Consider the following 54,881-nt stretch of genomic DNA (forward strand, 5'->3'; position numbering starts at 1 on the left):
CATCGGTGCAGCAACTGGCCCGGACTGTCGATCGACGGGTCTCGGCACAGGTGATGGTGATCGAAGGTCAGGTGACGATGACCGTCGGCGGAGTCGACGTCACCTTCACGCCCGAGCCATTGCAGTGAGCATCTGAGCCCCGCTCTCGCTGACTACTCGTCCTCGGCGTCATCGCGGTGCGCGGCCTCGATCACCTCTGGCGGCACCGGCCTCTGTAACCACACCCGCATCCGCATCAGTCCGCCGGCGATCGTCCCGACGGCGAGCACGGCAGCGATGATCCAGAGCGCGAGCGACATGCCCCAATTCTCCCCTTGCCCCGGGCGGTGTCCAGTGCACACTGATCTCCATGGGCAAGCTCATCTATGGCTTCACCGTGTCGGTGGACGGCTACATCGCCGACACAAAAGGCAGCATCGACTGGAGCGAGCCGAGCGACGAACTGCACCGGTACTGGAACGACTTCGAGCGCGAGACCGCGCTGTCCTTCTACGGGCGGCGGCTCTACGAACTGATGTCGGCATACTGGCCGACGGCCGATGAGGACCCGGTTGCTCCCCCGTTGATCGTCGACTTCGCCCGCATCTGGCGCGCCATGCCCAAGGTCGTCTTCTCACGCACCCTGGCGTCGGTCGGCTGGAACTCCCGACTGGAACGCGGCGACCCGGTCGACGTAGTGCGGAAGTTGAAGGGCGAAACCGGCGGCAACCTGGAGGTGGCCGGCGCGACGCTGGCCGCACCGATTGTGCAGGCCGGACTGGTAGATGAGTTTCGGATCGTTATCGCCCCCACCGCCGTCGGCGGCGGCACCCCGTTCTTCCCGAGCCTGCCGTCATGGATCTCGCTGCGACTGTTGGAGAATCGCACATTTCCCGGCGGCACGGTGCTACTGCGCTACGCCGCGACGCAGGACTGAACGAGCCCGTTAGGTGCAGAGCAGCTGCCTATTGAGCATGCAGTTCACCGGTGGCGAGTAGGTCCCGGACAACACCCCTCGGAAGCCACCCGTGGCGGAACCGCCCGGCGCGATGATCCGATTCCAGTTCGCCGGGGCCAGCACATAGTGCGTGCCTGATCGGCCGACGCTGCTGTTCCACGCGTGTGAGATGGATTCATTCGCCGGCAGGTCGAATTCAAGGCGCCAGTCGGTCATCGGCACGCTGCTCCAGTTGGTGATGGTGAAGCGCGCGATGAAGCCGGTCTGCCAGGTCGAGGTAACCGACAACGTCGCGGTGGCCGCGGCCGCATGAGCTACGGCGGTGGTCGCGAATCCGAGGATGACAACCATCACTGCCGCGACAGCAACGTGAAGCGCTGCACGGCAGCGTTTCACGCAACTGTGGATCCCCGCCATAGCAGCCAACACTAAGACCGAACACGCGAGATCGGCCCTGTCACCGCCGCTCCCCTGCAATACCTTTGCTCAACTGAAACCGTCACGTGACGTCAGTCGGCGCCATCGTGAAAGCTGGTCAATCCGGGTCCCTGCGCCAGCCACGTAGTCATCGAGCAGGGTTACCACGTATCGAGACGGGCTACACCTGGGCGGCCCATCAGTCCACCCCACGGCCCCTGCCCGATCACCAGCAGGGCTACCGTTGCCCAAGGGCGAGATCATGTCCGCGAAGGAGCACCCACATGCTGAAGTACGAGATCCATGGAACCGGTGAGCCCTTGGTGCTCGTCCACGGGATCACCCACCGCAGGCAGGCCTGGTACCCGGTGCTTGAGCACCTGACCGATCACCGCACCGTGGTGCTCTTCGATCTGCCCGGCCACGGCGAATCGCATGACTTCGCGGTCCGCAACGGTGACGTACAGGGAACGCTGCGCGACGAACTGGTCGGGCTGTTGGACCAGCTCGGCCTTGACCGCCCGCACATCGGCGGCAACTCCCTGGGTGGCCGGATCGCGATGGAGGCCGCCGCCGACAATCTGGTCGCGAGCGCGACCGTGCTGTCCCCCGCCGCCTACTGGCACAACTCCCTCGATTTCGCCTACGTTCGGATGATCTTCCGGTTGCTCACCACCAGCGCCCGGATGCTGGCACCCGTAGTGCCGCGCCTTGCTCGTTCGCCACGGGCCCGGCACATGATGGGCTCGGTGGTCTCGGCGCACCCCGAGCGAATCCCGGCCGAGGAGTTCGTGGCCGACCTCGACGGCATGCGGCGGGCCATTCCCGCGATGAAGAAGATCTTCCCGGCCGCCGAAGTCTTCGACCGGGAGATCCCCGCGGACATCCCGGTGACCATCGCATGGGCGGCACATGACCGGATCCTGCTGCCCTACCAAGCGAAGATCGCCGAGCAGCGACTCCCCCAGGCCCGCCACATCCGTCTGCCTGGGTGCGGCCATGTGCCGATGGCCGACGATCCCGAGCTCGTCGCACGCGTCCTGCTTGAGGGCAGCGCGCCCCACACGCAGGCCGAGGCGTCCTGACCGTCAGCAGCGTGTAGCCAAAGCTAAACGCGGACAGCCAGTTCCAGCCCCGTGTCAAGAGCCAGCGGGCTGCTCACGTAGCCGTTCTCCGGTGCGCGCACGTAGTCGAGATAGGCGTGCGTCGGGTCCAGGTTCACGTTGTCGCCGACAATCAGTGCGCCAGTTTCCAACACCGGCTCAAGAAGCTTGATCACCGTCAGATCGAGGTCGGGCCAGCCATCGAGCAGCACGAACTGGACGGGTTCGCTGATGGTCTTGAGGGTGGTGCGAGCGTCGCCTTCGAGGATGGTGATCAGGTCACTGACCCCAGCTTCGGCGAACGTCGCTCGGGCTGCGGCCAGCTTCCGCGAGCTCATCTCCGTGGTGATGATGTGGCCCGTGCCGTTGTCGCGGACCGCCGCGGCCAGATGCAGCGTCGAGATCCCATAGGACATGCCGTATTCGACGATCGTCGTCGGCTTCAACGCACGAACGAGGCTGTACAGCAGCCGACCCGAGTCCGGCGCCACGGACAGGTAGACGTCCTGAAAGGCCTCTGCCCGATCCTCGACGGTGTAGTCGCTGGGCGAGATGCCTTGTCGGCGGTCGGCATCGCGCTGCGCATCAGCGAAAAGCCGGTCGATGATCGAGGTGTATTCCGGGTGGTCCAAGGTTGCAGTCATGTCTCTACGCTAGACGCTACGTTGCGTCTTGTCTAGATTGAGGTGGTGTTAGATCGAGCTGTGGCAAGCGCACAGCCGCACCGCGGTAACCGGCACGGACGCAGTGAAGCGGCCCGCGAGGCCATCCTGCATGCGGCCGACGACCTGCTGGCGGAGAAGGGCTTCGCCGGCGTCACCGTCGAGGGCATCGCCAGGGCGGCGGGGGTGGCAAAGCAGACGGTCTACCGCTGGTGGAGCTCCAAAACGGATGTCCTGATGGACGCCTTCCTCGAAGATGCGGCCGCCGAACTCGAACCGCCCGATACCGGCTCCCTGGAGTCCGATCTGCGCGCCCATCTGCGCGCTACCGCCCACTTCCTCACCGTCGACGATGCGGGCGCCGTCTATCGCGCATTGGTAGGGCAGATCCAGCACGATCCCGAGCTTGCCCAGATCTTTCGGGCTCGCTACCTCGATGATCAGCGGGTTCGCGACCAGAAACCGTTCGTTCGGGCAATCGCCCGTGGTGAGCTGACGCCCGATGCCGACGTGGCCGCGCTTTCCGAGTGGCTCGTCGGCCGAATGCACTACCGGGTGATCGTGACGGGCGAACCCGTTGATGACACCTTCATCGACGAAGTCGTCGACGGCGCTCTGTCGATGTGCCGCCGCTGGTCAAAGCTGTAGGCAGCCACGGTGCTTGAATAAGCCGTGACCAACCGCATCCAATCCCTGCTCGGGGTCGCCTACCCCGTCGTCCAGGCCCCGATGACCTACATCGCGCGCGCCGAACTCGCTGCGGCGGTGTCCGAGGCAGGCGGGCTCGGCGTGATCGAGACGCTGACCCCCGAAGGGCGGGCCGATCTGCAGCGGGTGCGCGAGCTCACCGACAAACCGGTGGCGGCCAACCTCATGATCCAAGGCTGGAAGAGCGACCCCTCGATCGTCGACACCCTGGCCGAAGCCGGCGTGCGCCATGTCTTCACCTCCGCCGGTGACCCGGCACTGTTCACCAAACTGCTGCACGACGCCGACATGACGGTGGTCCACGTCGTCGGCTCACTCAAGGGCGCGCTCAAAGCCGCCGACGCCGGTGTCGATGCGCTGGTGGTCGAAGGTGTGGAAGGCGGCGGTTTCAAGTCACTGCTGGGCGCCTCAACCATGGTGCTGCTGCCGCTGGTCGCCGAAAACGTGGACCTGCCGATCATCGCCGCCGGTGGAATCTGCGATGCGCGGTCGGCTGCGGCATCGCTGGTGTTGGGCGCCGAGGGCGTGCAGATGGGCACTCGGATGCTGGCTAGCCATGAGGCCGCGGTGCACGCGAACTTCAAGGACGCCATCGTGGCCGCAAACGATTCCGGCACAGTGCTTCTCGATGTTCCCGGCAACCCCACGATGCGGGTCTTGCGGACCGGACTGGCCGCCCGGGTAGCCGCGCGCGACCCGGATTCGCGGCTGCTGGGCAAGATCACCGAGCTGTACTTCGACGGCGACATGGAAGCCAGCGTCGCCAACACCGGTCAAGTGTCATCCCGGATCGTCGATCTCCTGCCGGTGGCCGAGATCATTCGTCGCACCTGGGGCGAGATCGAAGCGGTGCTGGACGGAGCACGAGCGCGAACCGAAAGTTTGTGAACCGCGCCCGCAGATGAGCTCGGAACGTCCATGATCATCCAATGGTTCGCCATGGTGGGATGGACGACACGTGACCCTGCCCGATTCGGGGCCTGAATCCGGGCAGGATGCGCCGCGCCGCTCGAAGTTCTCACCCCTGCATCTGTTCGCCGTACTCGGCGTCATCGCCGTCCCGGCATTCGGCTGGTTCGGCCAACATTGGTCGGGTGCGACGACCGTGGTCGTGTACTGGTTCGAGAACGTCGCGATGTGTCTGCTGGTGATAGCCCGCATCGCCGTGCACCAGCGCCTGAACCCCAAGTACGGGCACTTCCGCTATCGCGGCCCTGGAACCGGCGGCCCTTCCAATTCGTCGTTCTTGAGCGGCTTCGCGCTCATCAGCCTGGTGTTCTGCGCTGCCCATGGATTCTTCCTGGCGGCCATCCTCGCGCTGCTGATCCACAACCGTGCCCCCGAGCTTGCGATGATCGATCTGGACTGGCGCAGCGTCGGATGGGGATGCCTGGGCGTACTGCTATTCCTGACGATGGAATTCCTCACCGATCTGGTCGACCTGCGCCGCTGGTCCTTCCGCGATATCGAAACCGCTGCCAACGTCGGCCTGGGCCGCGTCATGGTTGTGCACATGACCCTGCTGCTCGGATTCGCCGGGATCGCCGCGACGAACGCTCCCGGCGCCCTGTTCACGGTGTTCGTCGTGCTCAAGAGCCTTGCCGCGCTCAGCACTGTGGTGCCCCAATGGGAGCCGGCCAGGCCGCCACGCGCACTCAGCAACCTGATGGATCGACTCCCGAACGTGCATCCCGGCGAACGTTTCGAGGACTTCTGGGTGAAAGACCAAGCCAACGAACGGGAGCGGCAACGGCGCAACGAGCAGCCCTGGAAGACCGCCAGGACCTAACGGAGTACGGCCGGGTTCGTCGCATCGGCATGGCCGGCCGCGCCGAACATGGCGACGGCCACCGCGCCCACGACCGCGGTGCAAAAGCCCAACGCCACTAACCAGCCCAGCCCGGCCCGCGCGGTATCCCCGAGCAGCGTCACCCCGACGATGCCGGGCATCACCGTCTCGCCGACGACCAGAGCCGCAACGGCGCCGTTGGCCGAACCCAGCTGCAACGCAACGGTAAACAGGTAGAAGCCACCGGCGCCGGCGATACCGATCGCCCAGAACGCCGGGTCCGTCAGCAGCACCGGCAATCGCAGCGGATCGACGCCGTCGATCACCCGAACCGCGATGGCCATCACTCCGTAGAGGCCACCGGAGACCAAGCCGGCTGCGACGGCGGCACGGGCTCCCAGCAGGCGAATGAGACCAACGCCCAGGGCGGCGATCAGCACCGCCAGCAACACCAGCGCCCAGTGCAGCCCCGATCCCGAAGTGTCGGTACCTGCCCCACCAGCGCTGAGCCCCAACACGCACAGCGACACAATCACCGTAGCGATCGCCACCCAATCGCGGCGGTGCAGACGAACGCCGAGCACAGCGATGCCCAGCACCGCGGTAACGATCAGATTGGCGCTGATGATGGTCTGCGACAGAAACAGCGGTATCAGCCGTGCCGAGACGACGCTGCCGGCGAAACCGATGACGTCGAGGGCCATCCCGGCGATGAACGCCGAGGTCAGCACCGCGTTGGCGGTCGAGCGCAGGGTCGGTCGGCCGTCCGCGGTGATGAGCGCCTCCTCCCCCTGGCCGGCGGCAGCAGAACTACGCGCGCCATAGGCCTGCAGGACCGTGGCCACCCCGTAGCCGAAACACGCCAACAGCGCGGCGGCCACCCCGATCAGCACGCCACCGACCTCATCGGTCCTGGATCGTGCGCGGCCCGGCCGAAATCCGCTGGGCGATCTCGCCGTATCGCTCGAAGCGCTCGGGATCGCCGAGTGCGTTGTACAGGACCAGCCGCGTCGCAACTCCCCCGTACTTGCCGATCAGATTGTCTGCCAACGCATCCCACGTCGACTCGGTGGCGAACGCGGCCAAGTGCTCGTCGCTGATCTGCGCCGCCATCCCAGCGAAGTCGCCCGCCTTCTGCTTCTCACGGATTCGGGCGGTGGTGCCGTCGAACCCGGCCTCATCCCAGATGAAGGCGTAATTGGGTGTGCTTCCGTAGAAGCTCAGGCTGGCCCGCGCGAACTCTCGTTCCTGGTGCCGCTCTGCATCGCTGTCGCCGACGATCGTCATCGCGGGCACGATGACGGCGACCTCCGACGGGGAACGGCCTGCCCTCTCGGCTCCTTCGGCCAACTTCGGCACCACGTGACGCGCCAGGTAGCCGGGCTCGCCGAGCGGATGAACGTGCACACCGTCAGCCACCTCGCCGGCCATCCGCAACATCCATGGATTCACCGCCGCGACATCGACCTTGGGATCGGGCGCATCGATCGGGCCGGCACTCCACTGCGGGGTGATGAAATCCAGGTCGTAGAAGTCTCCGTGATGATCCAGCTTTCCCGTTCGGAAGGCGGCAAAACACGCCTTGACCGCGAGCACGTAGTCGCGCAGCCGAGGCCCGGGTTGGTCGAACGTCGCGCCGTAGCGCCGCACCACATGAGTACGTACCTGGGTGCCGAGACCGAGCCGGAACCTGCCACCGGTGGCCTCCTGCAGTTCCCACGCGGTGGCCGCCGTGACAAACGGACTGCGGGGAAAAGCAACCGCGACACCGGTCGACAGCTCCAGACCAGGCGCGGCCTGAGATGCGATGGCAGCGTTGAGATACGCGGTACGCCCCGCTTCGGTGAACAACAGACCGGAGAAACCCGCGGCCTGGGTGTTGCGGGCCAGTTCGCCGGCCTTCCCCAACGGCTGCGGTAGGGCCATGACGTCAATGTGCACCTGGGTGAGACTACGTGCCGAGTCCCGGCTGACGGGTCATCTTTACGTCTGTAACGTGGCGGTGGTGAAACCCACTCGGATGCATTCATTCGTTGCTGTTGCGGCCAGTCTCACGGCAATCGTCCTGCCCTTCGCGGCGGCAGGCACGGCGTCGGCCGCCGACACCTGCCCCACCGCCGCGCCGGCCGGCGGCGCGCCGGAATGGACGCTGACCGGGGCCACCGGCAGCGTCGCGGTCACCGGATCGACCGAAACGGCCGCGCCCCGGGTGGATGTGTCGACGCCGTTCAGCGTGACCTCGACCCAGGTACACACGTTGCAGGCCGGCAGCGGCCCGGTGGTTTCGAACACGGCCAAGGTGTCCGTCTGCTACATGGGCGTCAACGGACGCGACGGGTCGGTGTTCGACAGCAGCTACAAGCGCGGCGCCCCGGTGGACTTCCCGCTCGACGGCGTCATCCCCGGATTCCAGAAGGCGATCGCCGGCCAGAATGTCGGATCGACGGTTGCGGTGGCCATGACCTCCGCCGACGGCTACCCCGACGGCCAGCCCAGCGCCGGCATCCGGCAGGGCGACACCCTCATCTTCGCGATCAAGATCCTGGGCGCCTCAGGCTGATCCACGGTGGCGCTCGCCGAGGATATCGAGGCCGAGCGGGCGGAACTCACGAACTCGTTGAGCGCCGCCGGCGCCTCGGCGCGCGCCGGGTGCGGGTCATGGACCGCGCGAGATCTGGCGGCCCACCTGGCGGCCGAGGAACGCTTTGGCGGCATCTCGACGTTCATCGCGCGGTCGCTGGTGGCGCGCGGAATCGCTGTCCCGGCGCCTCCGAGAATGGTGGAGTTCGCGATTCGGCGTGAGCATCGCTACGGCTTCACCGACTTGATCGACCGGCTGCGGCGCCCACTGCCGCGACTGCTGCTCCGGTCGCGGGTGGCGCCACTCACGCTGTTCGAGTACTGGACCCATCACGATGACCTCGCCGCTGCCGACGGCGCCGACCACCCGGCGCCGGCAACACTGCGACAGGCCATCGCCCCACTGCTGCGCTATCAGCACGCAAGACTGCCCGCCGGTGCTGCGATGAGAGTCAGCACCGACGACGGCCAAGTTTTGGCATCCCTAGGCCCCCAGACGGATCAGGCGGTGCTGGTGCAGGGAACGCCGGCAAACCTGGTTCGCTGGTTGGCCGGGCGCCAGACGCGAGCCGACGTCGACCTGAGCGGTCCCGCAGCCCACGTGCAGGCACTACGAACGTTCACAGGCAACATATGAGGACCTGTTGCGTTGTCCCCCAACTGATTTAACGACCATTGCCAGGGTCCGCTGCATCCGGTAGCGTGCGCTCATGACCGATCGCAATCGTCGCTTCCTTCTCCGCGAACGCCCATCCGGCCGCATTGGGCCGGACACCTTCGAACTCAGCGAGCAGGCGGTGCCGGAGATCGGCGACGGCGAGGCGCTGGTGCGTGTCGACTGGATCTCGCTGGACCCGACCAACCGGATGTGGATCAACGAGACTCCGTCGTACCTGCCGCCGGTCGGCATCGGCGAGGTGATGCGCGCCGCCGGCCTCGGTGTGGTGGTCGCGTCGAAGAACCCGAACTATTCGGTCGGCCAGACCGTGCAGGGCCTGACCGGCTGGCAGGACTACGTGGTCGTCTCCGACACCATGCCGTTGTTCCCTGTCGACGTCGCGGACGGCGTCTCGCCCAGCGCTTACCTGGGCGCGCTCGGCATGACCGGGCTCACCGCCTGGATCGGGATCCGCGACATCGGCAAGCCGCAACCGGGCGAGACCGTCGTCGTCTCGGCCGCAGCCGGCGCGGTCGGTTCGGTGGCCGGTCAGCTCGCCAAGGCCGCCGGCGCCCGGGTGGTCGGGATCGCGGGCGGACCGGAGAAGTGTGCCCTGCTCACCGATCAACTCGGTTTCGACGCGGCGGTGGACTACCGCGCCGACGACTGGGCCCGCCAGCTTGCCGCCGCGACGCCCAACGGCATCGACGTCGACTTCGAGAACGTCGGCGGCGACATCATGGACGCGATCTTTGCGCGCGTGAACGTCGGTGCGCGGATCGCGCTCTGCGGGCTGATCTCGGGCTACAACGAGACCAACCCGCCGCCGGGGCCGCGCGCATTCGGCAACCTGCTGATCCAGCGCGCCACCCTGAAGGGCTTCATCGTCCTCGATCACTTCCTACGGGCACCGGAGGCCAACAGCGAGATCTCCGAGCTGATCGCCGCCGGCAAGCTCACCCCGCTCGAAACCGTCGTCGAGGGCTTCGAGCAGCTGCCGACCGCGATCAACATGCTGTTCGACGGCAAGAATGTCGGCAAGCTCGTGGTGAAGATCTCCGGATAGCGACACCGGGGCCACCCGGCCGGGCCGGGCTGTAGCGTTGCCAAGGTGAATTCGCGTATGCCTCGGTTCGTCACACTCGCCGTCGGTGTCACCTCGTTGGCGGCGGCGCTCGCCGGTTGTGGCGGTTCGGACAGCACCTCTTCGTCGAAAACGTCGTCGGTCACCGACCTGTTCCTGCCCCCGGGTGGCGAAACCGTCACCGCCTGCCCCGCCAAGCCGCCGGCGGAAGGCGTTGCGGCCGACTGGACCTTGAAGGGAGCCACCGGCAGCATCGCGGTGACCGGCTCCACGAACTCCGCCGCACCGAGCGTCGTCGTGACCGGGCCGTTCAAGGTCACCCAGACCGAGGTGCACACGTTGCACGCCGGCGACGGCCGCGTCGTCGGGGACCACGCAACGGTGTCGGTCTGCTACATGGGTGTCAACGGACGCGACGGGTCGGTGTTCGACAGCAGCTACGAACGAGGCAAGCCGGTCGATTTCGGTCTGGACCGCGTGGTCCCGGGATTCCAGAAGGCCATTGCGGGTCAGAAGGTCGGGTCGACGGTGGCGGTCGCGATGGTCCCGGCCGACGGTTATCCCGACGGGCAGCCGGCCGCCGGAATCCTGCCCGGCGACACGCTCGTCTTCGCGATCAAGATCCTCAACGCCTCCCGCTGAGCCTGGGCCGCCATGGAATCGAGCCGGGTGGATCGGTGGCTGTGGGCGGTGCGGATCACCAAAACCCGGCCGGACGCCGCCGCCGCGTGCCGCGGCGGACACGTGCGGGTCAACAACCGCCCGGCGAAGCCGGCGACGACAGTGTCGCCCGGTGACGTGGTGAGTGCCCTGGTGGGCGATCGCACCCGCATCGTCGAAGTGCTGCGGGTGATTCAGAAGCGGGTGGGCGCGGCCGACGCGGTGACCTGCTACCTGGACCGAACACCACCGCCCCCACCGGCATCCGCCACGGCGATGGCCACTCGGGACCGCGGCGCGGGACGGCCGACCAAACGGGATCGGCGGGTGCTGGACAAATGGCGGGCCCAACAGCGCTGAAGGTCACTGCGGATGCGTGGCCAGATACTCCCCCACCGGAATCCGCGACGACGAGACGTACCCGATCGGCAGCAGCAGATCACCGGCGGTGGTCCGGTAGTAGGTGTCCCAGCGGTAGTAGCTGGCGAACCCGGCCGGGTCGCCGCCCATCACCGCGGCGTAGTCGTTGACCGCCCGCACGTAGTAGTCGGAATGGTTGTATCCCCAGATCGCCTTGTCGCGATTGGTAGCAAAACCGTTGGCGGCCAACAGGCGACCGGCCGCCATGATGGCATCGCGCGGCGAGTGGATGTCGCCCCCGTTGCCGTAGGCCGCGAACGTCGACGGCAGGAACTGCATCGGCCCCTGGGCGGCGTCATCGCTGACGCCATTGATGCGGCCGAAGCCGGTCTCGACGAAGTTGATCGCCGCCAGGTAGTTCCACGGCACCCCGGACGCGGCCTCGGCCGCGCGGTAGCTGGCCATCAACTCGTTCGCCGGCACCGGCGGCACCACCCGCCACGGCGGCATGGTGTCTTTCGGGTCGGTGAGCGCCATGAGTGCACGACGCGCGTCGATGTTGCGGTCGTAGACCGCTTGCAGCGCCGCCGGGATCTGCGCGCGAGCGATCGCATCCCACTCGGGGTGCGCGCCCAGGGTGCGGTAGGCGACCTGTTGCCGACGGGCCGCGGCGGCCAGCACCTGCTCCGGCGACGAGGTGTTCCGCAACGCCTGATCGGCTGCGACCAGGTCAGCGGCCAGCGCGGCGGGATCCACGCCCGGTGCCGCGCCGGCGGGGAGCGCCGCCGTCATCGCGCAGCCGACGGCGATAACCAGGGAGGCGACCAAACGCCACAACCGTGCAACCATGCCGTTCATCTTCTCCCGTGAGCCGTCCCGAACCGCGCAGGGCGCCTGATCGGAGCGTCCCCGGATATCTAGAACACGTTTCGCTTTGCTCGTAGACCGACCAATCACCGCTGGTCACTTCCGCAAGCAGAGGACTAGCGACTGTTACATTGATGGCCGTTCAGCTCACGTCGTCAAGGGAGAGCGCATGACCACCACCAGCGTGACGACCGACGTTCTGGTCGTCGGGTACGGCGCGGCCGGTACCTCCGCCGCGATCACCGCCCGCGAACTGGGCGCCGAGGTCATCGCGGTCGACCGTGCCAACGGCGGCGGTGCCACCGCGATCTCCGGGGGCATCATCTATGCGGGCGGCGGCACATCGGTCCAGAAAGAAGCCGGTGTGCATGACACCGCCGAGCAGATGCTGGACTACCTGCGCCTGGAGGTCGGCGACGCGGTCCGGCCCGACACACTGCAGCGCTTCGTCGACGGCAGCCCGGAGATGATCGACTGGTTGCAGTCGCACGGGGTGCCGTTCAACTCCGGCCTGTGCCCCTACAAGACGTCTTTTCCCAACAATCGCTACTACCTGTACCACTCGGGCAGTGAGAACGCCGGAGCATTCCGCGCCCACACCCCGCCGGTGCAGCGCGGCCACCGCGCCTACGGCAAGGGCACCTCCGGCAAGAAGATCTACGCGCCGCTGGCCGAATCGGCCCGCAAGCTCGGCGTGGACTTCCGCCCGCACACCACCGTCACCGACCTGCTGCAGGACCCGTCGGGCCGGGTGGTCGGCGTGCGGGCCACCACCATGGGGCAGGCGCCCCGCCGCATCCAGCGCCGCTACGCCCGCCTGGCTGCGCTCTCGTCGAAACCCGGTGTCTACTACCCGCCGCTCCGCGCCGCGATGGACCGCCGCCTGGAGAAACTGCAACGGCGCTACGGCAAAACGATCGAGATCATCGCGCGCCGCGGGGTGATCATCTGCGCCGGCGGTTTCATCGCCAACACCGAATGGCGCAAGCGCTACGCACCGGAATTCAACGGTGGCCTGCCCCTGGGCACCAGCGGCGACGACGGGAGCGGCATCGCGCTGGCCCAGAGCGTCGGCGCGGTACCCGATCGCATGGACAACGTCTCGGTGTGGAAGTTCATCACGCCCCCCAGTGCCTTCATCTCGGCGATCATCGTCGACGCCGACGGCCGACGGGTGATCGACGAGTCCCGCTACGGTGCCGCCGTCGGACAGGCCATGGTGAAAAACCATGGCAGCCAGGGCTGGATCCTGGCCGACGCCCGCCTCATGTCGGAGGCCCGCCGCCAACTGCTCACCCAGACGTTGTGGTTCCAACGCGCCCAGGGCGCCGCGCTGATCTTCACCGGCGCCGTGCGCGGTGCCACGCTGGCCGAGGCGGCTCGGGCAGCAGGCATCGATGCCGAGGGCTTGGCAGCCACAGTCGCCGCCCACAACGACGCGATCGACTCCGGCACCGTCGACCCGGCCGGTAAACCCGCCGACTTCTGCCGGCGCATCGATCAGGGACCATTCACGCTGATGGACATCTCGGTGCGGCCCAACGTCTTACGCCCCACCCCCATGCTCACCCTGGGTGGCGTCCGGGTCTCCGAAGACACCGGCGCGGTGGTCGACGCCAACGACAATCCGATTCCGGGGCTCTACAGTGCCGGCCGCACCGCCATCGGCATCGCCTCGAAGTCCTACGTCAGCGGACTGTCGATCGCCGACTGCGTGTTTGCCGGACGCCGCGCCGGGGCCACCGCCGCTGCTCAACCCAGTTAGGCGGTCAGCCCAGCCGCCGAAGCGACGATCCAGGCCAGCTCCGGATAGAAGATGTCGCTGTGCGCGCCGGACGGCGGACCGCCCTTGATCACTATCGCCGAGGAGTCCACATTGAGGATGGCGCCCTTGGCAAAGGAATACGGGGTCCGCACTGCGCCGATGGGCTCGGTCGGTGCCTGGTAGGCGCCCAGCGAACCGATAGCGCGCCACCGGCCCAGCGGATCATCGTCAATGCCGGCACTGTCATCGCCGGCAGCGGCCGAGGCCAGCGGGTACATCACGCCCAGGGCCATGTCGTGGCTGGAATAACAGACAGTCAGCGGTCCGTCGACGCGGGATAGGCGCCCGGCCAGCGCGCCACTGGGGTGCGGGGACGAGAACGGAAGCTCATCGAGAAAAGCGAATCGGGAGAAGGCGCCCTCAAGCAGCGTGACCGACTTGACCGGGGACGGCGTGGAAGTTGGTCCGCCGGCCAGCGCGAAGGACACCACCCGGGCGCCGAAACTGTGGCCCACCAAGTGGATTCGCAAGGTGGGGAACCTGGCGGCGATAACTACCAGCAGTGGTCCGACGCCACGTTCCCCGACGACCCCGGCGCGGTTCTTCATCTGCCAGTAGGTCAGCTGACGCAGCGCCTGCTTGGCGCCGATCCACAGCTTCCTTATGCTGTCGCCGAGGCCCGCGCCACCGCCCCCGCCACCATCGCTGAGGTCGACGCCCGCGTCGGTCAGCGCGTCGGCGAAGCTCTCGAAGACGTCGTCAGCGCGTTTGTCGTCGTCCAACATGCCGGGCCGGGTGGGGTCGGCAGTCTCAGCCTCGCCATCGTCGAACCCGGCCCGCACCTTGTCGCTGAATTTGCGCATGGCCGTCAACATTTCGCCGCGCTGTTCCTGGTCAGGCTCCGTCGCCAGCAGTGTGGTGAGGTGGCGGAGCTCGGCGGCCCCCGACGGGAACAGGGAGACGAGGTCAGCCAACTGTTGTGGGCTCAGGCTTGGGTCGGCATCGAACGTCGTGGCGGTGTCATCCAACCCGGCAGCACCGGGTACCGCGCCACCGGGCGTGGGATCGAAGTCCGGAATGGGTTCGTCGCGCCACATCGCCGAAGGCCATCGGATTCCCAGAAAGCCGATGGTGCGGCCAGGGCCGAGTTGGTCATCGAGCAAGGCGGACCATCGCTGGTACAGCGAGGCGGCCGTCGCCTCGTCGTTGTTCCAGCCGTGGCTGAAGATCACCAGGTCAGCGACCTTGGCGGCCTCGAGTTGCTTCAGGAATTGCCTTTCACCGTCCTGGTCGACATCTCCTTTGGCATCGAATGACAGCGCCCAGGGTGTGGTGGTGCGTGTGGTCATGGTGGTGCCCCTTCGCCGATGTCACGGTGTTTGCAGTGCGCGCATGAGATCGACCAGACCTGCGCCTTGGAAACTCGGGTCACGATTGAGCGACGTCGCCGACGAGGTGAAGATTCGCTTGACCTCGTCGGGCTTCCCCACGAATTCGCGCTGTACCGAGAGAAATGCCGCGACGGCACCCGACACGTGCGGAGCGGCCATGCTCGTACCGCTGTCCTGGATGTACACCGCTGCGCCGTCGAACCCGTCGAGTTTGGCTTGCTGGATTCTGGTGAGGTTCTTGCCGGCAGCAGCCGAAGTGATCAGTTCGCCGGGCGCCACCAGGTCGGGTTTGGGCCGGCCGTCCCCGGTCGGCCCGCGCGAGGAGAAGTAGGAAATCCCGTTGGTGTGTGGCGAATCCCGGTGTGTCGAGCCAACCGTGATGGCTAAGTCGGCATTGCCCGGATCGTTGATCGTGATGGCGGCGCTGAATTGGTTGACATCGGACTTCTGAACATTGAGTTTGACGTAGCCAGAGTTTCCGGCCGCGACTACCACGACGACGCCGGTACGCACCAACCGGTTCACTTCCAGGCATAGCGGGCTCTGTCCGCAGGCGAACCACTCAGCGAGGAAGTCGTAGCCCAGGCTGAGATTGACGCCGTGGATTCTGCTCAGCTTGCCGGTGTCGCCGTTCTTCTCGCGGACGTAAGCCAGCGCATTGATCACCCTGGCAGTCCGCGCCGTGAGGTCACCGAGGCCGCCGAGTACCTTCAGGCTGACCAATTTTGCGTGCGGTGCAACGCCGTTGAGTTGTTCGAGGTCCACCGGACGCGGCGAGAGGATCGGGTCGGCACCCGCAACTGCCCCGTTGTTCCGTCGCCTCTCGACGGCGATCGCGTGGGGCTCGCCACTGTCAGGCTTCCACCGGGCCAGGCCGCCGGCGATGATGCCGGCCACATGGGTTCCGTGCCCGTCGTCATCGACGAGAGCTGCGGCAGGATCGCTGCTGCCGGAAACGAAGTCATGATGTAGGTCTGCCACCGACGGGTCACTGAGCGTGTGTTCACCCTGGAAGTGCGGGTGGGTGCCGTCGATACCGGAATCGATCACCGCCCACACGATGCCGTCACCGAAGGCTGCGAACGAACGTTGCGCGGGCACCGCCTTGACCGTCGTGGTGGAGACGTCGATCTGGCGGTGCACCTCGAAGTCGGGCCAGATGCGGAAGATGGCCCGGTATGGCCAGTCGCCGGCAGCCGAATCTGCCGTCGCGATGTTCTGCATCTGCGCCGGCGTCAGGTCACCAGACAGGTATTGATCGGCGATCACGGTCGGTTCACCCTGCGCACCAACAAATTTCCACAGGTTCTGGACTCGGGCGATCGCCCCGGCCAAGCCACCGGCGATGGCTGGGTCTGCGCCAAGCCCGTAGCGCAGATTCAGCTCGATCATGATCGGTTCAGGTTCATCCGCCGGCTGTTCATCGTCGACGAAGCCTGGCCCGGCGTCCCGGAACGACGACCTGAATGAATGCGTCGCTCGGAAGAGATCGAGATTTGCGGCGTGTTCTACAGCTGGCCGAAGCTTCCGTTGCAGTGGTGCGGTGACGACCCCGGGTTGCAACAGATCAGACGGAGGAGGCGCTTCTTCTCCGGTCGGTGCGGGAGCCGCCGCGACCAGAGCGCCGATCTGACATGCGGTGGCGTAGTGCTGACGACCCGCAGCGGTGGTACGTACCGCGCCCTTGAGTCGCCGCAGGTATTTCTGCTTTGTCAGCGCTTTGATGGCCTCGTCGACCCACCGCTCCCACGACGGCCGGGCACCGTCATAGAGCCGGTCCCCGGGCAAGAACGACGCCGCGAATTTGGCACCCACCATCTCCTTGACCCGGGTTGCGGTGGGCGGGGTGTCGGTTGTCTCTAACTCCAGCACTGCGCACATCACCCTTGCCGCCCAGGATATTTCGGGCGGCGGTGGATCCAGTTCACTGAATTCTGCGTGATCAGTCATGACGAGATCTACGCCGAGTGGCATCACCGCGGCGGTTCATCAGTGACGATCCGCAGACTGCCATGTCCCAACCCCATGTGATGCTGAGTGCTACGCAGGCGATACAGCTACCGTGCAAGCAACTTACTCCGCCACCATGCCCGTACACCGAGCATTCGCGGATTCACGACCCCGCCGCAAGCGCGGACAGCTATCGCTGCGCCTCGACGAAGTAGCCGCGCGGCACGTCGGGTCCAGCCGCTGCCGTCACCGACGGAAACCAGCGGTTCCACCGGTTACCCGGCCCCGCCACATCGGTCACCACGGCCGACCAACCGAGTCGTTCGACGAGCTCCCCGGGCTCGTCCGTACCGAACAGCCACGGTGAACCCTGCTGTGCCATGGACTGCAGCAACGGCGCCATCGACGGCGCTTCCAGCAGCGTCTTGCCGACCACGTCATACAGCAGCACCGAGCCGGGCGCCGACAGCGCGTCGACACGGGCGAACAGGGCACGCACTGCGGACTCGTCGAGGTACTGCAGCAGACCCTCGATGAGCCAGACGCTGGGCGCGGCCGCGTCGAAACCCGCGGCCTCCAAGGCGGCAGGCCAGTCCTCGGCTAGGTCGATACCGAGCGGCACCCGCCGGCAACGCGGCTCATCGCCGGCGAGCAGCTCGGCTTTGGCCGCGATGACCGCTGGTTGATCGACTTCGTAGACGGTGCTGTGTTCCGGCCAGGGCAGCCGGTATGCCCGGGCGTCCATGCCGGCCGCCAGGATGACCACCTGGGTGACGCCGGCCCTCAGTAGGGCCTCGTCCCAGAAGCGGGTACGGACGACGATCTGCCAGGTCGACTGCTCACCCGAGTTGGCGATGGCCGCGTCCAGCATCCGCCGGCCATCCTCCCCCGCCAGCTTGTCGGCGAACGGATCGGTGAACAGGGCGTCATCGCGGGCGGATTCCTTGGCGCGGATCGCGGCGACGAGGATCCCGGTGCTGGCGACGGCTTCTCGGGTGCGGTACATGACCCCATCATCTGGGACGGCGGTGGCGGTTGGCTTGGATATTTTTGCCGCCGCTCACCCGCGCGGCGTCGTCGGCGAATCCTCGATCAGGTCAACGTGCCCGGCCAACCACGAACGACGCCGCAGGTACTGGGTGGGGGTGGTCGCGGTGAACGCGCGAAACTCCCGCACGAAGTGCGCCTGATCGAAGTACCCCAGCTCTGCTGCCAGGGCAGCACCCCGCGCCGCCCCACTGTCGAGGCGCGTGAGGGCGGCCTGCAGTCGCCGCACCCGCAGGTAGGCCTTGGGCGTAAGACCGACCTGGGCGCGAAACATGTTGATCAGCCGTTTGGGCGACGAGCCGGTGAGTGCGACCGCATCACCGACACGCATCGACGGATTGCGTTCCGCGCTGTCCAACACCGCGGTCACGTCACCGTGCAGAGCGAATTGCTTGTCCTGCAACCGATTCATGAGAAACGCTTCGAGCAGCATGACGCGTGCGGCAGCCGAGGAGGCTTCTGCCAACCGCTGGCGCAGCGTCACCGCCGCGCGCCCCCACAGCTCGCCCAGCCCGACGCAGGCATCCGTCAACTCCCCCTGCGCGATGCCGACGAACGGCCACGCGCCGCCGGAGCGAAAGTGCACGGTGATGACGGTCTGTGCCGTGTCGATCTGTGTCACGTAGGACGCGGTGCCGGCGCCGATGAAGAACGCGGGTGGCACGCTCACCCGGGTGCACGCATCGGCGCCGAAGAAGTCCACCTCCGGCCGCTCGCCGATATCGATGACGATGGTCGCCGCTCCGCGCGGCAAGGCGCGGCTCCGGTGCGGACCACCCGCACGGCGATCCCAGTACCCGAAGTAAGCGATGCTCTCCGACAGCGGCGGTCGGGGCCGAAACAGCTGCGGCTCCATCACCCCTCCTCGATGAGCCTGCGGAAACGTGCCGCCGGGAAAGTGGCCGCGCCCGCCGTGGTGACTCGCTCCACCAGGGCAAGGTCCGAGGTCGCCACGGTGATGTCCTGCGGTCGGTCGTCGGCCCGGACCAGCCGCGCAATCTCGTCGTCGGCGGAGTTGGCGCCTGGTCGTGGCGCCGCCGTGATCGTGACGGCGTCCGAGTCGATGGGCGGCGACGGCGGCTTTTCGAAGACCACCGTGACTTCCTGGCCGTGCGCTGCTGCCCAGACCTCGAGCTGTCGGGTCAACCGCACCATCGCGGCGTGGCGGTCCTTCCACCAGCCGTCAGGACGCGCACCGATCACGTTCATCGCGTCCACGATCCACCGCACCACTCCGACGGTACGGTGCAGCCATGAGCCTGCGCCACGACGATGCAGAGCGAAGCGATGAGGAGGAGTGGCGCCATGAGCCTGGTCAACTATGAGTGCCACGACCACGTCGCGACCATCACCTTGAACCGGCCCGAGGCCCGCAACGCCATCAACGGGGCGATGCGCGAGGACCTCAACGCCGCCTGGGACCGGTTCCGCGCCGAGGAGGACGCCTGGGTCGGGATTCTCACGGCCGAAGGCGACGTGTTCTGCGCCGGCGCCGATCTCAAGGACTCGGCGGGCGCGGTCGGCACCTTTCCCGGCACGTTCTGGGAGAAGCCCACGATCAACTCGTTCGAATCGGGCATGGAACTCTTCAAGCCGACGATCGCCGCCGTGCACGGCCCGTGTGTGGGCTACGGCCTCACCGGATTGTTGTTCTGCGACTTCATCATCGCCAGCACCGATGCGGTGTTCCGCTTCCCCGAAGTGTCCCTGGGAGTGCCCACCATCGTCGGGGCGATCCGGCTGCCGCAGCGGGTGGGCTGGGCCAACGCGATGGAGCTGTTGTTGACCGGGGAGCCGATCAGCGCGCAACGCGCCAAGGACATCGGCCTGGTGTGGAAACTCGTCGAGCCCGACGCGCTGCAAGACACCGCCCGAGCCTGGGCACACACCCTCACCAAGGCCGCTCCCCTGGCGCAGCGCGCCACCAAGGAAGTGGCGTGGCGCGGCACCGACATGAGCTGGATCGACGCCGTGCGGTTCGGCGAAACGATGCGCAAGGTGGCCGCAGCGACCGAGGACGTCGCCGAGGGACTACAAGCGTGGCGAGAGCAGCGGCCACCGCAGTGGCGGGGCCGCTGACTCCCGAACGGCCAGTGGGGCCTAGGCCCCGGCCAGTGCTGCCAGCGCGGCGTCGTAGTTCGGCTCCTGGCCGATCTCCGGCACCAGCTCGGTGTAGGCGACGTTGCCGTCTGCGCCGATCACCACGATCGCCCGGCCCAGCAGTCCGGCCAGCGGACCATCGGCGATGGTGATCCCGTAGTCGGCACCGAAGCTGTCCCGGAAGCCCGAGGCGCTGGTGACATTCTCGATGTCCTCGGCACCGCAGAACCGCTTCTGCGCGAACGGCAGGTCGTTGGAGACACACAGCACGGCCCCACCCGCGGCCGCCCGCTCGTTGAAGGTCCGCACGCTGGTCGCACAGACCGGGGTGTCGACCGACGGGAAGATGTTCAGCAGAACCGGCTTACCGGCGAACTGCCCACTGTCCACCACGCTCAGGTCGGTTCCGGTCAAGCTGAACGCCGGTGCTGCCGAACCGACGGCCGGCAACTCGCCTACGGTGTTGATCTGGTTTCCCTTTAACGTGATCTGCGCCATGGCAACAGTCTGCCAAGCGCGTCAACCTGCGTCCACGGCGGGCCGCTGTCGCCGCGCTCAGCGCCCGGCGGCCACCGGCTCAGGCTTCTCGTGGGGCTCCAAGATCGGCGGGACCGTCGCGGCGGCCACCACACTCAAATAAGCCACCGCAAAGCACAGCACCACGTACCAGAGACATCCCACCGGGTCGCCGTTAGCGGTCAGCCCGCCCGACGCATCCAGGTAGGCCGGCAGGGCCGTCAGCCACAGCACCGTCATGACCGACAGATACACCGCGGCGTAGCGGACCATCAGCGGGTTGTCGTAGCGACCGGCGGCAAACAGATTCAGCCGCAAGCGGCGCCACTGGATGATCAGGATCGGGATGGCCACCGCGGTCATGATGAGAAGTTCAGCGGCATAGGCGATCCCGGTCAGCCTCCCGTCAGTGGCGGCACCGAGCAGGGTCGCCGGCAGCGGCAGGATGCCGGTGCCGAGCGAGGCCAGCACGCCGATGACGATCGTCCGCCACAACACCTGCAGCCCACCGAATCTCCGGCCGTGATCGACCTGACGACCGACCAACAGTTGGACACAGAACGCCAGCGACGCCGGCCACAGCGCCGCGAACACCACCACGCTGCCCATCGGCACCGAGGTGAACATGGGTTGGTTCAGCGGGTTGTCCACCGACCATTCCCACCAGCGCAGCTGCGGGCCGAGGTGGTCGAAGATCTCATAGAAGGCGTGGTGGACAAAGCCCACGCAGATCGCGCCGACGATGACACCGTAGCGCCGGAACACGCCCAGGATCCGGACGATCTCGAAGGAGATGGTGGCCATCATCGGGTAGATCGCGACGATGTACAGCGGGAGGCGCCCCCACAGGAATTCGACGGTGAACACGTTGTGCGCGAACATCGTGTCGACTTGATCGGCGATGCCGAACGCCCCGGGAAAATAGAGCGGCGGTTCGATGATCAGCAGATAGGCGATCGCCCCGAACCACAGTGCCAAGTTGGTGGCATCGCCGCGGCGGTACCGGATGATCGCGTAGATCAGTGCCAGCACGGCACCGGTGATCACGGTGATCTCCAGGACCGGCAGCGTCCAGTTCTCCAGCTGCAGGGGGTTGCGGAATTCCAGCAGTCCCCCGGCCTCGCCGCAGGAGAAGCCCAGCGACTCGGCGAGGCGCTCGAATGTCGGGGCACACAAGTCGGGCATCAGGCGCTCTTCTCCTCTGCGGTGTACCACTTGGTCACGTCGTAGCCGTCGTCATAGCGGGCGAACCACTCATTGGCCAGGACCGGGATCTTTTCGTGAGCCGGTTTGTGATTGGGCAGCTGGCTGCGGATGATACCGGCTACCGCGGTGGCCATTTCGCGCTTTGGCAGATGTTTGAAGGCGTCGGCGACAGGACCCTCGTCCGCGGGCCAGCCGAACGGGACCCGCCGCCTCCACGCCTGCTTGGCGCGGTAGGTACTGAACAGTGACAGGGCGTCAACCTTGCGGTCCGCCAAGGGAACGTGCCGATTGAAGCCCTCGCACGCCACCTTGATCACGCTCATCACGTGCTTGAAGATCGACGGCGCCATCCGCATCCGGTACCACGGGTCGTTGATGACATGGTCGTAGATGATCAGCGCGGAGCTGCGGTGCTCGACTTCCTCGACGAAGTGCCACAAGAACAGTGACGCCACCCGGTCGTCGCCCGGAGCGAACAGGGTGTTGTCGTGGTCGAGCATCAGCTTGAAGACCGGGGTGAAGGTGGCCTCGAGGTCGGCGGTGTAGGCCAGCCGGTAGTCCAGTGATTTTTCGGCGGCCATCTTGTCGAACATGGCGTTGCACTCATCGACGGTCTCCTTGAGACCCGGGTAGGCCCTGACCAATGCCTTGGCATGGCCGCGGTGGGCCATGGAGTGCTGACCCTCCTGACGCACGAAGGCGTCGGCCTCTTCGGCGACCACCGGGTCGGTGATCAGCGGCATCGCCTCGGCGATCATGCCGCCGATCATCTTCTCGAAGCCGATCGCCAGCAGCGAGACAGCGTTGGCCATCGACGAGAACGCCGGGTTGGCTTCGTTCCACAAAAACGGCACGGGGTACTCGGCGAACGCGAACCGCAGTTTGCGCACGATCAGGTCGGTCATCACTACCTCAGCTCAAAACATACAACTGGACATCTTCGCGTATGATTGTTCGATGCACCAAGCTTGTCAAGCAGGCCACTGATGGCACGCCGACGGGGCTGGGGAGGCAACCCGCCACACACCGACGAAGAAGCCGGCCGGCGAATCATCGCCGCGGCCGTCGAGCTGGTCGCCGAGACCGGGTCGGCGGTGTCGCTGGCCGACGTCGCCACGTCACTCGGGGTGATCCGCCAGACGGTGTATCGCTACTTCCCCACCGCCGATGCGCTGATGCGCGCCGTGGCCATCGCCTCCGTCGACGACTTCCTCGACCGGCTCACCGAGCACGTGCACGGCATTCACGGCCCCGCCGACGCGCTCGCCGAAGGCGCCGTCTACACCCTCGATGCCGTAGCCCGCTCCCCACACCTGGGCGCCATGTTGTCGTCATCGTCGGCGCACAACCGAGAGATGGCCTCGCAAGAGGCCCGCGACTTCGGCATGCGGATGATCGAGCGCTTCGACGTCGACTGGAAGCGACACGGCTACGACGAAGCGGCGCTGCGCGAACTCGTGGAGTTCACCCTGCGGATCATGCTCTCGTTCGTCGTGGCCCCCAACGATCCGGATCGCTCCCCCGATGAGCTGCGCCGATTCCTGCGCCGCTGGCTCGGCGAAGCCGTCGCCGCCCAGCCGCGGCACGCCATCGACTGACCCGCCTCCCCATACCCCCTAGGGTTCTTCGGGAATATTCGTATACCCTATGGGGTATAGTATTCACGAAGCGGCCGAGTGGAGGGAATCAAGACGTGATGGGTATGCGCGCGATCGTGAGCCGAGCCTGGGTCCCCGTCGTGGTCGCGTCGGCGGCAGTCGTCGGAACACTGGCCGTCATCAACCTGCGTGGCGCGTTCGGCGCCGACGAGATCTTCCGCTGGGACGGCAGCGGTTCGCAGGTGATCAACTCGATCAACGAAAAGCAGGTCCGCTACGAGGTTTTCGGGTCTGACACCGTGGCCGGCTCGGTGAGCTATCTGAACCCCGAGGCCCAGCCCGCGCAGGCGACGTTCACCGGCTTGCCCTGGAGCCACACCATGACCACCACAAGTCCATCTGTCATCGGCAATCTGGTCGCCCAAGGTGATGGCGACCAGATCGGCTGCCGCATCACGGTCAACGGCGCCGTCAAAGACGAGCAGCTGGCCACCGGGCACCACGCCCAGGTGTTCTGTCTGGTCAAAGGCGCATGAGCGGGCACGGCACCCCTCGCCCGGGGTATATGCGGGCGGTTCGCCGGCTGGCCTGGCCGCTGGTGATCTTCTGGCTGCTACTGACCGTCGGTCTCAACGTGCTGGTTCCGCCGATCGAGTCGGTGGCGCGCGAGAACGCGGTCACGATGTCGCCCCAGGACGCGCCGTCGATGATCGCGGCCAAGCACATCGGCGCCACGTTCGACGAATTCGACTCCGATGCCATGGTGATGCTAGTGCTCGAAGGCGAGACCGAGCTGGGTCCCGAGGCGCATCGCTATTACGACACCGTGATCGCCAAACTGGCGGCCGATCACGAACACGTCCAGCACATCGCGGACCTGTGGGGCGACCCGATCACCGCCGCCGGAGTGCAAAGCACCGACGGCAAAGCCGCCTACGCGCAGATCAACACCGCGGGTGATCAGGGCAGCACCCTGGGCAACGAGTCGGTCGACGCGGTTTCCAAGATCGTCGGCTCGGTCCCAACACCGGACGGTGTGAAGACCTATGTCACCGGCCAGGCCGCTCTGACCACCGATATGAACGAAGCCGCCGACAAGAGCATGCTCAAGATGATGGGCGTGACCGGAGTGGTCATCATCGTCATGCTGGCCATCGTCTACCGTTCCGCCGCCACCGTGGCGCTCGCGCTGGCGATGGTGGGCTTCGAGATGGGCAGTGCGCGTGGGCTCGTCGCACTCCTCGGGCACCATGGCCTACTGGGCTTCTCGACGTTCGTGGTCGCGATGCTGTCGTCGCTGGCGATCGCGGCCGGGACCGACTACGCGATCTTCCTGATCGGGCGTTACCACGAAGCCCGCAATGCCGGCGAAGACCCCGAGACCGCCTGGTACTCGATGTTTCGCGGCACCTGGCATGTCATCTTGGGCTCGGGACTGACGATCGCGGGCGCGTCACTGTGTCTGCATTTCGCCCGGCTGTCCTACTTCAAAGCCCTGGGCATCCCGTCGGCCCTGGGTCTGCTGGTGGTCATCGCCGGTGCGCTCACCGTGGCCCCGGCCATCGTCGCGATCGCCACCCGGCACGGTCTGCTGGAGCCCAAGCGGGTCGAGGGCCGCGGCTGGCGGCGCATCGGAACCGCCAATGTCCGCTGGCCCGGTGCGGTTTTCGTGGCGGCGCTGTTGGTCACCCTGGCCGGGATACTGGCGGTGCCCAGCATGAAGATCAGCTTCAACGACCGTCACTACATCCCGGCTAGCCTGCCCGCGAACGTCGGATACGACGCAGCCGAACGTCATTTCAGCGCCGCCCGGATGAACCCCGACGTCCTGATGGTCGAAAGCGACCACGATCTTCGCAATCCTGCCGACATGATCATCTTGGACCGCATTGCCAAGAACATGTTTGCCACCCGCGGAGTAGAACGGGTGCAGAGCATCACCCGGCCGTTGGGCAGCCCGATCGACCACACCTCGATACCGTTTCAGGTCAGCATGCAGGCCGTCCCGATCCAGGAGAACCTGCAGTTCATGACCGACCGGCTGTCAGACATGGTCAAGATGAGCGACGACCTGGGCGCCACCGTCGACTCCATGGTGCGACTGCGCGACCTGGTCAACCAGATGAACAGCACCACCGACAAGATGAGCGTCGACATGGCCACGGTCACCGCGACCGTCGACGAGATCCGCGACCACATCGCAGATTTCGATGATGTAGTGCGCCCGATCCGCAACTACTTCTACTGGGAGCAGCACTGTTTCAACATCCCGGCGTGTGATGCGATCCGGTCGGTCTTCGACGCCTACGACGGCATGGACAAGTTCAGCGAGGACATGCGGCCGCTGCTGGCCGACATGGCCGAGGTGAACACGGTGATGCCGCAGCTGGTCGGACAGTTCGACCCGATGATCGCGGTGGCGAAATCCATGCAGGGCAGCCTGCTCGCGATGCATTCGAGCTTCTCCGGGTTGGTGACCCAGATGTCCAGGATGACCGACACGGCCACCGAGATGGGCCGGGCCTTCGACGCCTCCAAGGCGGACGACTACTTTTATCTGCCCCCGGAGGCCTTCGACAACCCCGATTTCCAGAAGGGCCTCAAGCTGTTCTTGTCCCCGGACGGTAAGGCGGCGCGGTTCATCGTCACCTACGACGCCGACCCGGCCACCCCCAAGGGCATCTCATTCGTCGAGCCGATGCTGGCCGCCGCTCACGACGCGGTGAAGGGAACACCGCTGACCGGCGCCAAGTTCTACCTCACCGGAACCGCGGCGGTGTACAACGACATTCAGACCGGCTCGACCTACGACATCCTTATCGTCGGGGCGGCGGCGGTGACGCTGATCTTCATCGTGATGCTGCTGATCACCCGGGCGCTGGTCGCCTCCGCGGTGATCGTCGGGACGGTGCTGCTGTCGCTGGGTGCGGCATTCGGCCTGACCGTGGTGGTGTGGCAGCACATCCTCGGGCTCCCCTTGAACTGGATCGCGCCGGTGTTCGGGGTGATCATCCTGCTGGCGGTGGGCTCGGACTACAACTTGCTGCTGGTCTCCCGGTTCTCTGAGGAGATCGGCGCCGGGATCAAGACCGGGATCATCCGTTCGATCGGCGGAACCGGATCGGTGGTCACCGCCGCGGGCCTGGTGTTCGCCTTCACAATGATGTCGATGGCGGTCAGCGACCTGTATTCGATCGGTCAGGCCGGCAGCACCATAGGGCTCGGTCTGTTGTTCGACACCCTGATCGTGCGCTCGTTCCTGACGCCCTCGATCGCGGCGCTGCTGGGCCGGTGGTTCTGGTGGCCGCAAAACATCCAGAACACCCGGCGAATCCGGATGGCGCCGAACCGGCCCCCCGTTGAAAGCGGCGCGCCCACTACCCCGCTGCCGGTGACCGCGGGATCACCGTAGGCCGAAAGTCGTACTGGGTGGCCGCGCCGCCGATCCCACCCCGTGCCGCCAGGCTGCCGAACGGCACCATCGGCGGCACCGCGGCCGCGTTGCCCATCCCCGCCGCCGGGGCCGCTACCCCGCCGACAGACGGCAGCGTCGTGGCCACCGGAGAGCTGGCCACACCCAGTCCGGTCCAGGCCGGCGGCACCGACAACGCGCCGATCGAAGCGGCTCGGCCCAACCCCGCGGTGGCCGCCGTTCCGCCGGAGAAGCCGGTCAGCGTCACGGTGTTCGCCGCGCCGCCGGCGGAGCTGAGCAGGCCCGAGGCCGCCCCACCGGCGGCCGCCACACCCGCCGCGGCGCCCTTGGCCCCGTTGGAGCCGCCCATCAGCATCCGCATCAGCATGCTCATCGGCATCATGGCCATGCGCATCGGCATCATCAGCGAGTTCAGGCTCGACATCGAGGACGACATCGACCCACCCGTCGAAGCCTCCTCGGTCGGTGCGGCCAGTGCTTGTAGGGCCGTCGGGGTCGTCGAGAGCAGTTGCGGCCCTTGCGACATCAATGCCTCGGTGTCGGTACCGGTGGTCGCGGCAGCCGACTGCGCGACGGAGGCCACCTGGCCCGCCTGCCGGGACGGGTCGGTGGTCTGCGGCGGCGAGGCGAACGGCGTGACCTGGGTGGCGACCGCCGACGCTCCGGCGTAGCCGTACATGGCCGCGGCGTCCTGTGCCCACATCTGAAGGTACTGCGCCTCGGTCGTGGCGATCGCCGCGGTGTTCTGCCCCAGGAGATTGGTGGCGATCAGCGTCTCCTGCAGGGTGCGGTTGGCGGCGATCAGCGGCGGCGGAACCGTTGCCGCGTGGGCGGATTCGTAGGCCGTGACGGCGGCGGCCAGTTGGGCGCCGGCCTGTTCGGCCTGTGCCCCCGTGGCACTGAGCCAGGTCACGTAGGGGCTTGCCGCGGCTGCCATCGTCACCGCCGAGGCGCCCAGCCAGGAACCACTCGTCAGACCCGCGATCACCGAACCGTAGGACGCGGCGGCGGAGTTCAGTTCGGCGGCCAAGTCCTGCCAGGCGGCCGCAGAGGCCAGCAACGAAGCCGGGCCGGGGCCGGCGTACATGCGCGCCGAATTGATCTCCGGCGGCAGGGCTCCGTAGTCCATTGCCTCCCCTTATCTCTTGGCCGGCAATCGATCCGGCAAGATGCTTTAGGAAGGCTAGCTAGCTATTTTTGGCGCCCGACAGGTCTGCGCTGTGCGCCCGCTGTGCGCGCCCACGGTGCTGCAGCAGCCACCTCAGCGCGCACCGAGCGTGCCCGCCACATACTGTTCGCGGCACGCGGTGCGGCCGAGTTTTCCGCTGGTGGTGCGTGGGATTGCCCCGGCAGGGACGAATCGGACATCGGCGGCCTTCACCCCGTGCACCCGCTGCACCTCCGCGCGGATTGCCTCGATCGCCGGCCCGGGGTCCTTGCGGCCGGTGCCGGTCGCCCGCTCGGCGACGATCACCAGCTGATCGGCGATCTCCGCCGGCGCAGCGAATGCGACCACGTAGCCGCCCCGCACCATCGGTGAGGCCGCCGCGACGGTGGCCTCGATGTCCTGGGGATAGTGGCCGCGTCCCCCAAGGGTCATCAGGTCCACCGTGCGGCCGGTCACGTAGAGCTCACCGCCAAAGTAGAAGCCCAGGTCGCCGGTGCGCAGCCATCCGCCGTCGGCCGGTGTCGAGCTGGCATGGCTGCCGTGGTCAAGCCGAGACCGCAGGCGGGCACCGAATGCGTGCCGGGTCTCATCGGGCCTGCCCCAGTAGCCGGCGGTGACGTTGTCACCCTGCAGCCAGATCTCACCGATGTGGCCGTGGGGCAATTCCGCGCCGGCCTCGGCGTCGACGATCACCGCCGACAGGCTGCGGGCGACCTGACCGCACGAGACCTGGGCCACCGCGGCCGGGGCATCGGCGGCCACCGGCGCCGCGCGGCCGGCACCGAGTTGATCACGGTCCACGTACAACACGCTCGCCTGAGCGTCGGGAGCGATGGTGGCCACGAACAGCGTGGCCTCGGCGATCCCGTAGGACGGCTTGATGGCGGTGGACGGCAACCCATACGGCGCGAACGCCTCGTTGAAGGCGGTGATCGCCGCCATGTTCACCGGTTCGGATCCGATGATCATCACCACGTTGGCCAGGTCGACATCGGCACCCGGCGCTGGTAGGCCCCGCGCCGCGGTCAGCTCATAGGCGAAGTTGGGTGCGGCGGTGACCACCCGGCCACGCCGCGAGGCGTCCGACAGCGCGTTGATCCAGCGCTGCGGTCGGCGGATGAATGCCGTCGGCGAGATCAGCGTGGAGTGGCCCCCGTAGACCGCTGGAAATCCGATCATGGACAGACCCATGTCGTGATAGAGCGGTAACCAGCTGAGCCCATGGGTATTTCGATCCAGCATGTCGATCGACAGGATCATCTGCAGCAGGTTGGTGGCAACCGAGCGGTGGGTGACCTGCACGCCGATCGGTGGCCGTGTGGTGCCCGAGGTGTACTGCAGGTGCGAGACGTCGTCGACATCGATCTCGACGGGCACGAAGTCCTCCCCCGCCGAGTCCGGTATCTCGTCGATGACCACCACGTGGGGCTGCAACTGCTGGGGCAGCCTGCCCAGAAATTCGTCGACGATGTGCCGCACCGCAGCTGTCGTCAGGACCACGGCCGGAGTGGAATCTCGCAAGGCGGTGTCGAGTCGCTCGGCGTGCCCCGGGAGTTCGGGAGCGAACAGGGGCACCGCGACGGTTGCGCATTTGACGGCGGCATAGAACCCGGTGACGTAGTCCAGTCCCTGCGGCGCCAGGATCGCGACGCGGTCACCGGGGGCCGTGAGACCTTGCAGGCGGGCGCCGACAGCGCGCAATCGCTCGCCGAGTTGTGTCCAGGTCAGCTCCACCGCCTGGCCCTCGACCTGGCCGGCATAGTCGAGGTAGCGGAATGCCACCGCGTCCCCCACATTGGCGATATTGCGGTCGATCAGCGAGATCAGGGTTTCGCCCGGCGGCAGAACGATGCCGCCCTCGGAGTCCAGGCACTCCTCGATCTGGACCAATCCCTTGCGGGCCGTCGGGCGCGGCATCTGCGTCATGCCCGCAGTCTAAGTCCCAGCTCGTTGGGCGAAGCCTGCTTCGAACGTCAAAGGACCTCCACCACAATGGAGTTGGTGCAGTGACCGATCACATAGCCGGTTCGCGCAGCGCCAGACTGATGAAGAGATAGCCCATGCAGATCAGCAGATTGAGCGAAGCGATCATCAGGCCGGCCACGATGAGCGCGTTCGTCAGGCGACGCCGATTACGCCGTGCCCGGGCCAGTCGCTGCTCATGCTTCATCTCCGTGGCGGCAAGCGCGAACGCATAATCGACCGATTCCGCCGACGCCAGCGGTGCACCGACCGCCATTTCACGAAGCCGAGCGGGCGGAATGCGGACGCCCACGCCGGCGAAGCGCCGGCTCATCCGACGGGCCGCCCAGCGGCCGACCACCACGGGCTGCGGCGCCTGCTCCCAGTGTTCTGCCCACCGGTCCGACCGGTACGTCATAAACCTTGAGTTTAGCCACTTCGGGCCACGAATCCGATGCCTTCGCGGCAGTTCTGCGGCATCAGCGGCGCCGTGCTGAAGATGTAGGCAAAACCGAACTATCGCTCAGCGTACGGCGGCACAATACGGGGAGGAAGCAAGCTGGGACCGCCGCATTGATCCGGTGAAAAGGGAGCGAAATTTCCATGACGACGATCGAGACGAACTCAACGGCGAGCACACCGGTCGAACGCGATGTCGACGCCGACGTCGCAGCTGTGCAGAAGTACTTCGACAGCCCTCGATTCGAAGGCATCACCCGTCTCTACAGCGCTCGTCAAGTCGTCGAGCAGCGCGGCACCATCCCCGCCGACTATCCGGTCGCTCGGGAGGCAGCCACCGCGTTCTACGCCCGGCTGCGTGAGCTGTTCGCCGCCAAGAAGAGCATCACCACCTTCGGGCCGTATTCGCCCGGCCAGGCGGTGGTGATGAAGCGGGTCGGCATCGAGGGCATCTACCTCGGCGGCTGGGCGACCTCGGCGAAGGGCTCCATCACCGAGGACCCGGGCCCAGACCTGGCCAGCTACCCGCTCAGTCAGGTACCCGACGAGGCGGCCGGGCTGGTGCGTGCCCTGCTCACCGCCGACCGCAACCAGCAGTACCTACGCCTGCAGATGACCGCGGAGCAGCGCGCCGCCACTCCCGCCGTGGATTATCGGCCGTTCATCATCGCCGACGCCGACACAGGCCACGGCGGTGATCCGCACGTGCGCAACCTGATCCGGCGCTTCGTCGAATCCGGTGTCCCCGGCTATCACATCGAGGACCAGCGGCCCGGCACCAAGAAGTGTGGGCACCAGGGCGGCAAGGTGCTGGTGCCCTCCGACGAGCAGATCAAGCGGCTCAACACCGCCCGCTTCCAGCTGGACATGATGGGCGTGCCGGGCATCATCGTGGCGCGCACCGACGCCGAGGCGGCCAACCTGGTCGAGAGCCGCTCCGACGAGCGCGACCAGCCGTTCATCCTGGGCACCACCAACCTGAAGATCCCGTCCTACAAGGCGTGTTTCCTAGCGATGACGCGGCGGTTCTACGACTCGGGCATCAAAGAGATCAACGGCCACCTGCTCTACGCCCTGCCCGAGGGCGAGTACGCCGAGGCGGACACCTGGCTGGAACGCCAGGGCATCACCGAGCTGATCACCACGGCCGCGAAGGGCTGGAGCAGCGACGGAAGCCAGTCGGTCGACACCCTCTTCGACGAGATCGAGTCGAAGTTCGTGGAGGCCTGGCAGAACGACGCCGGGCTGATGACATTCGCCGATGCGGTCGCCGAGATGCTGGACTTCGCCGAGCGCGAGGGTGAGCCCAAGGAGATGACCGCCGCGCAGTGGCGCGAATTCTCTTTCCGCGCACCGCTGTACACCGCGCGGGCGAAAGCTGCCGAGCTCAACGCCGACCCAGGCTGGGACTGCGACCGGGCCAAGACTCCCGAAGGCTACTTCCAGGTGCGCGGCGGCATCCCGTATGCGATCGCCAAGTCGCTGGCCGCGGCGCCGTTCGCCGACATTCTGTGGATGGAGACCAAGACCGCCGATCTCGCCGAGGCCCGCGAGTTCGCCGAGGCGATCCACGCGGTGTATCCCGACCAGATGCTGGCCTACAACCTGTCCCCGTCGTTCAACTGGGACACCACCGGCATGACCGACGACCAGATGCGGGCATTCCCCGCCGAGATCGGCAAGTTGGGCTTCGTCTTCAACTTCATCACCTACGGCGGCCACCAGGTCGACGGCGTGGCCTCCGAGGAATTCGCGGCCACCCTGTTGCAGGACGGCATGCTGGCGCTGGCCCGTCTGCAGCGCAAGATGCGGCTGGTGGAGTCGCCGTACCGCACCCCGCAGACGCTGGTCGGCGGCCCGCGCAGCGACGCTGCGCTGGCCGCGTCGTCGGGCCGCACCGCCACCACCAAGGCGATGGGCGCCGGGTCCACCCAACATCAGCATTTGGTGCAGACCGAGGTGCCCAAGAAGCTGCTGGAGGATTGGCTGGCGTTGTGGGCCGAGCACTATCAGCTCGGCGAGAAGCTGCGTGCGCAACTGCGGCCCACCCGTCCCGGATCCGACGTGCTGGAACTGGGGATCTACGGCGAGGGCGACGAGAAGCTCGCCAACGTGATCGTCGACCCGATCAAGGATCGGCACGGTCGCAGCATCTTGACGGTGCGCGACCAGAACACCTTCGCCGAGAAGCTCCGCCAGAAGCGGCTGATGGACCTGGCCCACCTGTGGCTGATCCACCGGTTCAAGGCTGCGGCGGTGCACTACGTCACGCCCACCCAGGACAACCTGTATCAGACGGAGAAGATGATGGAGCACGGCATCTTCAGCAGCGTCAACCAGGAGGTCGGCGAGATCATCGTCGCCGATGTCAACCAGCCGCGCATCGACGAGCTGCTGGCATCGGACCGGGCGGCGCTGGGCAAGCTGATCAGCAAAGAGGGCTAGTCCCGGGGACTCAGCGAACTGTCGTGCGGAACCGATCGCGGTAGGCCTTCGGCGACACGCCTAAGTGATCGACGAACACCCGACGGAGGGTTTCGGGGCTGCCGAAGCCCGCACGGTGTGCGGACTCGGTGACGCTGTGGCCGGCGTCAAGCGCAGCACGGGCGGCATCGATGCGTACCGTTTCGACGTAGCGGGCCGGGGTGGTCCCGAGTTCGGCCTGAAACAGCCTGGTCAGTTGCCGGCTGCTCAAGGCGGCCCGCCGGGCAAGAGCGTCCACGCTGTGGTCGTCGGCCGGGTTCGCCATGATCGCATCGGCAACCTGGCGCAGCGCAGACTGCGGGGGCGGATCGGCCTCGACCAGCGCGGAGAATTGTGACTGTCCGCCTGCGCGTTTGAGGTAGACCACCAACCAACGAGCGACCTCGCGAACCAGCTTGCTGCCGTGATCCATTTCGACCAACGCCAATGCGAGGTCGATGCCGGATGACACCCCAGCTGAGGTGTAGACGTTGCCATCACGAATGAAGATGGCGTCCGGCTCGACTGTGACGTCGGGGAAGGCCCGCGCGAACAACCGGGCGTCGTGCCAGTGCGTGGTGGCACGACGGCCGCTGAGCACGCCGGCCTGAGCCAGGATGAAGGACCCGGTGCAGATGGACGCCAGACGGCGGGTTCGGCTTGCCACCGATCTGACGGCTTCGACAAGCGCGGGATCGATGGGGCGCCGGGGCAGATGGTCGCCACCGGCCACCAACACGGTGTCGGCAGAACCGATGGCGGCAAGGCTGTCGGTGACACCCAGCCGGGCTCCGATCGACGTCGTCACGTCGCGGCCATCCACCGAGGCGATCTTGACCACGTAGTTCGCGCCGAACCTGTTCGCTTCGACGAAGACCTCCCCGGCCCCCGCGACATCCAGGATCGTCACGTCATCGAAGACGACGATCACCACCAGCCGCGGCCTGGCACCGGCGTCAGTCACGCAGCCATTATGTCGCTTTCAGTGCGCGATACGGCTCCGGGAGCATGTCGCATTCTGTGGGAAAGGCGGCGCGAACGCCCACGGCCGAGGCATCCAGCCAAACGCAGAATGGCTACAGGCCCAAACAAGGAGATGCGTCCATGACCCAGTCGATCGAGACCATTGCCGACATCACCATTCCCGACTCGGCGTTGGCGCGGGAGATAACCGAGTTCATTCGAGACACCGAAGACGACCTGCTCTTCGACCATTCGCGCCGGGTGTTTCTGTTCGGCGCGCTGCAGGGCCGCCGCCGCGGGCTGCAACCGGACCTGGAGCTGCTCTACGCCGGCGCGATGTTTCACGATCTGGGCCTCACCCAGCGCTACCGCAGCTCCGCACTTCGCTTCGAGGTCGACGGTGCCAACGCGGCGCGAGATTTCCTGCTGCAGCGTGGAGTCGGCGAAGCCGAGGCCGGCAAGGTGTGGCTCGCCATCGCCCTGCACACCACCCCGGGCGTACCCGAGTTCCTCGCCCCGGAAATCGCCTTGGTCACCGCTGGTGTCGAAACCGATGTGATCGGCCTCGGCCTCGATGACCTGTCCGCCGAGGACATCGCGGCAGTCACCACTGCTCATCGACGTCCGGACTTCAAAAGGCGGATTCTCGCGGCCTTCAACGACGGCATGGAGCATCGGCCGCAGAGCACCTACGGCACCATGAACGCCGATGTCCTCGCTCATTTCGACCCCGAGTTCGTGCCCGTCAACTTCGCCGAACTAATCCTCAACAACCCCTGGCCCGAGTAGGCCCCGAGAACGCGGCTACCCGCGGATCCCCGCAATGGTGTCGGCCAGTGTTTCCCGAGGGGTTCGGAACACGATGCCGAGCTCACGCTCGGCAGGGGTGTCATCGGATTCGGGCATCTGGGTGTAGTACTGCATCCCGGCCTCGGTGAACGGAGTCGAGATCGGCAGCACCTGCTCGACTTGATCCAAGACGCGGCCCGCCCAGCGCAGCGCGACGTCCGGTATCGGCAGCGCGACCATGGGCGAACCCGACAGCTCTTGCAGCAGGCTCGCCAACTCTCCCGGCGGTACCCGCTGGCCACCGGCCATGTAGCGGCGCGGGCCCCGCCCCGGCTCCAGCAGCGCGAGATGCATTGCCGCGAGGTCACGAACGTCGATCACCATCCAGGCACTGCCGCGCCCGGGGATGACATGCATCTGCAGTGCGGCGCGTACACCTTCGCCGGCCTCCCCCAGCCGGTCTCCGACCGGCGGCCCGAGCACCATGCCCGGATAGGTGATGTTGACGGGGGCACCTGCGTCCTGCAGTCCGCGCGCGTAGAGGTCTTCACGGGCTTTCGACTGTCCATATCCGTCAGCGCCCCCGGCCACCGGCAGGTCAGCCCGCAGCATCGTCAGTCCCGGGTGAAACAGCGCAGTGAAACTGGAGACGTGAGTGATCGGGTCCAGCCCCAGCTCGACCGCTCCGCCGAGCACGTTGTGGGCGCCGGCCGAGTTCGTGGCCAGCATCTGCGCCGTCTGGCGTGGATCGGTGGCCACCACGGCGGCAGCGTGTATGACCGCATCGCAGCCGCGCAGAGCCTCGCGCACCGAGTCCGCGTCGGTGATGTCACCGACGACGTAGTCGGACACATCGACACCCAGCCGCTCCACGCTGCTGTGCAGACCCGCGGGGTTTCGAACCAGGAAGCGCACCCGGTGCCCGGCATCGGCGACCGCCTTGGCGGTCCAGCCTCCGACGAATCCGGTTCCACCGGTGATCAGTACGCGCATGGTGTCCATTCGCCAATACTGCTGAGGACAGCCCGATTTCGTCCGGTTTTGCGCTAAGTCCGTTTCGGCAACTGTCCCGCGATCAGCGGTGCGATCCTGTCGGCCATGTACGCATGACCGGCGTCGGTGGGGTGTACACCGTCCGGGCCGATCAGGTCGGGCAGGCCGACGAACCACCGCTCGGCGAGCGGATCGACGAACTCCGCACCGACCACGCGCGCCTCGGTACTAAGGACATCGCGGATCCGCCACACGTTGCCCGGGACGTCGGCGGTGGGCCACGGCGGGCCGATCACCAACATCCGCGCCCCCGGCGCGGTCCGGCGGGCCAAGCCCAGAGTGTCGGCGATCAGTCGGCTCAACTCGCCCGGCTCGACGTCTTGGTCATTACGCGAGCCGAAGAACACCACCAGCGCGTCGTCGGGTCGCACCGCACGGCGGGTCAGATCGCCGTACAGGGCACCGCGGTTGCCGCGCACGCCGTAACCCGCACCGCCCTCGGCGGCCACGTCGGCGCTGACGTACACCCCTCGGCCGGCCAGGTTCTGCCATGCGCGCTCGGTCCAGTTCGCCGCACCGCGGCCGGTGTCCTCGTACCCGGCGGTGTAGGAGTCACCGATCACCGCAATCCGATTCGGGGAGGCACTCAGTGGCACCATCTCGTAGTGGCGCGGCGAGTCGTGATCGCGCGACAAGTAGCCGGTCCCTGCGACCACTGCGACGACCCCGGCCACCATCACGACGGCGAACGTCATCACCCGACTCACGGCTACCTCCCCCAATCAACTTCAGCGAAGACTAGCCGGAACCGCGACCGAGGGCTCCTCAAGGACTTGGTCATCCGAGTCGTCCGAGTCGTTCGAATCGTCCAGGTCATCCAAGCCGTCCGGCTCCACCGGTTCGACCGCCAGGGGATCTTCGGTCGGTGTCACCTGGGCCGACTCGGGCCGGGCGCCGATCATCTTGCGCATCCAGTGCCGACCGGGCTCTTCAACAGCGTGGAACAGCAGCATCGAGAGCAGCGTCGCCGCCACCAGCAAGCCGCACACCATCCACTTGGCCGCGGTCGCCCCCTCGTCGAGCACAATCTCGAATTGCTGTGCCGCCCAATTCCAGGACGTGTGCACCAGCTCGTGGACCATGTACAGGCAGAACGAGATCTGCCCGCCGTAGACCATCACGCGGGTGGACAACAGCGCCGGAAGGCTGCCGATGCCGATCGCCAGGGCCATCACCAGCGGCACGAACAGCACATCGACCAGGCCGCCGCTGTCGTAGAGCCCCGAGATCGGGTGGCCGTCGAAGTAGTACAGGACACCGACCATCGCGACGATGAGCAGTGCGGAGCAATAGCCCGCGGCACGGCGGAACCGGTCCGTCGGGTTGATCTTGCGCACCGCGGCACAGGCCAGCGCGCCCGCGGTGAACTGCATGACGATGCGCGGCAACCAGCTCCACGGGCTGTAGAACTGGCCGGTCGCCAGCAACAGCAGCAGCGGCGGGAGCGAAGCGATGATCGCCAACGCCGCCAGCCCGCGCGCCGAGGTCACCCGCATCATCCGGTACACCGCCAGTACCAGCACCCCGAACAACAGATAGGCCAGCCACTCGGCACTGATCGACCAGGCCGGACCGTCCCAACTCGACCCGTCGAAGAACGGCTCGAACCACAGCTGCACCAGCAGGACCTGGCGCACATAGCTGATCGCGGTGATCCGGCTGAGATCCTCGGTGGGGACATGCCCGACGTGCAACGTGAAGATGACCCACAGCAGCGCCAGGTGCATCGTGACCAGGTAAATCGGCCAGACCCGGGCCAGGCGCAACCACAAGAAGTGCACCGTGGCGCGTGCGGAGAACGTCTCCCCCATTCGCTCCAGGTAGTTCCAGGTCAGTACGAAACCACTGAGGATGAAGAACAGGTCGACGCCCTGAGCACCACGGTCGAGCACCGGGGCGAGCGCATCGCTCAGCTCCGGGGACGCCAATCGCAGCAAGGGCCGGAAGTGAAACAGCACCACCCACACCGCGGCGATGATGCGAAGCCCGGTCAGGGCCTTGATCTCTCCGCTGCGCACAACACTCTTTCGCCGGGTGATTCCGCATGTCCTGGCTGCCTCGGGTGCGGGCCCGCCGAGACGGCCCGGCGATCGGCAGCCGCAACCCGGTAGCCGGCAGCCATCGAAGACTAGCAGCGGGACCGTCCCGGGTGAAGTAATCAGCCGGGCACGTCGGCGACGATACCGACGGGGCGGTTGTGAATACTGTAGCGATGCCAGACGACTACCAGGTTGGGCGCGGAATCGCCGACATCACCGGCGAGCCGGCCGAGTGCGGAATGCTCGGCTACGGCGTGGCCTCACAGCAGACCGACGGACTGCACAACCGGCTGCGCGCGCGGGCGTTCGTCATCGCCGACGCGGCCGCCGGCACCCGGCTGCTATTGGTGGTCTGCGAGGTGCCGCTGCTGCTGGAAAGCGTGCACCACGACGTGCTCGAACGCCTGGCCGCGACCTATGGCGACCTGTACACGTTCCACAACGTGATGCTGACGGCGACGCACACCCATTGCGGCCCTGGCGGTTACTCCGACCACCGGCTCTACAACTCGAACACCAACGGGTTCCGGCACCAGACCTTCAACGCGATCGTCGATGGGATCTGCGAAGCCGTCGACGGGGCGCACGCCGACCTGGCTCCCGCCAGCTTGAGTCTTGCCGTGGGCCGCCTGCACGACGCCAGCAGCAACCGTTCGCCGTCGTCGTTCGCCCGCAACCCCGAGCCCGAACGCGCCCACTTCCCGGACAAGATCGACCCGCAGACCACCTTGCTGCGCATCGAGCGCGACGGCCGGCTGGTCGGTGCGGTGAACTGGTTCGCCACCCACGGCACGTCCATGACCAACCGCAACACGTTGATCAGCGGGGACAACAAGGGCTACGCCGCCTACCAGTGCGAACGCCTGGACCACGGCGTCGACTATCTGGCAGCCACGCCACCGGACTTCATCGCGGCCTTCGCCCAGACCAACTCCGGCGACATGTCGCCGAATCTGAACCATCGCCCCGGCAGCGGCCCCACCGAGGACGAGTTCGAGAACACCCGAATCATCGGGTCCCGCCAAGCCGCCGCGGCCACCGAACTGACGCTGGGGCACGGCACCGAGGTCACCGGGGGCCTGGACGCCCGCACCACCTACGTCGACCTCACGAATTTCGAGGTTAGGCCCGAGTTCACCGGCGACGGCCGGACCCACCGCACCGGGCCCGCGATCGCGGGCGCGTCGTGCCTGGCCGGCACCGACGAGGGTGCCGGCCCGTTGTACCCCGTGTTCAAGCAGGGCCGTAACCGCTTCTTCGACGGCCTGGTCGCCAACACGGTCTTCCGGCTCTCCCCCCGACTGCGCGACGCGCAGGCGCCGAAGGGCGCGGTAGGGCCGGGAACCCGGCTCAACAAGGCGCTGTCGATGCTGATGCCCGAGGGCGGACCGGTGCAGCTGCTGCGCATCGGGCAGCTGTACCTGATCGGCATTCCGGCCGAAGTGACCATCGTGGCAGGTCTGCGGTTGCGCCGCACGGTGGCCGAGATCGTCGGCGCCGAACTGCGAGACGTGCTGGTGGCGGGCTACAGCAACGGCTATCTGCACTACGTCACGACGCCGGAGGAATACGACGAGCAGCGCTACGAGGGTGGCAGCACGCTGTTCGGGCGCTGGGAGCTGCCCGCACTGCAGCAGGTGGTGGCCGAGCTGGCCACGGCGATGCGGGAGCAGCGGCCGGCGCCCGAAGGCCGGCGCCCCGCCGAGCCGTCCCGCCGGCGGCGGTCACGTCGCCGGGCAAAACCGGATGCACTGGCCGCCGGTCAGCGGTTCGGCGATGTCTTGGAAGCTCCACAGCCGGCGTACCTTCCGGGTGCCACGGTCTCGGCGGTGTTCGCCGGCGCGTACCCGAACAATGATCTGCACCGCGGCGGCACCTATGTGCGGGTGGAGCAGCAGAGCGGCGACGGGTGGACCACCGTCGCCGACGACAGCGACTGGTCGACGACCTTCCGCTGGCGACGCGCCGGCCGGCGCGGGTCGACCATCGCCGTGACCTGGACGGTTCCCGACGACACCGCTGCTGGGCGGTACCGGCTTCGCTATGACGGCGACGCGTTGGACCGAGACGGGCGTATCAGTGCGTTCACCGGGGCCACCGAGCCGTTCGAGATCTCACCAAAGCGTTAATCGGCCGCCCAAGAGGCCTTAACTTCGCCGCATAACGTCGGGAAACATCGAGGTCGGCACAGCTGCCGACAACGATCGACATGGAAGGCGGGGGCTGGCATGGCAATCGAGATCACCACACGAGGCACTGCTCGGATCAACCCGGTCGTCGAGTGCGGCGAGGCGCAGATTCGGGCGCACTACCGTCACCTCGCGACGGTGATCGCGATCCGGGGCCGGATCGATGCCAGCAACGTGGACCAGCTCAGCGAACACGCCCGGCGCTTCGTCCTTGCGAAGGAGCCGCTGGTGCTCGACCTGAGCGGGGTCACCTCGTTCGCCGCCGCCGGCATCTGGCTGCTGTGCGTCCTGGACGGCGACTGCCGTGCCGCGGGCGTGGAGTGGACCCTCATCGAGAGCTCGCCGGTCCGGGAACTGCTCGGCGACTTCGACGAGGACGCCATGTTCCCGACGTCACGCTCGGTGGACCAGGCGCTGCACGCCCTTGCCGACGGCAACGACCAGCGCCGCCAGATGCTGCTGCCGCTGTTCCAGAAGTCGGCCTGAGATAGGTCGGAGCCTCGCCACCGCCCTGCGCTGGTGGCCGCCGGTCGGCGTGCTGGCGACATTGGCCCTCGGCTGGGCGGTGGGCCGCGGCTCGACACCCATCGATAACTGGTTCAGTCACGCCACCTTCACCCTGATCGGCGAGCAGCCCCGGTGGCTGCTGATCTTCACCAGCGGCTGGTTGGTGTTGGGGGTGACGGTGGCGTGCCTGGCGGTGGCCTTATCGCGCAGGCAGTGGGCTTTGGCGGCCGCGGTGCTGGCCTGCCCGTTCGCGGTCACCGTCGCCACCATGGCACTCAAGCACCTCTTCGACCGGCGTAATGGGCCCTACCTCGAATACCCCAGCGGCCACACCGCGCTGTTGGTGGCGGTGCTGGGCATGATGGTCGTGGTGGCCGGTTCGAAGGTGGCCCGGCCGTGGGCCCTGACCGCAGCCGCGCTGGTCAGCCTGCTGGGCATGCTCGGGTTGGTGGCCTGCGGCTACCACTTCTTCACCGACACCGTGGGTGCGGCGATGCTCGCCACCGCGCTGGTCTGTGGAACGGCTCGGTTAACGTCTGCGCTGTGATCGTGCTGCTGCCCCCGTCGGAGACCAAACGCGCCGGCGGCGACGGACCACCGCTGCGCCTCGATGCATTGGCATCCCCGGAACTCACCGGCCTGAGGGCGGAACTGGTCGATGAGCTGGTGGGTTTGGCCGCTGATCGCGCGGCCAGCCGCAGCGCACTGGGGTTGTCGGCGTCGCAAGACGCCGAGATCGAGCGCAACGCCGCGCTGCGTACCGCTCCCACCGCGCCGGCGATCAACCGCTATACGGGTGTCTTGTACGAGGCACTGGACATCGACTCGCTGCGCGGCGCCGCTGCCGCCCGGGCCGGCGCCCGGTTGGCCGTGGGTTCCGCTTTGTTCGGGCTGTTGCGGGCCACGGATCCGGTGCCCGCCTACCGCCTCTCGGCGTCCTCGAAGCTGCCCGGCCAACCGGGATTGGTCAAGCGCTGGCGGCCGGTTCTGGAACCGGTGCTGGCCGAGATCGCCGCGGCCGAGCTGGTCGTCGATCTGAGGTCCGGTTCCTATGCGGCACTGGCCGCCGTTCCGGGCTCCGTTCGCGTCGACGTGGTCGCCGAGCACCCCGATGGGCGACGAGTCTCGGTGAGTCACTTCAACAAAGCGCACAAGGGCCAATTGGCGCGGGTCATAGCCACCACCAGGACCGAACCCGATGATGCCGCCGCGGTGGCCGCCATAGCTCGGCGGGCCGGGATGCGGGTGGAACGCGACGATCATCGGCTGACGATCGTGGTGGCCGCATGATCGGGAGGCTGGCCGCGATCGCGCTGATCATGGCGGGATCGACTACCGGCCTGGCATCCGCCGCCCCGGCGGTGCCGCCGGTCAGCCCGAAGGCCGGCGCCGCCGGGTTCGTGGATGTCCGCACCGCGGTGCCGGACGCGATCATCGATCTGCGATATGCCACCGCGAACAACTTTGTGGGCGAACAGCTCTACCCGTCCAACGCTCGGTGTCTGGTGCACGAGTCGATGGCGCCGGGGTTGGCCACGGCGGCCGCCGCGCTGCGCAGCCGAGGCCGAATTCTGGTGTTCTGGGACTGCTACCGGCCACACAACGTGCAGGTGCGGATGTTCGAAGTGGTGCCGAACCCGAACTGGGTGGCCCGGCCGGGATCGCTGGCCCGCAGCCACGAGACCGGGCGGTCGGTCGACGTGACCACCGCCGACGCGTATGGGCGGCTGTCGGAGATGGGCACCGGATTCGATGACTTCTCGCCGGCCGCAACGGCATTCGCCGACGGGATCAGCGCTCGCGCCGCGGCCGAGCGGGCCGCCCTGCGTGACGCGATGAGTGCCGGTGGTCTGGCTGTGTATTCGGGCGAGTGGTGGCATTTCAACGGCCCCGGCGCCGACGTGGGGCGCCCGATCCTCGACGTGCCGGTCAATTAGGTGGCGGCGCCGCCAGGTGCCGTTCCACCGATTCGACCTTGCTGTTCATCGCGTCGACCGCGCCATCTCGCCAGTCGGCTTTGATCACGGTACTGACCCGCGGTGAGCGGGCCGCCACCGCTTCCACCGCCCGTTGCACCACAGCCATCGCTTCGGCCCAGGTGTCGCTTTCGATCACGGTGAACATGGAATCGGTGCGATTGGGCAGTCCCGACTCCCGAACGACGCGCACCGCTTCCGCGACGATCTCGCCGACTCCCTCCCCCACACCGAGCGGCGTAACCGAGAACGCAACCAAGACCGACACGCGACTCACCCCTCCCGGAAGGCACCACCGCAAGCCTACTTAGCATCGAGGCCGTGCGAGTTCTGGTCCAGCGTGTCTCATCGGCCCGCGTCAAGGTCGACGGTCAGACGGTCGGCGCGATCGAGCCGGAGGGCCAGGGTCTGCTCGCTCTGGTCGGCGTGACCCACGCCGACGATTCCGCCACGGCGCGGCGGCTCGCCGAAAAGCTTTGGCAGTTGCGCATTCTCGACGATCAGAAGTCGGCAGCCGATGTGGGTGCGCCGATTCTGGTGGTCAGCCAGTTCACGCTCTACGCCGACACCGCCAAGGGGCGGCGGCCATCGTGGAATGCCGCGGCCCCGGGCCCGGTCGCCGAACCTCTGGTCGCCGAGTTCGCCGAGGCACTGCGAGGCTTGGGCGCGCAGGTGGCGACCGGGCAGTTCGGGGCGCATATGCAGGTGGAACTGGTCAACGACGGACCGGTGACGGTGCTGCTCGAGCTCTGACGCGAAACCGCTCTACGCCCGGTGCCGTGGACGTTAACGTGGCCCGATGAATACAGCCGCCAAGGTCCGTTGTGGTGTGTACGCCGCGATCGCCGTCGCTGCGCTCGTCGCCACCTGGAGCCAGAATCTGGCCTACGACGGATCAGCCTTCCTTTCCCGGTTCCTGCCGGACACCGCCGTGACACCGGCGTCGCGCTCGATCACCGCTGACATCCTGATGCTGTTTCTGTCGGCGGCGGTGTTGATGGTCGCCGAAGCCCGCAAGCACAACGTGCGGTTCGTCTGGGCCTATATCTTCGGCGGCTTCCTCACTGCCATCAGTTTCACGTTCCCGTTGTTTCTGATCGCCCGCGAACGTCGGCTGGCCGCCGAAGGCGCGGCGTCGGCGCGACTGGGTGCCGTCGACATCGCGCTGCTGGCCGTGGTCGGGCTGGTGTTGGCTGGCTTCACCCTGTGGGTCGATACGCGGTAGGGCCGCGACGGTCGGCGTTCCGCAGTGGCCACGGCTATCCACAGTTGGCGATCCTGTCAACAGACCTTGATCAGCCGGCTCCCCTGTCAGACCATCGAACTATTGTTCGATACATGGGTAGGAATGCGATCGCGGATCGGGACACCCTTCTGGGGTGCCTGGACGCGATCGAGGCCGCCTATGCCCAGCTCGAACAGTGCTCGCTGGATGCCTTGAATGCCGAGGAGTTGGTCGCGGTGCTGGCCCGCCGGGAAGCGTTGGCGTGGCGGGCACCGGTGGTCGATCACCGGATCCTGGCCCGGCTGGTCACCGACGGCGATCCCGGCGCTTTGGGGGCATGCTCGCTGACCAAGGCATTGGCCGAGCGGTTGCGGATCAGCAGCGCGAGCGCGCGGCGTCGATTAGCGGAGGCCGCTGAGTTGGGTCCACGCGCCGCGGTGACCGGGGAACCCTTGGAGCCGGCCTTGCCGGAACTGGCCGCCGCACAGGCTATGGGTCGGATCGGGCCGGAGCATGTGGTGATCGCCCGCAAGGCGTTGGCGAAAATACCGGCCACGGTCAGCGCTACCTATCGCCAGCGGGCCGAGCGTGACCTCGCAGTGCTGGCGGGCCAATTCGGGCCGGAAACCTTCCAGCGCCTAGCCGAGCATCTGGTGGCCGTCCTGGACCCGGATGGGGATTTCACCGACCGGGAACGCCTGGCCCGGCGCGGGCTGCGACTCGGCCGGCAAAGCATCGATGGGATGAGTTCACTGTCGGGGCGCATCACCCCGGAGCTGCGCGCCACCCTGGAACCGATCCTGGCCAAACTCGCCGCCCCCGGTATGTGCAATGCCGCCGACGAACAGCCCTGTGTCAGCGGCGCCCCATCCCAGCAGCAGATCCAGCGTGATGATCGCCGACCCGATCAACGAACCCACGACGCCCTACTCGCCGCTTGCCGCGCAGTGCTCGCCTGCGGGGACCTCGGCCAACTCAACGGGCTGCCGGTGACCGTCATCATCTCGACCACCCTGGCCGAGCTACACGCCGCAGCCGGCCACGCACCGGTGATCGACTCCGCCGCCACCGGCAAGGCCCACACCGCCGGAGGGTCACTGTTGCCGATGACCGATCTGTTGCGGATGGCCGGGCACAGTTACCACTACTTGAGCGTGTTCGACGGCAAGGGCCGGGCGCTCTGGCTGGGGCGTAGCAAGCGGCTCGCCTCAGCGGATCAGCGCATCGTGCTGCATGCCCGAGATCGCGGCTGCACGCGACCCGGTTGCACCGTATCGGGGTATTTATCCCAGGCGCATCATCTCGAACAGGACTGGGCCCACAACGGACAAACCGACGTCGACGCCCTCGCGTTGGCGTGTGCACCCGATAACCGGATGGCGACCGAGCAAGGCTGGACCACCACCCTCGGAGACGACGGGCGCGTCGCATGGATTCCCCCACCGAAACTTGAACGCGGCCAACCCCGAACCAATCCCTTTCATTTCATCGAAGCCGTCATCGACTACCACACCCGGGCCAACCCAAAGCCTGACAATGATGGCGATCTGCCCGAGGAACAGCCACCGCGCATCGACGATTGGCCCGCAGCTGGGTGACTGCCGCAGCACTAACGGGGGCTCGGCGGCGCTGGCACGCTCGCCGAGACCGGGGACAGATAGACGCCTATAAGAGTGCGATGCCACCAGGCCCCGTCCCGTCGCCGCTCGGCCCACGTGGTGAAGCGGTACTCGTAGAGCAGAATCCGGACGAAATATGGTGGACTATCCGGAAATGGGTTGTAGCGCAACAGACGTAACGTGTCCCGGTCGTTGCGCAGTAACCGCTGCAGCAGCGCATCACGCCACGCCAACCCGTACCGGGGCGAGAGCGCGGCGAACCACATCAGCCAGTCCAGGCGAAGATGGTAGGGCGCCCATTGATGCGGAAGTCGGTCCACTGCACCGGGTTTTCCCTTGAACTCGTACTCCTGCCAGACGGTTCCCTCGGTGGGATCCGCCTCCGCCGTTCCCTCGATCACCAGCTCCCGACGGGAGCGGCCAACAGTCCCGAACGCGCCGTAGCTGTTGACCAGATGAAGCGGGTTGAAGCTGGCATTCATGCGCTGATTGCGCGATGCCATGTTGCGCACTGGCCAGTAGCTCAGTACCACGACCGCTGCCGCGTACACCATCACCAGCGCGGCGAACCACGTCGGGGCATTAGGCATCTCCGGGGGCTTCAGTCCCGAAATCGTTCCAGTGAACCACGATTCGTCGAGAGCCCCGGCGGCCAAAACGATCGTGATCCAGTTCAGCCAGGCGAAGTTGCCCGAGGCCACCAGCCACAACTGGGTGACGATGATGATCGCGGCGGCCACGCCTGCAATGGGCTGCGGAGCGAACAACCCGAACGGCACCGCCAGTTGAGCGACGTGGTTACCCGCGGCCTCTATGCGGTGCAACGGTTTGGGCAGCTGGTGGAAGAGCCAGCTCAACGGGCCGGGCATCGGCTGGGTCTCGTGGTGGTAGTAAAGGCAGGTCAGGTCGCGCCAGCAAGAATCGCCCCGCAGCTTGATCAGGCCAGCGCCGAACTCGATGCGGAACAGCAGCCAACGGGACAGCCACATGATGAGCACTGGCGGTGCAACGCGGTCGTTGCCCAGGAAGACGGCCAGCAACCCGCTTTCCAGCAGAATCGACTCCCAGCCGAACGCGTACCACGTCTGGCCGACGTTGACGATCGACAGATACAGCCCCCACAACAGCAGCCAGAGGGCCATCACCGCCCACAGCGGAACCAGTTCTCCAGCGCCCACCACCAGAGCCGCGGCCAGTCCCGCACCCAGCCAGCACACGAAAGCAAAGAACCGATCCGAGTAATGCAGATGAAAGATGCTGGGTGTCAGTCGAAACGGGCGGCGTCGCAGATGCTGCGGTACCGGCGTCATGCCGTGTTCGCCGATCAGGGCGCGGAACTGCCGTGCGGCGGCCACAAAGGCGATGACGTAGATGGCCGCGATCCCGCGTTCGAGGACCAGCCGTCCCAGCCAGTACCCGGAACCGCTCAACCACGCCCACTGTGTGCTCACACCTGCAACTCCTCGGTGTGATGTTCATACCACCGGTCGGGGCAGGAATCAGCCGGTTGACAGTGCGCGGTACAGCAGATGCATGGCCACCGTCGTCGAGCGTTCCCGGACGTCGGCCCGGTCCCCAGGCAACCTGGTGGTCCGCGTGGTCATCCGGCCGTCACCGAGCGCCACACAGAAGCACACCGTGCCCACCGGTTTGTCCGGCGTTCCGCCGCCGGGCCCGGCAATGCCGGTGATCGCCACGGCGGTGTCGGCACCGAAGCGGCGCAGCGCACCGGCGGCCATGGCCTCGGCCACCGGCTCGGACACCGCACCGTGTTCGGCGATCAATGCGGCGTCGACGCCGAGCAGTTCGATCTTCGCCTCATTGGAATAGGACACCACCCCGCCGGCCAAGTAATTCGAGGCGCCCGGTGGGTCGGCCAGCCGACCCGCCAGCAGGCCCGCGGTGCAGGATTCGGCGGTCGCGATCTGTCGACCGGACAACAACGCCGCCACCAGATCGTCGATCTGCGAACCGTCTTCGGAAAAGATCGCGCGCGAATGCCGCTCACGGAGCAATGCGAGCAACTGGTCGTAGGCGCCGGCGGCGTCCGGTTCGTAGCGCGTGACGATCTCCAGTTCACCGCGGCGCAGGCAGGTGGTGATCTCCAGCCGGTGGAAATCACCGATGACATCCTGCGCGTGGCGCAGCGTGTCAGCCAGGCCGGATTCGGGCAAGCCGAACATCCGGATCATCTGCTGCTCGTAATGCGTCCGCCCGGCCAGCGCCTCCTTCACCGCCGCCGTCTGTATCGCCTTGTGCCACATCGGCTGCAGCTCGCGAGGTGGTCCCGGCAGCACCACAACTGTCGGCGTGCCGGGCACCACCACGCCGGGCGCGGTGCCTACCGGGTCCAGGATCGTCGCGCCGGCCGGGACCATCGCCTGTTTGCGATTGGCTGCCCGGACCGTCGCGAAATCCGGAGCGCCCGGACCCGTGTAGCGCGCCATCATGGGTTTGATGATGTCGGCGATCCGGGCTTCCAGCTCGTCGTCGAGCACGACGTCACGACCGCAGAACCTGGCGACGGTCTCGACCGTCAGATCGTCGGCCGTCGGCCCCAGGCCGCCGCTGGTGATGATCAAGTCCACACCCTCGGCGGCCAGGAACCGCAGCTGACTCTCGATGTCCCTGGGCCGGTCGCCACAGATCGTGATGTGCGCCAACTCGACTCCCAGTTCCAGGAGCCGATCAGCCAACCACGGTCCGTTCCGGTCGGTCACACGTCCGGTGAGTACCTCGGTACCGGTGACGACGATTCCTGCGCGTGCGCTCACCGGTCCGAGATTACGCAGTCAGCGTCAGGGCAAGCCCGGAATCAGCATGACCTCCATCGGCGACGCCGGAGCAACCGGAACGGTCGGCAGATACCCGGTGGGTGCGAACGCCGTCGGCGCCGCCGCCACCGGCGCCGGACCGCCGAAGTTCGGCATCGGGAACGGCAGGACCGAGCTCAGGCTCGCCGGAAGGTTCCCCAAACCGGGCAGGCCGGTGGCCGAGGCCTGCTGCTGCGGCATCGCACTCGGCGACGGCGGCACGTTGAAGGTCGCGGTCGCCAGCGGTGCTTGGCCCGGCGTCGCGGGCGGAGCGAAGGTGGTGCCGCTCAAGGCCGACGTAGTGGTCTGCAGCAATTGCTGCGGGAGGCTCGTCGAGGACGCGACCATCTGCTCGACCACGCCGGGCAGCCCCGGGTTGATCGGCACCGTGTCGGCGTTGGCGGTGGCGCTGGACGCCAGCGCGGCAATGAACAGTCCCGCCGCGGCGCCGGCCGCGGCGGTCAGGTACTTACGGATTCGTGACATGGCTTTTCCCCAATCCCAACAACTACAAGGTCGGGACCGAAGTTAGCCGTGTGAAAACTGATGCCTGTGTGACACGAGGGGCGTTTATGCAACCGTTGCGAACCGGAGCCGCGGCAGTTACCGAGCCGGCGTCAGCGGGCCAACCAGCTCGCCGTCTTCGCGAGTTCGGTGGTGTAGGCCAGCAGGATGCCGTCCTCGTAGTGGGCCCCGCCATTGATGGTGGTGCTGTCGCGCCAAATCGCGTGAACCTGGTAGATCCCGCGGCTGTAGATATCGACACGCTCACGCTGGGTACGCCGCCAGCCTTGCTGCTCTGCCTTTTCCGACAAAGTTTCCCGCGCGTCGGTCGCGGTGGTCTCACTGGTCATGAAGCCGACCCTCTTTTCGCATAGGCCAAACACGCTATCAGCTGCCCAGATGCCTCCCCCTGTGGCGCGGCGCGACACCAGCCCGGTCGACGAGGCACCGACGTAACATCGACGGCGATGACCGCAGTACCGAGCGATCCGATCGCCGATGTCGCCCGAACCGAACCAGGCGCCCGGATCGGGGCGTTCTTCGACCTGGACGGCACGTTGGTGTCCGGGTTCACTGCCACCGCACATGCCGGCGACCGGATCCGCCGACGCCAAGCCCGTGCCGGTGAAGTGTTCGGCGTCGTCGAGGCTGCCGTGCGGTATCGCCTTGGACGCATGCAATTCGAACGATTGCTGGTGCGCGCGGCGGGTTATCTGCGCGGCGAGTCCATCAGTGAACTCGACGACGTCGGCGCGCGGCTGTTCTCCGACCACATCACCAGCCGGATCTATCCCCACATGCGCGAGATCGTGCGGGCGCATCAGCAGCGTGGCCACACCGTCGTGCTGAGTTCCTCGGCACTGACCATCCATGCCGAACCGGTGGCCCGCTTCCTGGGGATCGCGCAGGTGCTGTGCAATCGCTTCGAGCTCGACGACCGGGGCATCCTCACCGGTGACATCGTCAAGCCCGTGGTGTGGGGGGCGCAGAAGGCGGCCACCGTGCAGGAGTTCTGCACTGCCAACGGGGTCGACCTGGACCAGAGCTTCTTCTACGCCGATGGCGACGAGGACGCCGCTCTGATGGCGCTGGTCGGCCGACCTCGGCCGGTCAACCCCCGGCCCCGGCTGGCGGCGCTGGCCGCCCAGCACGGCTGGCCGGTACTGCGCATCACCGGCCCCGGTCGCACCGGCGGGCGGTCCTGGCGCCGCGCGGCCGATTTCGGGGTGGCGGTGCTGCGCGCATTCTCCACTCGCTGACCTACCCGATGCCCCAAGACACGATTGCCGGTAGTGTTAGGTTTCACCAGCACACCTAGGCCCGACTGGCCTCGTGATGCCGCATCTGGTACTTAATTAGAACACGTTTCACTTCGATCCCACGCCCCGTGAAGGAGTCCGTCATGCACACTCCCCTCTGCGACGAACTCGGCATCGAGTTCCCGATCTTCGCTTTTACCCACTGTCGCGACGTGGTCGTCGCGGTGAGTAAGGCCGGCGGTTTCGGGGTGCTGGGCGCGGTGGGCTTCACCCCGGAGCAGCTCGAGATCGAGCTGAAGTGGATCGACGAGAACATCGGCGACCACCCGTACGGTGTCGACATCGTCATCCCGAACAAGTACGAGGGCATGGACTCCGGACAGTCCGCCGAGGAACTGGCGGAATCGCTGCGCAAGATGGTTCCCCAGCAGCACCTCGACTTCGGCAAGAAGCTCCTCGCCGACCACGGCGTGCCCGTCGAGGGCGCCGACGCGGACAGCCTGCAGCTGCTCGGCTGGACCGAGGCGACCGCAACCCCGCAGGTCGAGGTGGCGCTGCAGCACCCGAAGGTCACGATGATCGCCAACGCGCTCGGGACGCCCCCGGCCGACATGATCAAGCACATCCACGACGCGGGTCGCAAGGTCGCCGCGCTGTGCGGCTCCGCGCGACAGGCCCAGAAGCACGCCGCGGCCGGCGTGGACATCATCATCGCCCAGGGCGGCGAAGCCGGCGGACACTGCGGCGACGTGGGCTCGATCGTGCTGTGGCCCGAGGTGGTCAAGGCGGTCGCACCGGTGCCGGTGCTGGCGGCGGGCGGCATCGGTAGCGGCCAGCAGATCGCCGCGGCGCTGGCGCTGGGCGCACAGGGCGCCTGGACCGGTTCGCAGTGGCTGATGGTCGAGGAGTCCTCGAACACCGAGGCCCAGCACGCGGCCTACATCAAGGCCGGCAGTCGCGACACCGTCCGCAGCCGCTCCTTCACGGGCAAGCCGGCACGGATGCTGCGCAACGACTGGACCGAGGCGTGGGAAGCTCCGGAGAACCCGAAGCCGCTGGGCATGCCGCTGCAGTACATGGTCTCCGGTATGGCCGTGCGTGCCACGAACAAGTACCCGAACGAGAGCGTCGACGTCGCGTTCAACCCGGTCGGCCAGGTCGTCGGACAGTTCACCAAGGTGGAGAAGACCGCGACCGTCATCGAGCGGTGGATTCAGGAATACCTCGAGTCCACCAGCACCCTGGAAGCCCTCAACGAAGCATCGGGCGTCTGATCGGCTACCGCTCGGCGCGTATAAGCGGATGTGCGGCAACGCAGTAGAGGCCGAACACCGCGAAAGGCGCCAACAGCGGTAGCCAAGGAAGCCGCCATGGGAACACCGTCGCGACCAACCCCGCGGCGGTGAACCCGAGGGCGAAGATCGCTGTCGGTAGGGACACCGTGCCGGTGTGCCGCAACGCGAGGTAGCCGACCGCGGCCAGTCCGGCAGCCGCTGCGGAAACGTTGGGCGAATCGGCCAGGCCGATCGCGACGACGAGGAGCAGCACCGCCGTCGTCGCCGCCACGCGCCACCGCAGCCCGAGTAGCACCGCGCCACCGGCCAGCAACGCCGCGGTCGCTGCCATACCCGAGGCACCCCAACCGGCGACTGCAACCATCGCCAGACCGCACAGGCCCGACAGCACCAGCGGCAGGGGCCTGTCGACTCCGGACGAAAGCGTCATCACCGCACCGCCGCGGGCCTGCGCCGCTGCGTCACCACGCGCATCGCCTGCTCCAGCGGCTGTTCGTGCGGCCATGAGGCGACGTCAACGCCGACTGTGGCCATGTCGCGATACATGGCGCTGCGCTGCAACATCCAGATCCGGGCCACCAACGGATCCAGCTCGATCTCGAAGGGCGAGCCGGCCAGCACGTCGACGGCGAGGACCACGTGCCCCCGCTTGCGCAGATCGGTCAGCGCCAACGCGAATTCGGTGTCGAGCAGCGTGGAGAACGCGATGATCAGGGCGCCCGCCGGCACCGCGGCCCGGGGTGCCAACGTTCCGGTTGTCGACTCGATGCCGTCAGCGGCGCCCAGTACTGCATCGACGATGCGATAGAACTGGCGCTGCCCGATCTCCGCGCCGACCCAGCGCGGGTGGCGGCCACCGAGAATGACGACTCCGGCACGATCGCCGTTGCGCAACGCGGTCTGCACCACCTGCGCCGCACCGAGTACCGACCGTTCGGTCGCCTCGGTCGCCGGGCCGGCGGGCTGCGGATACGCGTCGATCAGCACCACGACGTCGGCGCCACGATCGGTCAGCCGCCGGGTCACGTGCAGGCTCCCGCGTCGCGCGCTGACCGGCCAATTCACCGAGCGCAACGGGTCGCCGGGTACGTAGGCGCGGATGTCGGCGTATTCCACACCGCGGCCCGGGTGCCGGGTCAGGTGGGTTCCGACCCGATCGAGCAGGTCGCTGTGCGGGATCGGCGTGGCCTGTGGCGGCGCCGGTGGGAACACGGTGACCTCGGCGACGTCGACGGCTCCCCTCCCGATCAACAGACCGCCCCGGCCCACGGCATCCACGGCGGCGCGAATCGGATAGCGGCCCCAGCGTTCGGCCGTGGCAGTCACCGATTTTCGGCACTCAGCCGCGGTGGATGTCTCGGCGATCTCGAGTGTGAGCGCCGGATGCGCCGTCACCGCCAGACCCAGGTCGATCAGATCGGGGTCCGATGCCGTTGCGCCGACGGTCAATTCGACCGACTCGGTTTCGAAGCAACGTTGCTCCGCGGGCGTGGCCTGCACGCGCAGCGCCGGAATTCCGCGCTGACTGTTCAGCGAGCACAGCACTGCGAGCAGCGGCGCGGCGAAAGCGATCAGCTGCCAACGCGATGCACCCACCGCCACCACCAAGGCCAGCGCGGCACCGGTGGCCAGCGCCTTGGCCAATGACGAAGCCCGCCAATGCATGACAACATCCACCTCATGGAAGTCGGAGGCATGCGTCACGTCGGCGTCGCCTCCGGAGTTCGCGGCACCGGCAGCCGCCGCAGCAGCTCCTCCACCACATCGGAGCCCTGGACGCGCCGTACCCACATCTCCGGCCTCAGCGTGATCCGATGCGCGATCGCCGAGGTGGCCAGCGCCTTGACGTCCTCAGGGATCACGTAGTCGCGGCCGAGCAGCAGGGCGCGGGCCCGGGCGAGCTGGACCAGGTCGAGTTCCGACCGCGGGCTGGCGCCCACGGCCACCTGCGGATGGCGCCGGGTCCCGGTCGCCAGCGCCACCACGTAGCGCAGCACGTCGTCGTGCACGCTGACCTGTTCCACCGATTCGCGCATCGCCACCAGGTCGTCGGCGTCGACCACCTTGCGCACCGTCGGCAAGGCGGCACCGCGATCCAGGCGCCGGCGCAGCATGGCCGCCTCCCCCTGCTCCGAGAGGTAGCCCAGCCGCAGCCTGATCGCGAACCGGTCCAGTTGGGCCTCCGGCAGCGGGTAGGTGCCCTCGTATTCGATCGGGTTGTCGGTGGCCAGCACGATGAACGGCGACGGCAACCGATGTGTGTTGCCGTCGATGCTGACCTGGCCTTCGGCCATCGCCTCCAGTAGGGCCGCCTGGGTTTTGGGTGGTGTCCGGTTGATCTCGTCGGCCAACACCAGGTTGGTGAAGATCGGCCCGCGCCGGAACTCGAAGCGGCCCGAGGACATGTCGTAGATCGTGGTACCGAGTAGGTCGGCGGGCAGCAGGTCGGGGGTGAACTGCACCCTGATGAAGTCCAGTCCGAGCGCGGCCGCGAACGACCGTGCGATCAACGTCTTGCCCAGGCCCGGCAAGTCCTCGATGAGCACATGACCGCCGGCGAGCACCGTGGTCAGAATGAGGGTGAGCGCGGATCGCTTACCCACCACGGCCCGTTCGATCTCGTCGAGCACCGCGGTGCAGCGTTCCCCGGTGGTGGCCGCAGCACCGGACAGCCCGGTGCTCATCGTTGCTCCAGGCGGCACAGGATCTCTTCCAGCACAGCGCGTCCCGGGCCGTGCCCACTGACTCCGGTCGGCGCGACATTGCCCGGATCCACCCACTGCCACAGCTGGTCGCCGAACAGCAGCGCCCCGGTGGCACCGAATGCCGCGGGATCCTTCGTCCGCCCCTGCCCGGTGGAGACCTCGAACCGACGCGCCAGGATCGGCCGCCAACGCCTGTCCCAGTCGGCTCTGGTCGATTCCGACCAGCGGATCCGCGCTTCGGTGCCCGACAGCCACCGGTGCAACGCCTCACCGGCCTCATCGGTGGCCGCCGGGGCGGCGGAAGGTCCCGCGCCTCCCGTGGTCAGCAGGCGCCGGATCCCCACTGCCGGCAGTGCGACGGCAACCCCCGCCGCCCAGAGTAGAAATTGCCGCTGGTGGATCACCAGCGTCACCAGCTCAGCGCCGGTGATCAAGATGATGCCTTGCAGGGCAAGCGTTTTCATCGTTCAGTTCGCAGTTCGTTGAGAACCAGCCGCAGCGCTGCAACCGCGTCAGCACGATCGCTCTCGGTCATCAGGTGGACGCTGAAGCGTGCCTCGGTGAACAGCTCCACCAGCCGGGTCGCGTTGTGCGCCGGCAGGGCATGGTGTTCCACGGCCCGCGCCAGCACTTCGGTAGGTGTGTCGAAGGCGCGCGGCGCGATATCAGGAACCGTGCCGAGGTGTTGTTCCATCACCGCGTAGCAGGCGATGATCGCGGCCCGCGGCTCGCGGCTGCGATCGACGATCCGGGCCGGGCCGAGCTCCGCCGCCCGCGCCAGGTTCTCGTCGGCGCTCGTTACGTCCGCCGTCGGCGGAATCCCGGGGGTCACCGGTGGTGCGGGATCGGGTCGCCGGGCGCGCGCGGCGACGATGACCGTGACGATCACCGCCAGCAGCAGGGTGGCAACGGCCAGTAGATAACCGGACATGCCAGTGGCCGGCCCGCCGGGCACCGCCGGCGAGGGCGGGGCCGGTGCGCCCGATGTGCCCGGCGGCGTCTCACCCGTGCCGGGGACCTGGGCCGGGAGCTCGATACGGCGCCCGATGCCGAACTTCGCCA

Annotated in this window: 59 protein-coding genes (2 of these 59 running past the window's edge); 28 read left to right on the forward strand and 31 right to left on the reverse strand. The window is 67.2% G+C overall.

Annotated features, from left to right (window positions below):
- Positions 1-128: the 3' portion of a YaeQ family protein gene (locus ACJH5R_RS06485; RefSeq protein WP_406781502.1), read on the forward strand. It extends 424 nt beyond the left edge of the window; the window shows 128 of its 552 coding nt (coding positions 425-552); its start codon lies beyond the left edge, outside the window; its stop codon occupies positions 126-128.
- 24 nt (positions 129-152) lie between these two features.
- Here the strand turns inward: ACJH5R_RS06485 and ACJH5R_RS06490 are convergent, their stop codons facing one another.
- Positions 153-299 (reverse strand): hypothetical protein, encoded by a 147-nt coding sequence (locus ACJH5R_RS06490; protein ID WP_406781503.1) that lies wholly within the window; start codon positions 297-299, stop codon positions 153-155.
- A gap of 50 nt (positions 300-349) precedes the next feature.
- Here ACJH5R_RS06490 and ACJH5R_RS06495 point away from each other — a divergent pair, with 50 nt between their 5' ends.
- Positions 350-916, forward strand: a complete 567-nt coding sequence (locus ACJH5R_RS06495; protein ID WP_406781504.1) for a dihydrofolate reductase family protein — start codon at positions 350-352, stop codon at positions 914-916.
- Positions 917-925: 9 nt separating this feature from the next.
- Here the strand turns inward: ACJH5R_RS06495 and ACJH5R_RS06500 are convergent, their stop codons facing one another.
- On the reverse strand, positions 926-1,354 hold the full coding sequence (locus tag ACJH5R_RS06500) for a cellulose-binding domain-containing protein (RefSeq protein WP_406781505.1): 429 nt from the start codon (positions 1,352-1,354) through the stop codon (positions 926-928).
- A gap of 284 nt (positions 1,355-1,638) precedes the next feature.
- Between ACJH5R_RS06500 and ACJH5R_RS06505 the strand changes: the two genes are divergently transcribed.
- On the forward strand, positions 1,639-2,439 hold the full coding sequence (locus ACJH5R_RS06505) for an alpha/beta fold hydrolase (RefSeq protein ID WP_406781506.1): 801 nt from the start codon (positions 1,639-1,641) through the stop codon (positions 2,437-2,439).
- A 23-nt stretch (positions 2,440-2,462) separates the two neighbouring features.
- On the opposite strand, the gene ACJH5R_RS06510 is transcribed toward ACJH5R_RS06505, so the two are convergent.
- Entirely contained in the window at positions 2,463-3,101 is a 639-nt protein-coding gene (locus ACJH5R_RS06510) for an O-methyltransferase (RefSeq protein ID WP_406781507.1), read from the reverse strand.
- A 60-nt stretch (positions 3,102-3,161) separates the two neighbouring features.
- Between ACJH5R_RS06510 and ACJH5R_RS06515 the strand changes: the two genes are divergently transcribed.
- The 3 genes from ACJH5R_RS06515 (at position 3,162) to ACJH5R_RS06525 (ending at position 5,616) form a co-directional block, all read left to right on the forward strand.
- Positions 3,162-3,767 (forward strand): TetR/AcrR family transcriptional regulator, encoded by a 606-nt coding sequence (locus ACJH5R_RS06515; protein WP_406781508.1) that lies wholly within the window; start codon positions 3,162-3,164, stop codon positions 3,765-3,767.
- A 24-nt stretch (positions 3,768-3,791) separates the two neighbouring features.
- Positions 3,792-4,715 (forward strand): NAD(P)H-dependent flavin oxidoreductase, encoded by a 924-nt coding sequence (locus ACJH5R_RS06520; RefSeq protein ID WP_406781509.1) that lies wholly within the window; start codon positions 3,792-3,794, stop codon positions 4,713-4,715.
- 76 nt (positions 4,716-4,791) lie between these two features.
- Entirely contained in the window at positions 4,792-5,616 is an 825-nt protein-coding gene (locus ACJH5R_RS06525; protein WP_406781624.1) for a DUF6498-containing protein, read from the forward strand.
- Here the strand turns inward: ACJH5R_RS06525 and ACJH5R_RS06530 are convergent.
- Together ACJH5R_RS06530 and ACJH5R_RS06535 are read right to left on the reverse strand one after the other, a co-directional pair.
- Positions 5,613-6,509: a hypothetical protein gene (locus ACJH5R_RS06530; RefSeq protein ID WP_406757068.1), complete on the reverse strand. Its 897-nt coding sequence runs from the start codon at positions 6,507-6,509 to the stop codon at positions 5,613-5,615. The two genes, ACJH5R_RS06525 and ACJH5R_RS06530, sit on opposite strands and share 4 nt — an antisense overlap.
- A gap of 10 nt (positions 6,510-6,519) precedes the next feature.
- Positions 6,520-7,557: a TIGR03617 family F420-dependent LLM class oxidoreductase gene (locus ACJH5R_RS06535; protein ID WP_406781510.1), complete on the reverse strand. Its 1,038-nt coding sequence runs from the start codon at positions 7,555-7,557 to the stop codon at positions 6,520-6,522.
- A 79-nt stretch (positions 7,558-7,636) separates the two neighbouring features.
- Here ACJH5R_RS06535 and ACJH5R_RS06540 point away from each other — a divergent pair, with 79 nt between their 5' ends.
- The 5 genes from ACJH5R_RS06540 to ACJH5R_RS06560 all read left to right on the forward strand — a co-directional run bounded on the left by ACJH5R_RS06540 (position 7,637) and on the right by ACJH5R_RS06560 (position 10,958).
- On the forward strand, positions 7,637-8,176 hold the full coding sequence (locus ACJH5R_RS06540; protein WP_406757266.1) for an FKBP-type peptidyl-prolyl cis-trans isomerase: 540 nt from the start codon (positions 7,637-7,639) through the stop codon (positions 8,174-8,176).
- 6 nt (positions 8,177-8,182) lie between these two features.
- A complete protein-coding gene (locus ACJH5R_RS06545) occupies positions 8,183-8,833 on the forward strand; it encodes a maleylpyruvate isomerase family mycothiol-dependent enzyme (RefSeq protein ID WP_406757070.1) in 651 nt (216 codons plus the stop codon).
- Positions 8,834-8,906: 73 nt separating this feature from the next.
- Positions 8,907-9,920, forward strand: coding sequence for an NADP-dependent oxidoreductase (locus ACJH5R_RS06550; RefSeq protein WP_406757071.1), 1,014 nt, complete (start codon positions 8,907-8,909; stop codon positions 9,918-9,920).
- A gap of 57 nt (positions 9,921-9,977) precedes the next feature.
- Positions 9,978-10,580, forward strand: a complete 603-nt coding sequence (locus tag ACJH5R_RS06555) for an FKBP-type peptidyl-prolyl cis-trans isomerase (protein ID WP_406757267.1) — start codon at positions 9,978-9,980, stop codon at positions 10,578-10,580.
- 12 nt (positions 10,581-10,592) lie between these two features.
- Positions 10,593-10,958 carry an RNA-binding S4 domain-containing protein gene (locus ACJH5R_RS06560; protein ID WP_024441306.1) on the forward strand — a complete coding sequence of 122 codons (366 nt, stop codon included), beginning with the start codon at positions 10,593-10,595 and terminating at the stop codon, positions 10,956-10,958.
- Between the two features lie 3 nt (positions 10,959-10,961).
- On the opposite strand, the gene ACJH5R_RS06565 is transcribed toward ACJH5R_RS06560, so the two are convergent.
- A complete protein-coding gene (locus ACJH5R_RS06565; RefSeq protein ID WP_406757268.1) occupies positions 10,962-11,750 on the reverse strand; it encodes a transglycosylase SLT domain-containing protein in 789 nt (262 codons plus the stop codon).
- 244 nt (positions 11,751-11,994) lie between these two features.
- Here ACJH5R_RS06565 and ACJH5R_RS06570 point away from each other — a divergent pair, with 244 nt between their 5' ends.
- On the forward strand, positions 11,995-13,590 hold the full coding sequence (locus ACJH5R_RS06570) for an FAD-binding protein (RefSeq protein WP_406757072.1): 1,596 nt from the start codon (positions 11,995-11,997) through the stop codon (positions 13,588-13,590).
- Here ACJH5R_RS06570 and ACJH5R_RS06575 read toward each other — a convergent pair.
- The 5 genes from ACJH5R_RS06575 to ACJH5R_RS06595 form a co-directional block, all read right to left on the reverse strand.
- Complete coding sequence (locus tag ACJH5R_RS06575) at positions 13,587-14,939, reverse strand: serine-threonine protein kinase (protein WP_406757073.1); 1,353 nt, start codon at positions 14,937-14,939, stop codon at positions 13,587-13,589. The two genes, ACJH5R_RS06570 and ACJH5R_RS06575, sit on opposite strands and share 4 nt — an antisense overlap.
- A gap of 21 nt (positions 14,940-14,960) precedes the next feature.
- On the reverse strand, positions 14,961-16,931 hold the full coding sequence (locus ACJH5R_RS06580) for a S8 family peptidase (protein WP_406757074.1): 1,971 nt from the start codon (positions 16,929-16,931) through the stop codon (positions 14,961-14,963).
- Between the two features lie 190 nt (positions 16,932-17,121).
- Positions 17,122-17,937 carry a class I SAM-dependent methyltransferase gene (locus tag ACJH5R_RS06585; protein ID WP_406781511.1) on the reverse strand — a complete coding sequence of 272 codons (816 nt, stop codon included), beginning with the start codon at positions 17,935-17,937 and terminating at the stop codon, positions 17,122-17,124.
- A 54-nt stretch (positions 17,938-17,991) separates the two neighbouring features.
- On the reverse strand, positions 17,992-18,837 hold the full coding sequence (locus ACJH5R_RS06590; RefSeq protein WP_406757076.1) for a helix-turn-helix domain-containing protein: 846 nt from the start codon (positions 18,835-18,837) through the stop codon (positions 17,992-17,994).
- A complete protein-coding gene (locus tag ACJH5R_RS06595) occupies positions 18,834-19,208 on the reverse strand; it encodes an NYN domain-containing protein (RefSeq protein WP_406757077.1) in 375 nt (124 codons plus the stop codon). Before ACJH5R_RS06595 ends, ACJH5R_RS06590 begins: the two co-directional genes overlap by 4 nt.
- 75 nt (positions 19,209-19,283) lie before the next feature.
- On the opposite strand from ACJH5R_RS06595, the gene ACJH5R_RS06600 reads away from it, so the two are divergent.
- A complete protein-coding gene (locus ACJH5R_RS06600) occupies positions 19,284-20,057 on the forward strand; it encodes an enoyl-CoA hydratase/isomerase family protein (RefSeq protein ID WP_406757078.1) in 774 nt (257 codons plus the stop codon).
- Between the two features lie 21 nt (positions 20,058-20,078).
- Here the strand turns inward: ACJH5R_RS06600 and tpx are convergent, their stop codons facing one another.
- From tpx to ACJH5R_RS06615, 3 genes are read right to left on the reverse strand one after another with little or no spacing between them, the layout of a single operon-like run.
- Positions 20,079-20,576 (reverse strand): thiol peroxidase, encoded by a 498-nt coding sequence (tpx, locus tag ACJH5R_RS06605; RefSeq protein ID WP_406757079.1) that lies wholly within the window; start codon positions 20,574-20,576, stop codon positions 20,079-20,081.
- Between the two features lie 57 nt (positions 20,577-20,633).
- A complete protein-coding gene (locus ACJH5R_RS06610) occupies positions 20,634-21,779 on the reverse strand; it encodes a hypothetical protein (protein ID WP_406757080.1) in 1,146 nt (381 codons plus the stop codon).
- A complete protein-coding gene (locus ACJH5R_RS06615; protein ID WP_406757081.1) occupies positions 21,779-22,705 on the reverse strand; it encodes a metal-dependent hydrolase in 927 nt (308 codons plus the stop codon). Before ACJH5R_RS06615 ends, ACJH5R_RS06610 begins: the two co-directional genes overlap by 1 nt.
- 81 nt (positions 22,706-22,786) lie before the next feature.
- On the opposite strand from ACJH5R_RS06615, the gene ACJH5R_RS06620 reads away from it, so the two are divergent.
- The 3 genes from ACJH5R_RS06620 (at position 22,787) to ACJH5R_RS06630 (ending at position 26,810) form a co-directional block, all read left to right on the forward strand.
- Positions 22,787-23,398 carry a TetR/AcrR family transcriptional regulator gene (locus ACJH5R_RS06620; RefSeq protein WP_406757082.1) on the forward strand — a complete coding sequence of 204 codons (612 nt, stop codon included), beginning with the start codon at positions 22,787-22,789 and terminating at the stop codon, positions 23,396-23,398.
- Between the two features lie 104 nt (positions 23,399-23,502).
- Entirely contained in the window at positions 23,503-23,934 is a 432-nt protein-coding gene (locus tag ACJH5R_RS06625; protein WP_406757083.1) for an MmpS family transport accessory protein, read from the forward strand.
- On the forward strand, positions 23,931-26,810 hold the full coding sequence (locus tag ACJH5R_RS06630) for an RND family transporter (protein ID WP_406781512.1): 2,880 nt from the start codon (positions 23,931-23,933) through the stop codon (positions 26,808-26,810). The genes ACJH5R_RS06625 and ACJH5R_RS06630 overlap by 4 nt, the downstream gene beginning before the upstream one ends.
- On the opposite strand, the gene ACJH5R_RS06635 is transcribed toward ACJH5R_RS06630, so the two are convergent.
- The 3 genes from ACJH5R_RS06635 to ACJH5R_RS06645 all read right to left on the reverse strand — a co-directional run bounded on the left by ACJH5R_RS06635 (position 26,776) and on the right by ACJH5R_RS06645 (position 30,379).
- Entirely contained in the window at positions 26,776-27,960 is a 1,185-nt protein-coding gene (locus ACJH5R_RS06635) for a PPE family protein (protein WP_406781513.1), read from the reverse strand. The two genes, ACJH5R_RS06630 and ACJH5R_RS06635, sit on opposite strands and share 35 nt — an antisense overlap.
- A gap of 132 nt (positions 27,961-28,092) precedes the next feature.
- On the reverse strand, positions 28,093-29,925 hold the full coding sequence (locus ACJH5R_RS06640; protein WP_406781514.1) for a fatty acyl-AMP ligase: 1,833 nt from the start codon (positions 29,923-29,925) through the stop codon (positions 28,093-28,095).
- An 88-nt stretch (positions 29,926-30,013) separates the two neighbouring features.
- Positions 30,014-30,379, reverse strand: a complete 366-nt coding sequence (locus ACJH5R_RS06645; protein ID WP_406757087.1) for a hypothetical protein — start codon at positions 30,377-30,379, stop codon at positions 30,014-30,016.
- 185 nt (positions 30,380-30,564) lie between these two features.
- Here ACJH5R_RS06645 and aceA point away from each other — a divergent pair, with 185 nt between their 5' ends.
- A complete protein-coding gene (gene aceA / locus ACJH5R_RS06650) occupies positions 30,565-32,865 on the forward strand; it encodes an isocitrate lyase ICL2 (protein WP_406781515.1) in 2,301 nt (766 codons plus the stop codon).
- Positions 32,866-32,875: 10 nt separating this feature from the next.
- Here aceA and ACJH5R_RS06655 read toward each other — a convergent pair whose 3' ends face one another.
- The gene (locus tag ACJH5R_RS06655; protein WP_406781516.1) at positions 32,876-33,847 is read right to left on the reverse strand and encodes a GlxA family transcriptional regulator; all 972 of its coding nucleotides are present in this window, start codon (positions 33,845-33,847) and stop codon (positions 32,876-32,878) included.
- 140 nt (positions 33,848-33,987) lie between these two features.
- Between ACJH5R_RS06655 and ACJH5R_RS06660 the strand changes: the two genes are divergently transcribed.
- A complete protein-coding gene (locus ACJH5R_RS06660) occupies positions 33,988-34,635 on the forward strand; it encodes an HD domain-containing protein (RefSeq protein WP_406781517.1) in 648 nt (215 codons plus the stop codon).
- A 15-nt stretch (positions 34,636-34,650) separates the two neighbouring features.
- On the opposite strand, the gene ACJH5R_RS06665 is transcribed toward ACJH5R_RS06660, so the two are convergent.
- From ACJH5R_RS06665 to ACJH5R_RS06675, 3 genes are read right to left on the reverse strand one after another with little or no spacing between them, the layout of a single operon-like run.
- Complete coding sequence (locus tag ACJH5R_RS06665) at positions 34,651-35,628, reverse strand: NAD-dependent epimerase/dehydratase family protein (protein WP_406781625.1); 978 nt, start codon at positions 35,626-35,628, stop codon at positions 34,651-34,653.
- Positions 35,629-35,681: 53 nt separating this feature from the next.
- Positions 35,682-36,395 (reverse strand): Rv0518 family GDSL lipase, encoded by a 714-nt coding sequence (locus tag ACJH5R_RS06670; protein WP_406781518.1) that lies wholly within the window; start codon positions 36,393-36,395, stop codon positions 35,682-35,684.
- A 21-nt stretch (positions 36,396-36,416) separates the two neighbouring features.
- Positions 36,417-37,706, reverse strand: coding sequence for an acyltransferase family protein (locus ACJH5R_RS06675; protein ID WP_406781519.1), 1,290 nt, complete (start codon positions 37,704-37,706; stop codon positions 36,417-36,419).
- A gap of 194 nt (positions 37,707-37,900) precedes the next feature.
- On the opposite strand from ACJH5R_RS06675, the gene ACJH5R_RS06680 reads away from it, so the two are divergent.
- The 5 genes from ACJH5R_RS06680 (at position 37,901) to ACJH5R_RS06700 (ending at position 42,360) form a co-directional block, all read left to right on the forward strand.
- Positions 37,901-39,856 carry a neutral/alkaline non-lysosomal ceramidase N-terminal domain-containing protein gene (locus ACJH5R_RS06680; RefSeq protein WP_406781520.1) on the forward strand — a complete coding sequence of 652 codons (1,956 nt, stop codon included), beginning with the start codon at positions 37,901-37,903 and terminating at the stop codon, positions 39,854-39,856.
- Positions 39,857-39,955: 99 nt separating this feature from the next.
- Positions 39,956-40,402: an STAS domain-containing protein gene (locus tag ACJH5R_RS06685; protein ID WP_406757097.1), complete on the forward strand. Its 447-nt coding sequence runs from the start codon at positions 39,956-39,958 to the stop codon at positions 40,400-40,402.
- Between the two features lie 49 nt (positions 40,403-40,451).
- Positions 40,452-40,970, forward strand: coding sequence for a phosphatase PAP2 family protein (locus ACJH5R_RS06690; protein WP_406757098.1), 519 nt, complete (start codon positions 40,452-40,454; stop codon positions 40,968-40,970).
- The gene (gene yaaA, locus ACJH5R_RS06695; RefSeq protein WP_406781521.1) at positions 40,967-41,713 is read left to right on the forward strand and encodes a peroxide stress protein YaaA; all 747 of its coding nucleotides are present in this window, start codon (positions 40,967-40,969) and stop codon (positions 41,711-41,713) included. Before ACJH5R_RS06690 ends, yaaA begins: the two co-directional genes overlap by 4 nt.
- Complete coding sequence (locus ACJH5R_RS06700; protein ID WP_406781522.1) at positions 41,710-42,360, forward strand: M15 family metallopeptidase; 651 nt, start codon at positions 41,710-41,712, stop codon at positions 42,358-42,360. The genes yaaA and ACJH5R_RS06700 overlap by 4 nt, the downstream gene beginning before the upstream one ends.
- Here ACJH5R_RS06700 and ACJH5R_RS06705 read toward each other — a convergent pair.
- Positions 42,353-42,667, reverse strand: coding sequence for an MTH1187 family thiamine-binding protein (locus ACJH5R_RS06705; protein ID WP_406781523.1), 315 nt, complete (start codon positions 42,665-42,667; stop codon positions 42,353-42,355). The genes ACJH5R_RS06700 and ACJH5R_RS06705 overlap by 8 nt on opposite strands.
- 53 nt (positions 42,668-42,720) lie before the next feature.
- Here ACJH5R_RS06705 and dtd point away from each other — a divergent pair, with 53 nt between their 5' ends.
- The 3 genes from dtd (at position 42,721) to ACJH5R_RS06720 (ending at position 45,222) form a co-directional block, all read left to right on the forward strand.
- Positions 42,721-43,152, forward strand: a complete 432-nt coding sequence (gene dtd, locus ACJH5R_RS06710) for a D-aminoacyl-tRNA deacylase (protein ID WP_406781524.1) — start codon at positions 42,721-42,723, stop codon at positions 43,150-43,152.
- Positions 43,153-43,198: 46 nt separating this feature from the next.
- Entirely contained in the window at positions 43,199-43,624 is a 426-nt protein-coding gene (locus ACJH5R_RS06715; protein WP_406781525.1) for a DUF2834 domain-containing protein, read from the forward strand.
- A gap of 113 nt (positions 43,625-43,737) precedes the next feature.
- Complete coding sequence (locus tag ACJH5R_RS06720) at positions 43,738-45,222, forward strand: HNH endonuclease signature motif containing protein (RefSeq protein WP_406781526.1); 1,485 nt, start codon at positions 43,738-43,740, stop codon at positions 45,220-45,222.
- Positions 45,223-45,233: 11 nt separating this feature from the next.
- Here the strand turns inward: ACJH5R_RS06720 and ACJH5R_RS06725 are convergent, their stop codons facing one another.
- The 4 genes from ACJH5R_RS06725 to ACJH5R_RS06740 form a co-directional block, all read right to left on the reverse strand.
- Positions 45,234-46,694 (reverse strand): lipase maturation factor family protein, encoded by a 1,461-nt coding sequence (locus ACJH5R_RS06725; protein ID WP_406757105.1) that lies wholly within the window; start codon positions 46,692-46,694, stop codon positions 45,234-45,236.
- 48 nt (positions 46,695-46,742) lie between these two features.
- The gene (locus ACJH5R_RS06730; RefSeq protein ID WP_406757106.1) at positions 46,743-48,017 is read right to left on the reverse strand and encodes a competence/damage-inducible protein A; all 1,275 of its coding nucleotides are present in this window, start codon (positions 48,015-48,017) and stop codon (positions 46,743-46,745) included.
- Positions 48,018-48,041: 24 nt separating this feature from the next.
- Positions 48,042-48,542, reverse strand: coding sequence for a hypothetical protein (locus tag ACJH5R_RS06735; RefSeq protein WP_406757107.1), 501 nt, complete (start codon positions 48,540-48,542; stop codon positions 48,042-48,044).
- A gap of 131 nt (positions 48,543-48,673) precedes the next feature.
- Positions 48,674-48,910 (reverse strand): hypothetical protein, encoded by a 237-nt coding sequence (locus tag ACJH5R_RS06740; protein ID WP_406757108.1) that lies wholly within the window; start codon positions 48,908-48,910, stop codon positions 48,674-48,676.
- Between the two features lie 117 nt (positions 48,911-49,027).
- Here ACJH5R_RS06740 and ACJH5R_RS06745 point away from each other — a divergent pair, with 117 nt between their 5' ends.
- Complete coding sequence (locus ACJH5R_RS06745) at positions 49,028-49,819, forward strand: HAD family hydrolase (RefSeq protein WP_406757109.1); 792 nt, start codon at positions 49,028-49,030, stop codon at positions 49,817-49,819.
- Positions 49,820-49,962: 143 nt separating this feature from the next.
- Positions 49,963-51,093, forward strand: a complete 1,131-nt coding sequence (locus ACJH5R_RS06750; RefSeq protein WP_406781527.1) for a nitronate monooxygenase — start codon at positions 49,963-49,965, stop codon at positions 51,091-51,093.
- Positions 51,094-51,097: 4 nt separating this feature from the next.
- Here the strand turns inward: ACJH5R_RS06750 and ACJH5R_RS06755 are convergent, their stop codons facing one another.
- The 5 genes in view from ACJH5R_RS06755 to ACJH5R_RS06775 are tightly spaced (at most 35 nt apart) and all read right to left on the reverse strand, a layout consistent with a single transcriptional unit that may run on beyond the window.
- Positions 51,098-51,544 (reverse strand): hypothetical protein, encoded by a 447-nt coding sequence (locus ACJH5R_RS06755; protein WP_406781528.1) that lies wholly within the window; start codon positions 51,542-51,544, stop codon positions 51,098-51,100.
- The gene (locus ACJH5R_RS06760; RefSeq protein WP_406781626.1) at positions 51,544-52,779 is read right to left on the reverse strand and encodes a DUF58 domain-containing protein; all 1,236 of its coding nucleotides are present in this window, start codon (positions 52,777-52,779) and stop codon (positions 51,544-51,546) included. Before ACJH5R_RS06760 ends, ACJH5R_RS06755 begins: the two co-directional genes overlap by 1 nt.
- A gap of 35 nt (positions 52,780-52,814) precedes the next feature.
- The gene (locus tag ACJH5R_RS06765; RefSeq protein ID WP_406781529.1) at positions 52,815-53,798 is read right to left on the reverse strand and encodes an AAA family ATPase; all 984 of its coding nucleotides are present in this window, start codon (positions 53,796-53,798) and stop codon (positions 52,815-52,817) included.
- Positions 53,795-54,283, reverse strand: coding sequence for a hypothetical protein (locus tag ACJH5R_RS06770; protein WP_406781530.1), 489 nt, complete (start codon positions 54,281-54,283; stop codon positions 53,795-53,797). The genes ACJH5R_RS06765 and ACJH5R_RS06770 overlap by 4 nt, the downstream gene beginning before the upstream one ends.
- Positions 54,280-54,881: the 3' portion of a DUF4129 domain-containing protein gene (locus ACJH5R_RS06775; RefSeq protein WP_406781531.1), read on the reverse strand. 343 nt of this gene lie beyond the right edge of the window; only the last 602 of its 945 coding nucleotides appear in the window; its start codon lies beyond the right edge, outside the window; the stop codon is at positions 54,280-54,282. The genes ACJH5R_RS06770 and ACJH5R_RS06775 overlap by 4 nt, the downstream gene beginning before the upstream one ends.

Origin of the sequence: Mycobacterium sp. SMC-19 (assembly GCF_045310815.1) — a bacterium.
In the GTDB taxonomy this organism is placed as follows: domain Bacteria; phylum Actinomycetota; class Actinomycetes; order Mycobacteriales; family Mycobacteriaceae; genus Mycobacterium.

What these genes read in the sequence shown, in the direction of transcription:
- ACJH5R_RS06620 (WP_406757082.1), top strand. Translation starts at nt 22,787, where the DNA reads ATGGCACGCCGACGGGGCTGGGGAGGCAACCCGCCACACACCGACGAA.
- ACJH5R_RS06580 (WP_406757074.1), bottom strand. Translation starts at nt 16,931, where the DNA reads ATGACTGATCACGCAGAATTCAGTGAACTGGATCCACCGCCGCCCGAA.
- ACJH5R_RS06660 (WP_406781517.1), top strand. Translation starts at nt 33,988, where the DNA reads ATGACCCAGTCGATCGAGACCATTGCCGACATCACCATTCCCGACTCG.
- aceA (WP_406781515.1), top strand. Translation starts at nt 30,565, where the DNA reads ATGACGACGATCGAGACGAACTCAACGGCGAGCACACCGGTCGAACGC.
- ACJH5R_RS06495 (WP_406781504.1), top strand. Translation starts at nt 350, where the DNA reads ATGGGCAAGCTCATCTATGGCTTCACCGTGTCGGTGGACGGCTACATC.
- ACJH5R_RS06765 (WP_406781529.1), bottom strand. Translation starts at nt 53,798, where the DNA reads ATGAGCACCGGGCTGTCCGGTGCTGCGGCCACCACCGGGGAACGCTGC.
- ACJH5R_RS06680 (WP_406781520.1), top strand. Translation starts at nt 37,901, where the DNA reads ATGCCAGACGACTACCAGGTTGGGCGCGGAATCGCCGACATCACCGGC.
- ACJH5R_RS06505 (WP_406781506.1), top strand. Translation starts at nt 1,639, where the DNA reads ATGCTGAAGTACGAGATCCATGGAACCGGTGAGCCCTTGGTGCTCGTC.
- ACJH5R_RS06625 (WP_406757083.1), top strand. Translation starts at nt 23,503, where the DNA reads ATGCGCGCGATCGTGAGCCGAGCCTGGGTCCCCGTCGTGGTCGCGTCG.
- ACJH5R_RS06500 (WP_406781505.1), bottom strand. Translation starts at nt 1,354, where the DNA reads ATGGCGGGGATCCACAGTTGCGTGAAACGCTGCCGTGCAGCGCTTCAC.
- ACJH5R_RS06740 (WP_406757108.1), bottom strand. Translation starts at nt 48,910, where the DNA reads ATGACCAGTGAGACCACCGCGACCGACGCGCGGGAAACTTTGTCGGAA.
- ACJH5R_RS06735 (WP_406757107.1), bottom strand. Translation starts at nt 48,542, where the DNA reads ATGTCACGAATCCGTAAGTACCTGACCGCCGCGGCCGGCGCCGCGGCG.
- ACJH5R_RS06760 (WP_406781626.1), bottom strand. Translation starts at nt 52,779, where the DNA reads ATGCATTGGCGGGCTTCGTCATTGGCCAAGGCGCTGGCCACCGGTGCC.
- ACJH5R_RS06570 (WP_406757072.1), top strand. Translation starts at nt 11,995, where the DNA reads ATGACCACCACCAGCGTGACGACCGACGTTCTGGTCGTCGGGTACGGC.
- ACJH5R_RS06575 (WP_406757073.1), bottom strand. Translation starts at nt 14,939, where the DNA reads ATGACCACACGCACCACCACACCCTGGGCGCTGTCATTCGATGCCAAA.
- ACJH5R_RS06555 (WP_406757267.1), top strand. Translation starts at nt 9,978, where the DNA reads ATGCCTCGGTTCGTCACACTCGCCGTCGGTGTCACCTCGTTGGCGGCG.
- ACJH5R_RS06685 (WP_406757097.1), top strand. Translation starts at nt 39,956, where the DNA reads ATGGCAATCGAGATCACCACACGAGGCACTGCTCGGATCAACCCGGTC.
- ACJH5R_RS06610 (WP_406757080.1), bottom strand. Translation starts at nt 21,779, where the DNA reads ATGCCCGACTTGTGTGCCCCGACATTCGAGCGCCTCGCCGAGTCGCTG.
- ACJH5R_RS06665 (WP_406781625.1), bottom strand. Translation starts at nt 35,628, where the DNA reads ATGCGCGTACTGATCACCGGTGGAACCGGATTCGTCGGAGGCTGGACC.
- ACJH5R_RS06715 (WP_406781525.1), top strand. Translation starts at nt 43,199, where the DNA reads ATGAATACAGCCGCCAAGGTCCGTTGTGGTGTGTACGCCGCGATCGCC.
- ACJH5R_RS06585 (WP_406781511.1), bottom strand. Translation starts at nt 17,937, where the DNA reads ATGTACCGCACCCGAGAAGCCGTCGCCAGCACCGGGATCCTCGTCGCC.
- ACJH5R_RS06745 (WP_406757109.1), top strand. Translation starts at nt 49,028, where the DNA reads ATGACCGCAGTACCGAGCGATCCGATCGCCGATGTCGCCCGAACCGAA.
- ACJH5R_RS06510 (WP_406781507.1), bottom strand. Translation starts at nt 3,101, where the DNA reads ATGACTGCAACCTTGGACCACCCGGAATACACCTCGATCATCGACCGG.
- ACJH5R_RS06565 (WP_406757268.1), bottom strand. Translation starts at nt 11,750, where the DNA reads ATGACGGCGGCGCTCCCCGCCGGCGCGGCACCGGGCGTGGATCCCGCC.
- ACJH5R_RS06720 (WP_406781526.1), top strand. Translation starts at nt 43,738, where the DNA reads ATGGGTAGGAATGCGATCGCGGATCGGGACACCCTTCTGGGGTGCCTG.
- ACJH5R_RS06615 (WP_406757081.1), bottom strand. Translation starts at nt 22,705, where the DNA reads ATGACCGACCTGATCGTGCGCAAACTGCGGTTCGCGTTCGCCGAGTAC.
- ACJH5R_RS06560 (WP_024441306.1), top strand. Translation starts at nt 10,593, where the DNA reads ATGGAATCGAGCCGGGTGGATCGGTGGCTGTGGGCGGTGCGGATCACC.
- ACJH5R_RS06635 (WP_406781513.1), bottom strand. Translation starts at nt 27,960, where the DNA reads ATGGACTACGGAGCCCTGCCGCCGGAGATCAATTCGGCGCGCATGTAC.
- ACJH5R_RS06550 (WP_406757071.1), top strand. Translation starts at nt 8,907, where the DNA reads ATGACCGATCGCAATCGTCGCTTCCTTCTCCGCGAACGCCCATCCGGC.
- ACJH5R_RS06770 (WP_406781530.1), bottom strand. Translation starts at nt 54,283, where the DNA reads ATGAAAACGCTTGCCCTGCAAGGCATCATCTTGATCACCGGCGCTGAG.
- ACJH5R_RS06755 (WP_406781528.1), bottom strand. Translation starts at nt 51,544, where the DNA reads ATGACGCTTTCGTCCGGAGTCGACAGGCCCCTGCCGCTGGTGCTGTCG.
- ACJH5R_RS06600 (WP_406757078.1), top strand. Translation starts at nt 19,284, where the DNA reads ATGAGCCTGGTCAACTATGAGTGCCACGACCACGTCGCGACCATCACC.
- ACJH5R_RS06630 (WP_406781512.1), top strand. Translation starts at nt 23,931, where the DNA reads ATGAGCGGGCACGGCACCCCTCGCCCGGGGTATATGCGGGCGGTTCGC.
- ACJH5R_RS06540 (WP_406757266.1), top strand. Translation starts at nt 7,637, where the DNA reads ATGCATTCATTCGTTGCTGTTGCGGCCAGTCTCACGGCAATCGTCCTG.
- ACJH5R_RS06490 (WP_406781503.1), bottom strand. Translation starts at nt 299, where the DNA reads ATGTCGCTCGCGCTCTGGATCATCGCTGCCGTGCTCGCCGTCGGGACG.
- ACJH5R_RS06640 (WP_406781514.1), bottom strand. Translation starts at nt 29,925, where the DNA reads ATGACGCAGATGCCGCGCCCGACGGCCCGCAAGGGATTGGTCCAGATC.
- tpx (WP_406757079.1), bottom strand. Translation starts at nt 20,576, where the DNA reads ATGGCGCAGATCACGTTAAAGGGAAACCAGATCAACACCGTAGGCGAG.
- ACJH5R_RS06700 (WP_406781522.1), top strand. Translation starts at nt 41,710, where the DNA reads ATGATCGGGAGGCTGGCCGCGATCGCGCTGATCATGGCGGGATCGACT.
- ACJH5R_RS06645 (WP_406757087.1), bottom strand. Translation starts at nt 30,379, where the DNA reads ATGACGTACCGGTCGGACCGGTGGGCAGAACACTGGGAGCAGGCGCCG.
- ACJH5R_RS06750 (WP_406781527.1), top strand. Translation starts at nt 49,963, where the DNA reads ATGCACACTCCCCTCTGCGACGAACTCGGCATCGAGTTCCCGATCTTC.